The sequence below is a fragment of the Kumtagia ephedrae genome (assembly GCF_003012745.1).
GTDB classification, from domain to species: Bacteria; Pseudomonadota; Alphaproteobacteria; order Rhizobiales; family Rhizobiaceae; genus Kumtagia; species Kumtagia ephedrae.
Genome location: NZ_PXYK01000004.1, coordinates 113,958 through 170,764, shown reverse-complemented (window position 1 = coordinate 170,764; position 56,807 = coordinate 113,958). Strand labels below are relative to the sequence as shown.

Genomic DNA, 56,807 nt, shown 5'->3' with positions numbered 1-56,807 from the left:
GGTACCTCATTGCAGCCTAAGGAAATTACTTCGCCGCGAGAGGAGAATACTGCCGCGCCAACCTGACGCGAAAGATCAATCGATCTAAGCGAAGCGGATGCCGCTATATAGGCCCCGTATTCGTCGCGATTTGGGCTTATGGAGTTTTTTCCGAACAACGCATCAATGAAGCGATCCATCGTCCTTGAGATGCTGTCCTCGTTCTTTCCATTGATGAAAACATCGCCTAGGTGGAAAACCTCTTCAATCCGCTGCCCATGAATATCTGAGCGTTCGTGCATATCGGTAGTGACTAAAAATTCCGCTGCGTCGGCGCAATCGGCTGGCGAAAGATGGGGATTTGAAAGGGCAATGCTCCTCTCGAGGTTCTTAAGGCGGTCGCGCTCGCTTGCATGAATTGAGATTTGAACAAATTTTCGACCGTAAACTTTCCGAAGCAGTTGGATTTCCTCAGATCGCTTGAGCTGCCTCAAAATGTAGGCCAATCTGTCGATCGGAATTCCTTCCAGATCGGTACCTGGCCGTGTCCCTTCCCAGTGGTTGGCTCGCGTTCGCCTAATTTCGCTAATCGCTAAAGCTGCTAGAGCCGCGTCGTTCTCGCATTTCGTGCGGACTGCGTTCGCGTAGTCGATGCGGGATTTGTATCGGACGTACGGGTCAGTACTGTCGGTCAGTTCGACGCCGTCGATCGCGATCTCCGTCATTAATTCCGTTAAGCGGACACGGTGCGATTTGTACCCAACAGACGTGAGCGCTTCAGACAGCTTCCTTTCAACGATATCCATATTGACGCCAATCGGACCAACGAGTCCGAACACGAGTTCAGGCCAATCAGTGAAATCCGAAATCACTCCTTCGAGCGTGCCCATTTGCTCCCCCGGAACCAACAAAATTGCTTGTCGTTGAAACCATAACGATTCATTAATCGGGACGTTGGAGGAATCAACATGTCCAAGGATTCTCGAGGAGCGATAGTGGCTAGCTCTAACCAAAAATACTCCAGCCACATTGAGAAGGCCCTTGCCCATGCCGCAAAATCGTTGAGCGGTCGGCCCTCTGAATTGAGAGGTCCTTTCGTCGTGAAATCTGGTCAAAGCGCGAGTCAGATCCGCGCTGAAAAAAAATAAGAAAATTCGCCTTCTCTTCCTGATATGGTCGCCAGCGCCTTCTTGGCAGGTGGTCTGCGAGCGGCTGTGGATTGCGTTCGGAAGTAGCTGGCGCCTAATCGTGTGGACGCGGTTTAGTGAGCACCGGGAATACTGATTTTGGTCAGTTATGGTGAGCGCACAGGGACTCGAACCCTGGACCTACTGATTAAAAGTCAGTTGCTCTACCGGCTGAGCTATGCGCTCCCGCGGGGCGCGCGCGGCGCCCCCGAAAGTGCGGCGGACCATAGGGACAGCCGCTTGGGCGGTCAATCGCAAAAAATGCGGTTTTCGGCAATCCTCATCCGCGTCGCATGGCGACGATCCGCCACGGCAAGGTGATTGGAGCCGGGCGCGCTCCTTGTCTATATGCGGGCGGTCGAACGGGATACGGAAACATGGCGGTCGATGTCGGCTACCTGACGGCGGTGGGCGCGGGCGCGATCTCGTTCCTGTCGCCCTGCGTGCTGCCGCTGGTGCCGCCCTACCTCTGCTACATGGCCGGCGTGTCGGTCGAGGATTTCCGCGGCGATGCCCAGGTTGCCGCGCCGACGCCGGCGCGTCGCCGGCTGGCATTCACGGCAGTCGCCTTCGTGCTCGGCTTCTCCACCGTGTTCGTGGCGCTCGGCGCCGGCGCCTCCAGCATCGGCCGGCTGCTCAGGGTCTGGCAGGAGCCGCTGGCGATCGCCGCCGGCCTCGTCATCATCCTGATGGGGCTCAATTTTCTCGGCCTGATCAAGATTCCCTTCCTGTCGCGCGAGGCGCGCTTCCAGACGCGCGGCAAGCCGGCGAGCGCTGCGGCCGCCTATGTCATGGGCCTCGCCTTCGCCTTCGGCTGGACGCCCTGCATCGGCCCGGTGCTCGGACCGATCCTGACGCTGGCCGGCGGCAGCGCCACGGTCAGCGACGGGGCGCTGCTGCTCGCCGCCTATTCGCTCGGCCTCGGCATCCCCTTCCTCGTCGCCGCACTGTTTTCGGGCGCGTTCATGCGCTTCCTCGGGCGCTTCCGCGTCCATCTCGGGCGTGTCGAGAAGGCGATCGGCGCGCTGCTGGTCGTTGCCGGCGTGCTGTTCATGAACGGCGGCGTGCAGACGATGTCCTACTGGCTGCTCGAGACGTTTCCGGCGCTCGGCAGGCTCGGCTGAAGCGGCCTTCGCGGCCGTCATCAAGCCTGCTTTGTATCCGTTGTAAAAAACGGTGACCGGAGCGGGCGTTGGAAGCCGGCGCCGGCGATGCTAGAAGGGCGCGCCTCGAATCCTTTCCGCCGTCCCGCCAGGAAACCAAGAATGTCGTCGAGAAGCTGCCTGTCGATCGTCCTCGCAGCCGGTGAGGGCACCCGGATGAAGAGCAGCACGCCAAAAGTGCTGCACAGGATCGCCGGCCTGCCGATGCTGGCGCATGTGCTGAAGACGGCTGAGCAGGCAGGGGCCGAGCAGATGGCGGTCGTGGTCGGCCACGATTCGGATGCGGTGCGCAAGGCGGCCGCTTCCTTCGCCGCCGGGGCCGAAATGTTCGTGCAGGAGCCGCGCCTCGGCACCGCGCATGCGGTGCTTGCCGCCCGCGAGGCCATCGCGCGCGGCTTCGACGACGTGCTGGTGATGTTTTCCGACACGCCGCTGATCGATGCGGGCGCGCTGATGCTGGCGCGCGCCAGGCTGGCGGAAGGGTTTGCGGTGGCGGTGCTGGGTTTCCGCACCGACCGGCCGACCGGCTACGGCCGGCTGATCGAGGAGAACGACGCGCTGGTCGCCATCCGCGAGGAAAAGGACTGCTCGCCGGCCGAAAAGCTGATCACCTTCTGCAACAGCGGCCTGATCGCGATTTCCGGGGCGCATGCGCTCAGCCTGCTCGACCGGATCGGCAACGACAACGCCAAGGGCGAATTCTACCTCACCGACATCGTCGCGCTCGCGAACCGGGCGGGGCTGAAGGCGGCCGCCATCGAGACGCCGTTCGAAAGCACGCTCGGCGTCAACACGCTGGCCGAGTTGGCCGAAGCCGAGGCGGTATGGCAACGCCGCCGCCGCCGGGAGGCGATGCTGGCGGGGGTGACGCTGGTGGCGCCCGACACCGTCTATTTCTCCCACGACACCGAGATCGCCGCCGACGCCTATGTCGAGCCGAACGTCTTCTTCGGTCCGGGCGTCAGGGTGGCGGGCGGCACGGTCATCCATGCCTTCAGCCATATCGACGGCGCCGACATCGGCCCCGGCAGCCATGTCGGGCCGTTCGCGCGGCTGCGGCCCGGCGCCACGCTCGCGGAAGGGGTGAAGGTCGGCAATTTCTGCGAGATCAAGAAGGCCAATATCGAGGCCGGCGCCAAGGTCAACCACCTGGCCTATGTCGGCGATGCGCGCGTCGGCGCCGGGGCGAATGTCGGCGCCGGCGTCATCACCTGCAACTATGACGGCTTCAACAAGGCTTTCACGGATATCGGCCGGGGCGCCTTCATCGGTTCCAATTCGGCGCTGGTCGCCCCGGTCAGCATCGGCGAGGGCGCCAACGTCGCTGCCGGCAGCGTCATCACCGAAGACGTCCCGGCGGACGCGCTGGCGTTCGGGCGGGCCCGCCAGAAGAACCTGCCGGAACGCGGACGCCGGCTGCGCGAGCGTCTGGCCTCGACCAAAAAATAGCCGGCCAACGATAACGGTTTGGAAGGTCCTGCCCAATAGACTTATGCCGACAGCTCACTGTCATCATCTGACACCGAAATTGATTATCATCCGCCGGACAGCTTCTTCTAAGGAAAGCGGAAGCTATTTTAAGTAGATCGGGGGTTTCTCATGTGTGGCATTGTCGGAATCGTCGGCCAGTCGCCGGTCGCGCCGCTGATCGTCGATGCGCTGAAGCGCCTGGAATATCGCGGCTATGATTCGGCCGGCGTCGCCACCATCGAGGGCGGGACGCTGGCGCGGCGGCGCTCGCAGGGCAAGCTGATCAATCTCGAGCGCCGCCTCGGCGAGGAGCCGCTGGGCGGGCGAATCGGCATCGGCCACACGCGCTGGGCCACCCACGGCGTGCCCAACGAGGCCAACGCGCATCCGCATTTCTCCAACGGCGTGGCGATCGTCCACAACGGCATCATCGAGAATTTCGCCGAGCTGCGCGCCGAGCTGATGGCCGACGGCTACGTCTTCCATTCGCAGACCGACACCGAGGTCGTGGCGCATCTGATAGCCCGCGAGATCGCTCGCGGCGCCAATTCGGTCGAGGCCGCCTATCGCGCCCTCAGGCGGCTGGAGGGCGCCTTCGCCCTTGCCATCATGTTCAGCGACGACGAGGACCTGATCATCGGCGCGCGCAACGGCCCGCCGCTGGCGGTCGGGCATGGCGAGGGCGAGATGTTCCTCGGCTCGGACGCCATCGCGCTTGCCCCCTTCACCAACGCCATCACCTATCTGGAGGACGGCGACTGGGCGGTGCTGCGCCGCGACAAGGTCACCATCTTCGACATGGACCGCAACGAGGTGCGGCGCGACCGCCAGCAATCGCTCGGGACCAGTTTTCTCGTCGACAAGGGCAACCACCGGCACTTCATGGAGAAGGAGATCCATGAGCAGCCGGAGGTGATCTCGCATACGCTGGCCCACTATCTCGACTTCGTCGAGGGAACCACGCGCGCGCTCGACCTGCCGTTCGAGTTCAAGAACCTCGACCGAATCGCGTTGTCGGCCTGCGGCACCGCCTTCCTCGCCAGCTCGATCGGCAAGTACTGGTTCGAGCGGCTGGCCCGTCTGCCGGTCGACGCCGACATCGCCTCGGAATTCCGCTACCGCGAGATGCCGCTGTCGAAGAACAGCGCCGCGCTGTTCGTCTCGCAGTCGGGCGAGACGGCCGACACGCTGGCCTCGCTGCGCTACTGCCGCAGGGAAGGCATCCCGATCGGCGCCATCGTCAACGTGCGCGGCTCGACCATCGCGCGCGAGGCCGACGTGACGCTGCCGACCCTGGCCGGTCCGGAGATCGGCGTCGCCTCGACGAAGGCCTTCACCTGTCAGCTCTCCGTGCTCGCCTCGCTCGCCGTGCGCGCCGGCGTCGAGCGCGGCACGATCTCGCCCGAGCAGGAGAGGGTCCTTGTCCGCCATCTCGCCGAGGCGCCGCGCTACGCCAGCCAGGTGCTCAAGCTGGAAAGCCAGATCGAGGCCGTGGCGCACGAGCTGGCACGCTACCGCCACGTGCTCTATCTCGGCCGTGACACCAACTATCCGCTGGCGATGGAAGGCGCGCTGAAGCTCAAGGAAATCAGCTACATCCATGCCGAAGGGTATGCGGCGGGCGAACTCAAGCACGGGCCGATCGCGCTGATAGACGAGAAGATGCCGGTGATCGTGATCGCGCCGCACGACCGCATCTTCGAAAAAACCGTGTCGAACATGCAGGAGGTCGCGGCGCGCGGCGGCAAGATCATCCTGATCACTGACAAGAAGGGCGCCGAGCACGCCACCATCAACGCGATGGAGACCATCGTGCTGCCGGACGTGCCGGAGATCATCACGCCGATCATCTATTCGCTGCCGATCCAGATGCTCGCCTATTTCACCGCCGTGGTGATGGGCACCGACGTCGACCAGCCGCGCAACCTCGCCAAGTCGGTGACGGTCGAATAGCGGCTTGAAACGTTCGTGAGGCGGCGGCGTTGTGGATTGTATCGCCGCCTCGGGAATGCTCTATTCCGGCGGTTCACAAACTCTCGGGCCCCGGATGAGCGACGCTCCGATCTCCCTTTCCGGCATGACGCGGATCAGGAACTACTTCCTGACCGGCGTGGTCGTGTGCGCGCCGCTGGCGATCACCGCCTATCTCGCCTGGAGCTTCATCCACTGGGTCGATTCCTGGGTGAAACCCTACCTGCCTTCGGCCTACAATCCCGATAACTACCTGCCCTTCGCGGTACCGGGCGTCGGCCTGATCGTGGCGCTGGTGCTGATCACGCTGATCGGCTTCCTCACCGCCAACATCATCGGCCGCTCGATCATCCGTTTCGGCGAGGGGCTGGTCGGCCGCACGCCGCTGGTGCGCGGCATCTACCGCGCGCTGAAGCAGATATTCGAGACGGTTCTCTCCAACAAGAACGAGATGTTCCGCACCGTCGGCCTGGTCGAATATCCGCGCACCGGGGTCTGGTCGCTGGTGTTCGTGGCCGGCGAGAAGGAGACCGAGATCAACGTCCGGCTGGACAAGCCGGGCGACCCGCTGGTCGCCGTGTTCATGCCGTGCACGCCCAACCCGACCACCGGCTTCCTGATGTATGTGCACAGATCCGAGATCGTGACGCTCGACATGAGCATCGAGGACGGCGCCAAGCTGATCGTCTCGGCCGGGCTGGTGGCGCCCGAATACAAGCGCAAGGTCGTCACAACCAAGGGTGAGCCCATCGACATCTCGCTCGCCAACCCGACACTGGAGAATCTTCGTACCGGCTCGTCCCGGCCGCACAGGTAGCTGGTCAGCCGGCGCGCAGCAGCCGCACCGCCTCGTCGCGGCCGAACAGGTAGAGCAGGGCGCGCACCGCCTCGCCGCGTTCCGAGGTCAGGCCGGGGTCGCGCGTGAGCAGCAGCCCGGCGTCGTCGCGGGCGATCTCCAGCAGATCGGCATGGAATTCCAGCCGCGCCACCTGAAAGCCCGGCGTGCCGGACTGGCGCGTGCCCAGCAACTCGCCTTCGCCGCGCAGCTTCAAGTCCTCCTCGGCGATGCGGAAACCGTCCTCGGTCTCGCGCATCACCGACAGCCGGCCGGTCGCGGTCTCGCCGAGCGGCGGCTTGTAGAGCAAGACGCAGGTCGAGGCCTTGGATCCGCGCCCGACCCGGCCGCGCAATTGGTGGAGCTGCGCCAGGCCGAAGCGCTCGGCATGCTCGATGACGATGATGGTGGCGTCGGGCACGTCGACGCCGACCTCGACCACCGTGGTGGCGACCAGCACGCGGGTCTCGCCCGCCTTGAAGGCGCGCATCGCCTCGTCCTTGTCGCGGCCCGGCATGCGGCCATGCACGAGCCCGACAGCGGCATCCAACTCACGTTGAAGCGCCGCGTGGCGCTCCTCCGCCGAGGTCAGCTCGACCTCCTCCGATTCCTCGACCAGCGGGCAGATCCAGTAGATCTTCTGCCCCTCAGCCAGCGCGTCGGCGATGCGGCCGACCAGCTCGTCGTAGCGCTCGGAGGGCAGGGTGACGGTGCGGATCGGCTGCCGGCCCGCCGGCTTCTCGGTTAGCCGCGACACGTCCATGTCGCCGAAGGCGGTCAACACCAGCGTGCGCGGGATCGGCGTCGCCGTCATCACCAGCATGTCGGGCGCCTCGCCCTTGGCCGTGATGGCGAGCCGCTGGTGCACACCGAACCGATGCTGCTCATCGACCACGGCGAAGGCCAGGTCGCGGAACCGCACTGTCTCCTGGAACAGCGCATGGGTGCCGACGACGATGTCGATCGCGCCGCTTTCCAGGCCGTCGAGGATCGCCGCCCGCTCGCGGCCCTTTTCGCGGCCGGTGAGCACGGCGACGCTGAGGCCGGCCTTCGCCGCAAGCGGGGCGATGGTGGTCAGATGCTGGCGCGCTAGAATCTCGGTCGGCGCCATCAGCGCCGCCTGTCCGCCGGCCTCCACCGCGCGCGCCATGGCAAGCAGCGCCACCACCGTCTTGCCGGAGCCGACGTCGCCCTGCAGCAATCTCAGCATGCGGTCGGACTTTGCCATGTCGGCATCGATCTCGGCCAGAGCCTGCTCCTGGGAGGCGGTGAGGCTGTAGGGCAGGGCGGCTCGCAGGGCGGCGATGCGGGTGCCGTCGCCGACGAGCGGCCGGCCGGCGCGCTTGTGGACATTGGCGCGCACCAGCGCCAGCGACACCTGGCCGGCAAGGATCTCGTCATAGGCGAGCCGCCGCCACGCCGTTGCCTCCGGCGAGACGTCGATCGGCTCGGCGGGATTGTGGATGCGCCGCAGCGCCTCGGCGAAGCTCGGAAACGTCTGACGCCTGAGCACGTCCGGGTCCTGCCACTCCGGCAGCTCCGGCAGGCGCGCCAGCGCCTGGCCGATGGCGCGGCGCAGCACCTTGGCATGCAGTCCGGCGGTCAGCGGATAGACCGGCTCGACCAGCGGCAGGTTTTCCGTCTGGCCGGCCGTCGCGATGTGGTCGGGATGCACCATGGAAGGGCGGCCGTTGAACCAGTCCATGCGGCCGCTCACCACCACGTCCCCGCCGATCGGCAGGCTGCGTTCCAGCCAGGCGGCGTTGGCGTGGAAGAAGGTCAGCGCGATCTCGCCCGTCTCGTCGAAGGCATAGACGCGGTAGGGCACGGAGCGGTGTCCGCGCGGCGGCGGCTGGTGCCGGTCGACGCGCAGCTCCAGCGTGACGATGGCGCCCTGCGGCGCCAGAGCCACGCCCGGCCGGTTGCGGCGGTCGATGATGCTGTTGGGCAAGGTGAAGAGAAGGTCGCCGGCGCGTGCCGGCCGTGCAGTCAGGTCGGCCGGCACCACGTTCTCGATGAGAGCGCCGATCTTAGGACCGACGCCGTCGAGCGAGGTGATGGGGACGAACAGCGGATCGAGCAGGGAAGGGCGCATCTTCACCCTCCCCCTGGGGGGGAGGGTCGATCCGCGAAGCGGATCGGGGTGGGGGAGACGGCAGCATGCCCTTGTTGACCCCCACCCCGGGCCTGCGGCCCGACCCTCCCCACAAGGGGGAGGGTAAAGCGGCGGCGCGGCCACGGCCAATCTCCCCCCTTGCGGGGGAGATGTCCGGCCCATTTGACGGGCTCAGGACAGAGGGGGGTGCGACAAGGCGCGATATTCACACGAAAGCGGTTCACCGCCTGGATGTTAGGCTTCACTGCTGACAGCGCAAGGCTGACACCATCGTCTATCCACGCTATATGCGCCGCTCTGCACAGGGCGCCCCGATGACCGGAACCACACGCTCCAGCCACGATCTGGATCCCCGCCGGCGAAAGCTGCTGTTCCGCTCATGGCATCGAGGCATGCGCGAGACCGACCTGATCCTCGGCTCGTTCGCCGATGCCCGCATCGATGCCTTGACCGAGGCCGAACTCGACCAATATGAGGGACTTCTCGACATTCCCGACACCGTGCTCCTGCCCTCGATCACCGGAGAGCAGCCGGTGCCGGACAGGCTCCAAAGCGAAATCCTGCAAAAGATCGTCGCCTTTCGCCAGGCGATGACGTTCCGATAAGCCATGCCCCTGATCGAAAAACTCGGCCTGCGCAAAGACCGCACCGGCGCCGTCATGATCGACGGCGTCGCCGAAGGTTTTGAGGCCTTCGCCCTCGCCACCCTGTCGGCGGAAGCCGCGCCGGATGGTCCCGTCGTCTTCGTGGCGCGCGACGGCCAACGCCTGCCGATGATCGCCGATGCGCTTGCCTTTGCCGCGCCGGACCTGCCGGTGCTGGAATTCCCGGCCTGGGACTGCCTGCCCTACGACCGCGTCTCGCCCGGAGCCGATGCGACGGCGCGCCGCGTCGAGGCGATGACCGCCATGGCCGCACTTGCCAAGAGCCCGCACCGCGCCGTGATCCTGACGACGGCGAACGCGCTGGTGCAGCGCATGCCGCCTCGCGCCGTCGTCGAAGCGCAGACGTTCCGCGCCAGGACCGGCAACCAGGTCGACATGAAGGCGCTGATCGAGCGGCTGGAGACGTCGGGCTTCGACCGCGTCGCGACCGTCCGAGAAGTCGGCGAATATGCGGTCCGCGGCGGCATCCTCGACCTGTTCGCGCCCGGCGCGCCCGACGCGCTGCGCCTCGACTTCTTCGGCGACACGCTGGATTCGATCCGCGCCTTCGACGTCGCCACCCAGCGCACCACCGGCCAGCGCACCGAGATCGTGCTGCAGGCGATGAGCGAGGTGGCGCTGACGGCCGAGACCATCAGCCGCTTCCGCCGCAGCTATATCGAGGCCTTCGGCGCGCCGAACCGCGACGACGCGCTCTATGCGGCCGTCAGCGAGGGCCGCCGTTTCGCCGGCATGGAGCACTGGCTGCCCTTCTTCTACGATCGCCTGGAGACGCTGTTCGACTATGTGCCGGACGCGCCCTTCGTCTTCGACCATCTGGCGCGCGAGGCGATCGGCGAGCGCCATACCTTGATCGAGGACTATTACCAGGCCCGCCACGGCCAAGTCGCCGGGGCGATGAAGGACGCCGTGCCCTACCGCCCGGTGCCGCCGGCGCTGATGTATCTGACGCCCGACGACGTCGCCGCCGCCTTGCCCGACCGGCTGACGGCGGAGTTCACGCCCTTCGCCGCGCCGGACGCCGGCGGCCGCCAGGTGCTGCATGCCGGCTCGCGCCAGGGTCGCGGCTTCGAGCTGGAGCGCGCCGACCCCAACGCCAACGTCTTCCAGGCCGCCGTCGATCACATCGCCGCGCTGCGCGCCGACCGACGCAAGGTGGTCGTCGCCGGCTGGACCGAGGGCTCGCGCGACCGGCTGGCGCAGATTCTCGGCGAGCATGGGCTCGGCAACCTGAAGCCGGTGGCGACGCTGGCCGATGTCGAGAAGCTCTCGGCCGGGCAGGCGGGCCTGACGGTGCTGCCGCTCGAATCCGGCTTCGAGACCGACGCTTTCGCCCTCATCGCCGAGCAGGACATTCTCGGCGACCGCCTTGTCCGCCGGCACAAGCGCAAGCGCGCCGCCGACTTCATCGCCGAGGCCTCGTCGCTGTCGGCGGGCGACATCGTCGTGCACGCCCAGCACGGCATCGGCCGTTTCGTCGGGCTGAAGACCATCGAGGCGCTCGGCGCGCCGCACGACTGTCTGGAGCTGCACTATGCCGGCGACGACCGGCTGTTCCTGCCGGTGGAAAACATCGAGCTCCTGTCGCGCTACGGCTCGGACGGCTCCGAGGCTTCTCTCGACAAGCTCGGCGGCGGCTCGTGGCAGGCGCGCAAGGCCAAGCTCAAGCGCCGCCTGCTGGAGATGGCCGGCCAGCTCATAAACCTCGCCGCCGAGCGGCAGATGCGCGGCGCGCCGGCGTTCAACCCGCCGGCCGGCGTCTATGGCGAGTTCGCCGCGCGTTTCCCCTACGAGGAGACCGACGACCAGCAGCGCGCCATCGACGCGGTCATGGACGACCTTGCCGCCGGCAAGCCGATGGACCGGCTGATCTGCGGCGACGTCGGCTTCGGCAAGACCGAGGTGGCGCTGCGCGCCGCCTTCCTGGCGGCCATGGAGGGCTTCCAGGTCGCCGTCGTGGTGCCGACCACGCTGCTGTCGCGCCAGCATTTCAAGACCTTCACGCAGCGCTTCTCCGGCCTGCCGCTGGTCGTCCGCCAGGCCTCGCGCATGGTGCCGGCGAAAGAACTTGCGGAGACCAAGAAAGGCATAGCCGACGGCAGCGTCGACATCGTCGTCGGCACGCATGCGCTGCTCGGCTCGTCGATCAGCTTCAAGCGGCTCGGCCTGCTGATCATCGACGAGGAGCAGCATTTCGGCGTCAAACACAAGGAGCGGCTGAAGGAGCTCAAGAGCGACGTGCATGTGTTGACGCTGTCGGCGACGCCGATCCCGCGCACCCTGCAGCTGGCGCTCACCGGCGTGCGCGAGTTGTCGCTGATCGCCACGCCGCCGGTCGATCGGCTGGCGGTGCGCACCTTCATCTCGCCCTTCGACCCGCTGGTCATCCGCGAGACGCTGCTGCGCGAGCGCTATCGCGGCGGCCAGAGTTTTTATGTCGTGCCGCGCATTTCCGATCTTCCCGAAATCCGCGAGTTCCTGCATTCGTCGGTGCCGGAGCTGAAGGTCGCGACCGCGCACGGCCAGATGCCGCCGGGCGAGCTCGACGACATCATGAACGCCTTCTACGACGGCCAGTACGACGTGCTGCTGTCGACGACCATCGTCGAATCCGGGCTGGACATCCCGACCGCCAACACGCTGATCGTGCACCGCGCCGACATGTTCGGCCTCTCCCAGCTCTACCAGCTGCGCGGCCGCGTCGGACGCTCCAAGACGCGCGCATATGCGCTGTTCACGCTGCCGGCCAACCGGAAGCTCACAGACACCGCTGACCGGCGGCTGAAGGTGCTGCAATCGCTGGACACGCTCGGCGCCGGCTTTCAGCTCGCCAGCCACGATCTCGACATCCGCGGCGCCGGCAATCTGCTCGGCGAGGAGCAATCCGGCCACATCAAGGAGGTCGGCTTCGAGCTCTACCAGCAGATGCTTGAGGAGGCGGTCGCGGAGATCCGCGGCACCGGCGAGGTGTCGGACGGCGACTGGTCGCCGCAGATCGCCATCGGCACGGCTGTGATGATCCCGGAAGGCTACGTGCCCGACCTGCAGCTCAGGCTGGCGCTCTACCGCCGCCTGGCCGATCTCGACACGCCGGAAGAAATCGACGGCTTCGCCGCCGAGCTGATCGACCGTTTCGGGCCGCTGCCGCAGGAGGTCGAGCACCTGATGAAGATCGTCTTCATCAAGGGGCTGTGCCGGAAAGCCAATGTCGAGAAGCTGGATGCCGGGCCGAAGGGCGTGGTCATCCATTTCCGCAAGCGCGAATTCGCCGATCCGGCCGGTCTGGTGCGCTATATCGGCGAGCAGGGCTCGATGGCGAAGATCCGGCCGGACCAGAGCGTGGTCTTCATCCGCGACTGGCCAAACGCCGACAAGCGTCTCGCCGGCTCGGCCGTGGTGATGACGCAGCTGGCGAGGCTGGCGACGAAGGCGGCTTGACGCGGCTCGCGGGCATTGAAGTCAAGTCTTCGGGTCGGGGGTCGTTACGCCGAAGGCCGATTGTCACCAGCCAGGTTTGACCAGCCCGCCAACCAAAACGGCACTGCCGGACAGCACCTATCGCCGCCAGACCGCGAAAAAATCCGCGCCGGCCGCTTATGCTTCGCTTCTCGGGCCGACCGAGGTGCCGTCACGACGTGCGGGGCGCTGCAAGGCGTCGAAGGCAAGCCCGTGCAGCTCGTTCAGCACTTCGCGCACCTCGTGGTCGGGCTTTCGCCGCCAGCCCGGCGGCCGGCCGGGCTTCAGCGGCCTTGTCCGGCGAAGCCGGCGCGTGCCGGTTTCCCGCTCTTGCGCGAGGGCGGCGTCGTGGCGCGCCCGCCAGCGGGCGAAACGTCTTGCCTGGCCCGGCAGGTCGTCGAGCGCGGCGGCCAGCGCCTGCAGCCGCAGGACGAGGCGCGTCGCGCTCACGGGGTCGTCGGGCGACGGCGGCGGCGGGATGCGGAACGGCTTGCTGTAGCCGGGAAAGGAGATGCGCGGCACGCTCCTGGGAACCCACCAGGCGCGGCCGCTCCAGGGCCGGGGCATGCGCAGCGGATCGAGCAGGGGCAACGACGGGACACGCCGTGCGGAGTTTTGCGCAGGCGGCGGCACGCCGGGACGACCGGCCTTGCGCGGCATCGCCGATTTCGGCTTGCGCGGGCACGGCGCCGGCAAGGCCACGACCAGGCCGCGCGCCGCCACGATGACCAGCCGCCGCACCGCCGCCTCGGCCGGATGCAGCAATTTGACCACGGCCCGGTGGAGGCGGCGCGGCAGGGTAAGGGAAGGGGACAGTGCCGGGGACAGTTCACTTTTTTCGGCCCGCGCCACCTCTTCACTGCTGCCGCCTTTCCGCCGAAAGAAAATGAACTGTCCCCCGAGTTCCCTGGAGTCCAACCCGGCCATTGCGACGAGCATGGCGAGGATACGCTTCAGCGCCTCGCGATTTCTCTCGATTGCCACGGTCCAGTCCATCGCCGCTCCTTTCCAGCACGGGCGGCGAAAGTATCGCTCCGGCAGGGAGGGGCGGGGATAAATTCGGGGAAAATAATCCTGACAAATACTGACAATGGCAGCCAGGAGCGAGCCTGGCATGAGTTGCCGGGACGGCTCGTCACCGGGCAGCACGGACAAGCGTCTGCCGTCACCGCGGCATGGATTTCGGCTCGCGGGCGCCATGCCGCACGCCGACTATAATGACTTCCTGATCCGTCACTTCGTAGAAGATGAGATAGGGGTAGGGCGTCGCTGTGATGCGTCGCAGGCGACGATTGGTTGTCCGTCGCCCGCTGTGAGGCTGCTGGACCAGAAGGTCGAGGATCACTTGAATACGCCGCTATACGCGTCGCGCGCCTTGGGGCGATTGTTTATCTATGTAGGCGAGATGCGGACGAGTTCGGCGGCTGCTCTTGGTGTGTAGCGAAGCCTCACAGCCCGTATTTCGCCCAGATGGCGCGTACCTCATCCTCGCTCGCGAATTCACGGCGAGCTGCTTGCGCCAGCGATTCGGACAGGGATGCCTCTTCCTCGCCCGTGAGCTGAACTGGCGGTTGTTCTTCGCCGGCCAACTCGAGGACAAGGCGGGCAATGTCGTCCTGAACCGATGCAGGGAGATTGCGGGCGGCCTCTACCGCGCGGTCGAAAAGCTGCGTCATCGCTGCATTATGGCGTGGACGACTGTCCAAGGGAAGCCTTCCCCTTCTCCGCCGCCACCTGCCGGATCGCATCCGCCAGCGTTTCCGTCTCCTGCGCGCCCATCACCGCATAGCGGCTGTCGAGCAGGAAGCAGGGCACGCCGGTGATGCCCATACTCGAAGCCGTCGCCACCTCCGTCTCCACAGCCTCGCGGTCGGCGTCGGTGGCCAGCATCGCCTCGACGACGGCGGCGTCCATGCCGGCCTCGCGTGCGGCCTGCACCAGCACGGCGTGGTCGCCGATGTTGCCGCCTTCCTCGAAATAAAGGGCGAACACCCGCTTGACGAGGCGGTTCTGCGCGTCCGGCGCGCCGCTGGCGGCCCAGCGGATGAGGCGGTGCGCGTCGAGGGTGTTGGGCGCCACCTTTATGGCGTCGAAGGCGAAGGATATGCCCTCGGCCTCGCCCAGCGGCTCGATGCGCTGGTGGATCTGGCGGATGCGCTCCTCGCTGCCGAACTTCGCCAGCATGTACTGCCTGCGATCCGTGCCTTCCGGCGGAACGGTGGGGTCGAGCTGGAACGGCCGCCAGTTCACCGTGACGTCGATGTCGGCCAGGCCGGCGATCGCGCTTTCCAGACGCTTCTGGCCGACATAGCACCAGGGACAGACGACGTCGGACACCACGTCGACGGTTACGGACTGCCGTTCGCTCATCGAATGTCTCCGGTTTCAGTTGGGTGCTCGTACCTTCAGTTAGGCTTCCGCCACCATGTCGGCAACTGGTAGCCGTAGAGCGACGTTTCGGCCGGGTGTTCCAGATAGGTCCAGTAGGCGAGATACTGTTTTGGATTGTACTGCATCGGCACCATGTAGGCGCCCGAGATCAGCAGCCGGTCGAGCGCCCTGACCGCGGCGACGTAGTCGTCCTTGTCGCGGGCGTTGAGCATGGCCTGCATCGTCGCGTCGATGGCCGGGTCCGCCACCCCCGCAAGGTTGAACGAGCCCTCGACATTGGCCGATTCCGAGCCCCAGCGGAAAGTCTGCTCGATGCCCGGCGACAGCGATCCGAGGAAGCCGGTGGCGCCGATCAGCACGTCGAAATTGAAACGCTGCTTGCGCATCTGGATCTGGTCGGCCTCCAGCGTGCGGATCGAGACGCCGATGCCGATCCTGGCCAATGTGCGCTGGTAGACGGCGGCAAGCCGCTGCTCGCTGTCGGAGGAGGTCAGGATCTCGAAGGCGAGCGGCTGGCCGTCGGGGCCGACGAGCGCGGCACCGTCGAGCCGATAGCCCGCCGTCTTCAGCAGGTCGAGCGCCGCCTTCAGCGCCTTGCGGTCGCGCCCCGAGCCGTCGGTCACGGCCGGCCGCCAGCTTCCGTCCATCACCTCGGGCATCACTGCGTCGGGGTAGGGGGCGAGAAGGGCCTTTTCCCTGTCGTCGGCCGGCCGGCCGAGTGCCGAGAGTTCCGAATTCTGCCAATAGCTCGCCAGCCGGTCGTAGCGGCCGTCGAACATGTTCTTGTTCACCCATTCGAAGTCGTACAGCATGGCCAGCGCCCGGCGCACGCGCGGGTCGGAAAATTTCGGCAGCCGCGTGTTGAACAGGAAGCCGGTGACCACCGGCGGCACGCCCATGGTGAACTCGCCGACGGTGGCGCGGCCGTCCTTGAGCGCGGGGAAGTCGAAGTCGCGCTTCAGCTTGAGCGGGTCGGCGACGGGATAGACCGAGCAGATGCCCTTCTTGAACGCCTCGAACAGCGAGTTCTCGTTGAGGAAATACTCGATGGCGATGCTGTCGAAATTGTCGAAGCCGCGCTTGGAAGGCAGGTCGCGCGCCCAGTAGCCGGGGTTGCGCTTGTAGACGATGCGCTGGCCGGCAACGACCTTGTCGATGGTGTAGGGCCCGCTGCCGACGATCGGGTCGAGGGTGGTGTGGTCGAACGTCTCCTTGTCGAAGCCGTGCTTCGGCAGGATCGGCGTCATCGCGACGATCAGCGGGAATTCGCGGTCGGCCCGGTCGTTGAAGGTGAAGCGCACCGACAGCGGGCCGGTCTTCTCCAGCCTGGCGATGCCCTTCATCCGGTCGCTGTAGGGCGGCCGGCCCTTTTCCGTGAAGACCTCGTAGGTGAAGATGACGTCTTCCGGCGTCACCGGGCGGCCGTCCGACCATTTTGCCTTCGCATCGAGATTGAAGGTCGCCACCTTGCGGTCGGGCGTGATGTCGACCGATTCAGCCAGCAGGCCGTAGAGCGAGAACGGCTCGCCCAGGTTGCGCTGCATCAGCGGCTCGAAGACGAGGTTGCCGTAGATCGTGTCGATCACGCCGCGCGCCGTGGTGCGCAGGCTCCTGATGATGAACGGGTTGAGGTTGTCGAAGCTGCCGACCACGCAATAGGTGATGCCGCCGCCCTTCGGCGCGTCGGGATCGGCATAGGGGAAATGCGTGAAATCGGCGGGCAGGGCCGGCTCGCCCTGCATGGCGATGGCGTGCTTCGGCTCCGCCACGGCGGACGCCGGCATGGCAATGGCGGCAAGCGCTGCGCAGAGCGCGAGAAGGGGACGTCGCATGGCGGAAATCCGCAGGGATCACGATGATTCGTGTTCCACACTACCATGATGTCGTTAATATGGGGCCGGTTGGCCGGTGCTCGGAGGCGGCGCCTTCCTGGCTGGCCCCGCGCGTTTGTTGCGCTCCGAGGCTGGATTTACGGCGCCGACGGCTGTACAGGCGTGCCCGAGTCATGCTGTTGCCGCATTTGCGCAACAGGTAGCCGCCATACACGGCGCTTCACGCCGTTCCGGATCATTGAGAGGAAAGGTCAAGATGACGAGCTCGAAAACCGACAGGTTCCGTCTTTCGGTGCTGTCCGCAGGCGTCGTCGGGTTGCTCGCCACGGGTCTTGCCCCGGCGTCGGCTCAGCAGCAGCAGCTTCCGCAGGGCTGGTTCAAGGCCTGCACGAAGCAGGAGGAAGTCGACATCTGCAACGTGCAGAACATCATCACCGCGTCCAACGGACAATTGGTGACCGGCATCAGCCTGATCGAGCTGAAGGGCAAGATCAACCGCAAGGTCTTCCAGGTGACCGTGCCGACCGGGCGCCTCGTGCCGCCCGGCATCGGCTTGCAGGTCGACAACGGCAAGGCGCAGAAGCTCGACTACGTCATCTGCTTCCCGGACCGCTGCGTCGCCGAGGTCCAGCTTTCCGACCAGCTCGTCGGCAACTTCAAGAAGGGCTCGGAGCTCACGCTGACCTCCGTCAACTTCCAGAACCAGCCCAATCCGGTGAAGGTGTCGCTGCAGGGCTTCACCGGCGCCTATGACGGCGCGCCGCTGCAGCAGTCCGACATCGAGGACCGCCAGAAGAAGCTCCAGGAATTCGTGTCGAAGAACAACGAGGACTTCGCCAAGAAGCTCAAGGAAGAGCAGGACAAGGCGAAGACAGCCAACTGACATCGACGCAAACGGGCGATACAGGAAGAAGCGGGGCGTCGTCCCCGCTTTTTTGATGCGCCGCGGCAGGCGAGGCCGAAGGGCGAGGCCAGTCGGGCACGCGGCAAATCGACAGCCGGCTCACGAGCCGCGAAGCGGCCGCCTTTCGCGGGGCCACAGCACTTCGTTTCGGCTCGGACACGGATACGGTGCGACGGGAAATGCCGCCGCCTCTCGCGGCCGCGCGCACGTCGTTTCTCCGCGTTCCGTCAAAAGTAGCTGAAAAATCTGCACAAAAAAAATGCAAGGCACAAGGCCTTGCAATTTTAACGCGTCCGATCTGCTTTCCGGTGTCCGGCGGCAGCAATTTCTCGCGCCTAGATCGCATCCTCCCAAGACTTGACCGCGTAGGAAAGCGAATTGCTCATCGCCTTCTCGGTTATGTGGAGGCACCTTAGAACAAGGGAGGACAAATTGTCACGGAAAATTTTGACGGGAAACAGCCTTTGATGTGCTGCACTGCACAATAGAACGGCATTCCTTGCACGAAAAAAAGACAGTTGTCCCGAGGGCCGGCGGAGCGCTTCGGACGGCCGGGTTTTCTTCCTGTCATGAAATCGCTATGAAGCGCGTGCAGACCCTCCCGCCTGCCGCCGATTCCGGCGCCTTTCCAGCACCAACGGACCTTTCATGCGGCTGTCGCGCTATTTCCTGCCGATCCTCAAAGAAACGCCCCGCGAGGCCGAGATCGTGTCGCACCGGCTGATGCTGCGCGCCGGCATGATCCGCCAGCAGGGGCAGGGCAGCTTCTCCTGGCTGCCGCTGGGCAAGCGGGTGCTCGACAAGGTGTGCCGCATCGTGCGCGAGGAGCAGGATCGCGCCGGGGCGCTGGAGATCCTGATGCCGACGATCCAGTCGGCCGAGTTGTGGCGCGAGAGCGGCCGCTACGACGACTACGGCAAGGAGATGCTGCGCATCAAGGACCGCCAGGACCGCGACATGCTGTTCGGCCCGACCAACGAGGAGATGGTGACGGAAATCTTCCGCTCCTACGTCAAGTCGTACAAGGACCTGCCGCTCAATCTTTACCATATCCAGTGGAAGTATCGCGACGAGGTACGGCCGCGCTTCGGCGTGATGCGCAGCAGAGAATTCCTCATGAAGGACGCATATTCCTTCGACCTCGACTACGCGAGCGCCAGGGCGGCCTACAACCGCATGTTCGTGTCCTATCTCAGGACGTTCACGCGGCTGGGGCTGCAGGCGATCCCGATGCGCGCCGACACCGGCCCGATCGGCGGCGACCTCAGCCACGAGTTCATCATCCTGGCCGACACCGGCGAGAGCCAGGTCTTCTGCCAGCGCGATTTCCTGTCGCTGCCGGTCCCCGGCGAGGATACCGACTTCAGCGACGACGCCGAGATCGGCCGCATCGTCAAGGAGTGGACGACGCCCTACGCGGCGACCGACGAGATGCATGACGAGGCCGCGTGGGAGCGGATACCCGAGGCCGAACGGCTGTCGGCGCGCGGCATCGAGGTTGGCCATATTTTTCATTTCGGCGAAAAATACTCGAAGCCGATGGGTGCCAAGGTGGCGGGGCCGGACGGCAAGGACCATTTCGTCTCGATGGGCTCCTACGGCATCGGCCCGTCGCGCCTGATCGCGGCCATCATCGAGGCGAGCCATGACGAGAACGGCATCATCTGGCCGGAATCGGTGGCGCCCTTCGACGTGGCGCTGATCAACATGAAGGCCGGCGACGCCGATTGCGACAGCGCCTGCGACGGCCTCTACGCGGCGCTGACGGCGGCGGGCCGCGACGTGCTCTACGACGACACCGACCAGCGGCCGGGCGGAAAATTCGCGACCGCCGACCTGGTCGGCTTGCCCTGGCAGGTGATCGTCGGCCCGCGCGGCGCGGCGAGCGGCGAGGCCGAGATCAAGAACCGGGCGACCGGCGAGCGCAGCACCGTGCCGCTCGCCGAGGTGGCGGCGCGGCTTTCGGGCAAGCCGGCATGACGGACAAGAAGTCGGCCGTCGCATCGGCCGGGGCCGGGGCGTTCTCGCCCTTCGAGCGCATGGTCGCCTGGCGCTATCTGCGCTCGCGCCGCAAGGAGACGGTGATCTCGGTCATCGCCTCCATCTCCTTCTTCGGCATCATGCTGGGCGTGGCGACGCTGATCATCGTCATGGCCGTCATGAACGGCTTCCGCGCCGAGCTGCTCACCCGCATCCTCGGCATCAACGGCCATGTCATCCTGTCGCCGGTCGACCTGCCGCTCGACGACTACGAAGCCATCGCCACGCGCATCGACGGCGTGCCGGGCGTCCGCTACGCCATCCCGATGATCGACGGGCAGGTGCTGGCCTCCGGCATCGCCGGCCCCGGCAGCGGCGCGCTGGTGCGCGGCATGCGCGGCGCCGATCTCGCCAGGATCACGCTGGTCGCCAACAACATCCGCCAGGGCTCGCTGGTCGGCTTCGACACAGGCGAGGGCGTCGCCATCGGCCAGCGCATGGCCGACAATCTCGGCCTGGTGCTCGGCGACACGATCACGCTGGTCTCGCCGGAAGGCGACGCCACGCCATTCGGCACCACGCCGCGGGTAAAGACCTATCCGGTGACGGCGATCTTCGAAGTGGGCATGTCGGAATACGATTCCTCGATCATCTTCATGCCGCTCGGCGAGGCGCAGCTCTATTTCAACCTGGAGCGGCAGGCGCAGACCATCGAAATCTTCGTCGACAACCCGGACGGCGTCGACGCGCTGAAGCCGCAGATCGAGGAGGCGGCGGGGCGCCCCGTCTACCTGTCCGACTGGCGCCAGCGCAACCAGACCTTCTTCTCGGCGCTGCAGGTCGAGCGCAACGTCATGTTCATGATTCTTACGCTGATCGTGCTGGTGGCGGCGCTCAACATCATCTCCGGCCTGATCATGCTGGTGAAGGACAAGGGGCACGACATCGCCATCCTGCGCACCATGGGCGCCACGCGCGGCGCCATCCTGCGCATCTTCCTGATGACGGGTGCGGCGATCGGCGTCGCCGGCACCGTCGCCGGCGTGGTGCTCGGCGTCGTGGTCTGCCTGAACGTCGAGAAGATCAGGCAGTTCTTCTCCTGGCTCTCCGGCACCGAGCTGTTCAGCCCGGAACTCTATTTCCTCAGCCAGCTGCCGGCCCGCATGGACCTCAGCGAGACGATGACCGTCGTCCTGATGGCGCTGGTGCTCTCCTTCATAGCGACCATCTTTCCGGCCTGGCGCGCCGCGCGGCTCGATCCGGTCGAAGCGCTGCGGTACGAATGACATGGCTGCCGACGTCGTCATCGAACTGAAGGCGGTCGAGCGCCACTACGTGCAGGGCCAGCGCAAGCTGACCATCCTCAACGGCGTCGATTTCTCGCTGCATCGCGGCGAGATGGTGGCGCTGGTCGCACCGTCCGGCACCGGCAAGTCGACGCTGCTGCACACCGCCGGCCTGCTCGAGCGGCCGGACGCCGGCGACGTCATGCTGGCGGGCCGCGCCTGCGGGCGGCTCTCCGACGACGAGCGGACGGCCATCCGCCGCAACGACATCGGCTTCGTCTACCAGTTCCATCACCTGCTGCCGGAGTTCTCGGCGGTGGAGAACATCATGATGCCGCAGCTGGTGAAGGGGCTGCCGGCGACCGAGGCGCGGGCACGCGCCATGCAACTGCTCGACTACATGCAGATCGCCAAGCGCGCCGAGCACCGGCCGGCGGAGCTGTCGGGCGGCGAGCAGCAGCGCGTGGCGATCGCGCGGGCCGTCGCCAATGCGCCGCTGGTGCTGCTTGCCGACGAGCCGACCGGCAATCTCGACCCGACGACGGCCTCCTACGTGTTCGACGCGCTGTCGGCGCTGGTGCGCCAGTCCGGCCTGGCGGCGCTGATCGCCACCCACAACCACGAGCTGGCGCGCCGCATGGACCGCCGCGTCACCCTGTCCGAGGGGCACGTCGTGCCGCTGTGACGGCGGAGCTTGCGGCCATTCCTTCTTCCGTTCGCGGCCCCGTGTGAGCGGGCTGTCGCATAAAGAAAGTAGGCTGCCGTCTCCGCTCCACATTGCCTTTTGCAGCACTTTGGCTAAGACGGGCGCGAAAATTCAATCGATCCAATCCGGAGGGACTTCATGACGGCGATCGTCGACATCATCGGCCGCGAGATTCTCGACAGCCGCGGCAACCCGACCGTCGAGGTGGACGTGGTGCTGGAGGACGGGTCGATGGGCCGCGCCGCGGTCCCCTCCGGCGCCTCGACCGGCGCGCATGAGGCGGTCGAACTGCGCGACGGCGGCGCCCGCTATCTTGGCAAGGGCGTCGAGCGTGCCGTGGAAGCCGTCAACGGCGAGATATTCGAGGCGATCGGCGGCATGGAGGCGGAGAGCCAGATCGCCATCGACGCCACCATGATCGAGCTCGACGGCACGCCCAACAAGGGCCGGCTCGGCGCCAACGCCATCCTCGGCGTGTCGCTGGCGGTCGCCCGCGCCGCCGCCGAAGCCTCCGACCTGCCGGTCTACCGTTATGTCGGCGGCGCTTCCGCCCACGTGCTGCCGGTGCCGATGATGAACATCATCAACGGCGGCGCCCACGCCGACAATCCGATCGACTTCCAGGAGTTCATGATCATGCCGGTCGGCGCGCCGTCGCTGCGCGAGGCCGTGCGCTGGGGCTCGGAGATATTCCACACGCTGAAGAAGGGCCTGAAGGAAGCCGGCCACAACACCAATGTCGGCGACGAGGGCGGTTTCGCCCCCAATCTGAAGAGCGCGCAGGCAGCACTCGACTTCGTCATGGGCTCGATCGAGAAGGCCGGCTTCAAGCCGGGCGAGGAGGTGGCGCTGGCGCTCGATTGCGCGGCCACCGAGTTCTTCAAGGACGGCAACTACGTCTATGAGGGCGAGAAGAAGACCCGCGATCCCAAGGCGCAGGCGAAGTATCTGGCAAAACTCGCCGCCGACTATCCGATCATCTCGATCGAGGACGGTCTTGCCGAGGACGACTGGGAAGGCTGGAAAATCCTGACCGACCTGATCGGCAAGAAGGCGCAGCTGGTCGGCGACGATCTGTTCGTCACCAACACGGCGCGGCTGCGCGACGGCATCAAGATGGGCGTTGCCAACTCGATCCTGGTCAAGGTCAACCAGATCGGCTCGCTGTCGGAGACCCTCGATGCGGTCGAGACCGCACACAAGGCGGGCTATACGGCCGTCATGTCGCACCGCTCGGGCGAGACCGAGGATTCGACCATCGCCGACCTGGCGGTGGCCACCAATTGCGGGCAGATCAAGACCGGCTCGCTGGCCCGCTCCGACCGCACCGCGAAATACAACCAGCTCATCCGCATCGAGGAGGAACTGGGCAAGCAGGCGCGTTATGCCGGGCGGGGCATTTTGAGGGGGTAGAGGCTGTTGCAGGCGCTCTTCTCCCCGTTCTTCACGGGGAGAAGATGCCGGCAGGCAGATGAGGGGACGGCCCTGACCTCGAAGATTGCGCAGCCCCTCACCCTTACCCTCTCCCCGTGAAGGACCTGTCGGCATTCACACATTTCGCTGGCGACGGGCGATGCCAAGAGCCGATTGCCGTGACCGCCTCTGGCTTCGCCACCGTCGAGGCATGGATTCCCGACACTCTCCGCTCGCTTCGCTCGCTCACGAGGTCGGGAATGACGACAATCATGATCCGCTTCCGCCAATCTCCGGCGTTGGCGACTGGCTGGGGCTTCAGTGATGTCGTCATTCCCGACCTCGTGAGCGAGCGAAGCGAGCGGAGAGTGTCGGGAATCCATGCCTCGACGGTGGTGATAACAAAGTCTCCACAGAATTTGTCGCCTGCCGATACCAACCCGTCTCGTTCGCACGGTGAGATGTGTGAATCCGATAGCCGTGAAAAACGGGGAGAGGGGGCATCCGCGCCGCAGCCAAGAGCCTTCCTCGGGAAAGGTACGATCTCTTCTCGATCGATGGCTGGAAGGATGCGGGGGGTAGAATGAGCACCCCCTCTCCCCGTCTCACATCAGCCCCCGGGTCAGCTCCAGCGCCTGGCGCTCGAACAGCCGGCGGTAGATGCCGCCGTCGCGGCGGATCAGCGCCTCGTGGCTGCCTTCCTCGGCGATGCGGCCGGCGTCGAACACCAGCAGCCGGTCGAGCGCCCTGACCGTCGACAGCCGGTGGGCGATGACCAGCGTCGTGCGCCCCACCATCAGCCGCTCCATCGCCTGCTGGATCAGCACCTCCGATTCCGAATCGAGGCTGGACGTCGCCTCGTCGAGGATCAGGATCGGCGCGTCGGCCAGGAAGGCGCGGGCGATCGCCACGCGCTGGCGCTCGCCGCCCGACAGTTTTACGCCGCGCTCGCCCACCAGCGTGCCGTAGCCTTTCGGCAGGCGCGCAATGAAGTCGTGCGCGCTGGCAAGCTTCGCCGCCGCCTCGATCTCGGCCTGCGTGGCGCCGGGGCGCGCATAGGCGATGTTTTCCGCCAGCGAGCGGTGAAACAGGATCGGCTCCTGCTGGACGATGGCGATCTGGCTGCGCAGCGACGACTGCGTGACCTCGGCGATGTCCTGCCCGTCGATGACGATGCGGCCGGCGTTCAGGTCGTAGAGCCGCTGGATCAGCTTGACGAAGGTGGTCTTGCCTGAGCCGGAATGGCCGACCAGCCCGACCCGCTCGCCGGCGGGAATCGTCACCGAGAAATCCCTGTACAGCGGCAGCCGGTGGTTTCCGTAGTGGAAGGTGACGTTCTCGAAGTCGATGCGGCCCGCGCCGATGCGGATCGGTTTGGCGCCGGGCCTGTCGACGATGCCGAGCGGCTGGTCGTGGATGTCGACCAGTTCCTCCATGTCGTTCACCGAGCGCTGCACGTTGCGCACATGCATGCCGACGTCGCGCAGATAGCCCTGCAGCACGAAGAAGGCGGTGAGCACGAAGGCGACGTCGCCGGCACTCGCCTGGCCGCGCGACCACAGGAAGAGCGTGAAGCCGACCACGGCGGCCCGGAGCACGAGCAGCGTGACGCCCTGCGCCGTGCCGCTCCAGGTGCCGCGCACCCAGGTGCGGTCGGTGCGCAGCCGCCATTTGTCGACGATCTTCGCCAGCCGCCGGTCCTCGCGGTCCTCGGCGCCAAAACCCTTGACCACGGCGTTGCAGCTGACCGCGTCGGCGAGCGCACCGCCCAGCCTGGTGTCCCAGCTGTTGGCGAGGCTCGCCGCCGGCGCGACATAGCCCAGCGTCAGCGACACGGTGACGGCGATGTAGACGAGCGAGCCGACGGCGACGATCAGCCCCATCAGCGGCCAGTACCAGCCGAGCAGCAGGGTCGAGCCGACCAGCATGACCAGCGACGGCAGCAGCGCCACCAGGATCGTGTCGTTCAGCAGGTCGAGCGCCCACAGGCCGCGCGTCACCTTGCGCACCGTGGAGCCGGCAAAGCTGTTGGCGTGCCAGTCGGTCGAAAAACGCTGGACGCGATGAAAGGCGTCGGCCGCGATGTCCGACATCATCTTCAGCGTGAGCGCGATGATGCCCATGAAGGCGATGTGGCGGAAGACGACGGCGCCGAAGGCCAGCGCGATCAGCGTCGAGAAGGCGGCGACGGCCGCATTCCAGGCGACGACGTCGCCGGCTGCACCTTGCGCGATGGCGTCGACCAGCCGCCCGGAATAGAGCGGGGTCAGCACGTCGGCCAGCGTGGCGACCAGCACCGCGCCGACGATCAGGGCGAGCCGGAACGGCTGGCGGCGCCAGTGGTCGGCGGTGAAGGTGAAAACGCTGCGGAAGGCGCCGCCGCGCAGATTGATCTTGAAACGAGCCATGAACTTGCCCGGACGAAGCGTCCGGTCCCAGCAATCGGTCGGAAATGAAAACGCCGCGACAGACGAAACGTCGGGAAGCGGCTACGGTACGAATGCGCGCCGGCCGAGCCGGGGCGGCGGACGGGCGAGCGGGACGCCGGTCCTGCGGCTATCTGTTGCCCGAAAAGCCTCGCGGCCTCCCGGGCGGGCAGCCGGGACCTAAGCCTCGCGGCCTCGCGTGATGCAAGATACTGTCATTCGTACCCTCCCATACGGGATTGAGGGAGGGACGCCTATAAAGGAGAATGGCCGCGCCGCCAAGCCGGGTGCAGCGAAAAAACCGGCGGTGGCACAACGAATGCCGCCGTTCCGCGTCGATCGTAGTCGGGGCCCGGGCGCCTTGGGCCATCGGGCTCGGGCATGCAAGGCGGCGTCGTAACCGGCCGTTAAGCAAGATCGGGCGAGATGGAGCGACCCAAGGAATCGCCCAATGTGGACACGCCAGTACCGCCCCCGCAAGACCGGCCGCCTGATCGTGCCGGCGCTGGCGGCGGTCGTGCTCTCCTATTTCGGCTACCACGTCTATCACGGCGAGTTCGGCATCAACTCCAAGGACCAGCTGCGCGCCCGCGCCACGGTGCTGCAGGCGCAGCTCGACAGGACGCGCTCGGAGCGCGTGGCGCTTGAGGGCAAGGTGCGCATGCTGCGCGACGGCAGCATCGACAAGGACATGCTGGACGAGCAGGCCCGCCGGGCGCTCAACCTTTCACATGCCGACGAGGTAACGATCATGTTGCCGTCACAAGCGAATTAACTCGAATCCAGTTAATTTGCTATACAGATAGACAATACAATCGGTTAGACGAAATACGGCTTCGTATTTTCATGCCAGCCATGCATTTTTTCAGCATGGCCGAAGGCTGCGCCGCGTGCTAGCCTCATCGCAAAGTGAGGGGGCTGCAAGGGCTCCCGGCATGTCCGCAAGAGACGATTCCCAGGGAGCGATGCATGGCCCAAGCCGCCAGGAAATCGTCCGCCAAGACAAGGGCGGACGGGAAATCCCAGCCATACCCGACGGCGCCGAAGCCGGCGGACTTCACCAAGGAGCAGGAACTCGCCGCCTATCGCGGCATGCTTCTGATCCGGCGCTTCGAGGAGAAGGCCGGCCAGCTCTACGGCATGGGTTTCATCGGCGGCTTCTGCCATCTCTATATCGGCCAGGAAGCGGTGGTCACCGGCCTCAAGATGGCGATGGCCGACGGCGACCAGATGATCACCGCCTATCGCGACCATGGCCACATGCTGGCCATGGAGATGTCGCCGCGCGGCGTGATGGCCGAGCTGACGGGGCGGCGAGGCGGCTATTCCAAGGGGAAGGGCGGCTCCATGCATATGTTCTCCAAGGAGAAGAATTTTTACGGCGGCCACGGCATCGTGGGAGCTCAGGTGTCGCTCGGCACCGGGCTGGCCTTCGCCAACCGCTACCGCGACAACAGCGCGGTGTCGCTGACCTTCTTCGGCGACGGCGCGGCCAACCAGGGCCAGGTCTACGAGAGCTTCAACATGGCCTCGCTGTGGAAGCTGCCGGTCATCTACGTCATCGAGAACAACCGCTACGCCATGGGCACCTCGGTGGCGCGCTCGTCGGCCGAGACGGATTTCTCGCAGCGCGGCGCCTCTTTCCGCATTCCCGGCATCCAGGTCGACGGCATGGACGTGCGCGCGGTCAAGTCGGCCGGCGAGCTGGCGCTCGAGCACTGCCGCACCGGCAAGGGGCCGATCATCCTGGAAATGCTGACCTACCGCTATCGCGGCCACTCCATGTCGGACCCGGCGAAATACCGGACCAAGGAGGAGGTGCAGAAGATGCGCTCCGAGCATGACCCGATCGAGCAGGTCAAGGCGCGCGTCATCGACAAGAAGTGGGCGAGCGAGGACGAGCTGAAGGCGATCGACAAGGAGGTGCGCGACATCGTCGCCGACTCGGCCGACTTCGCCCAGACCGATCCCGAGCCGGATGCGTCCGAACTCTGGACCGACATCGTACACTGAGGGAGGCCGGACATGCCGATCGAAATTCTGATGCCCGCCCTCTCGCCGACCATGGAAGAGGGCAATCTCGCCAAGTGGCTGAAAAGCGAAGGCGACAAGGTGACCGCCGGCGACGTGATCGCCGAGATCGAGACCGACAAGGCGACCATGGAGGTCGAGGCGGTCGATGAGGGCACGCTCGGAAAGATTCTGATTCCCGCCGGCAGCGAGGGCGTGAAGGTCAACACGCCGATCGCCGTGCTGCTGCAGGACGGCGAGAGCGCCGCCGACATCGGCAGGAACGGCGCGGCGCCGCCGCAGGCGAAGCCCGCGGATGCCGATACGCCGAAGCAGGCCGCGGATGACGCCGGCGGCAAGGCGCGTCAGTCCGCCGAGGAGCCGACGGCGAACAAGGATGCGGCCAAGGTTCCGGCCGCGCCGAAGGCGGAAGCCGCGGCCGATCCGGACATTCCCGCCGGCACGGAGATGGTGTCGACCACCGTGCGCGAGGCGCTGCGCGACGCCATGGCGGAGGAGATGCGCCACGACCAGGACGTCTTCGTCATGGGCGAGGAGGTCGCCGAATACCAGGGCGCCTACAAGATCACGCAGGGCCTGCTGCAGGAGTTCGGCCCGCGCCGCGTGGTCGACACGCCGATCACCGAGCACGGCTTTGCCGGCGTCGGCGTGGGTGCTGCGATGGCCGGGCTGAAGCCGATCGTCGAGTTCATGACCTTCAACTTCGCCATGCAGGCGATCGACCAGATCGTCAATTCGGCGGCAAAGACGCTCTATATGTCGGGCGGCCAGATGGGCGCGCCCATCGTCTTCCGCGGACCGAACGGCGCCGCGGCGCGCGTCGCCGCCCAGCACAGCCAGGACTATGCCGCCTGGTACAGCCACATCCCCGGCCTCAAGGTGATCCAGCCATACACGGCGGCCGACGCCAAGGGCCTGCTGAAGGCGGCGATCCGCGACCCCAACCCGGTGATATTCCTCGAGAACGAGATTCTTTACGGCCACTCCTTCGACGTGCCGAAGCTCGACGACTTCGTGCTGCCGATCGGCAAGGCGCGCATCCACAAGGCGGGCAAGGACGTGACGCTGGTCTCGTGGGGCATCGGCATGACCTATGCGGTAAAGGCAGAGGCGGAGCTGGCCAAGCTCGGCATCGACGTCGAGATCGTCGACCTGCGCACCATCCGCCCGATGGACCTCGACACGGTCATCGCCTCGGTGAAGAAGACCAACCGTCTGGTGGTGGTTGAGGAGGGCTATCCGCAGTCGTCGGTGGGCGATTTCATCGCCAACCAGGTGTCGCAGCGCGCCTTCGACTTCCTCGACGCGCCGGTGATCACCATTGCCGGCAAGGACGTGCCGATGCCTTATGCGGCAAACCTCGAGAAGCTGGCGCTGCCCAATGTCGGCGAGGTGATCGAGGCGGTGAAGGCGGTGACGTATCGGGGGTAGCGAGCGTGACTGATCTGCGGGAGGACTCAGATCATTCGTGGGACTTGTTGGACGCGGGCGGCGAATCGCTCGGAACCGTGGTCTTTCGCAAAGCGAATTTCCCCGCATGGATTTGTAACTTCGAGCCGACGGCTTGGTTCGAAGTTTATCGTGCATATTTCGCGCGGCACGCAACCGCGGTCGCCCAACAGGAGCATGAGTATCTCTTGCGTCACGACGAGGAGTTCGAATCCAAAGGGTTCTGCTTCCGATCCAGGCTGGATGCCTCCTTGCCGAACCCTGCAATGATGGAGATTTTCGATCTCGAAGCGTCTGAAAATCTCTTATCTTTCAGACCTAGCGACGAGTATTTTGATGCGTATGAGCGACTTAATATAACGCGCGAGATTGCCAGATGACCAAAACGAGCGGCCGCCCCGCCACCTACGCCGACCTAGAAGCGGTTCCGTCGCATCTGGTAGCGGAGATCATCGACGGCGAGTTGATGACGCATCCGAGGCCGTCGTTCCGACATGGTGGTTCGGCGACGGCCTTGAACATTCGATTGGGAGCGGCGTTCCAATTCAAGGATTCTGGTGGCCCGGGCGGTTGGCTATTCATTGTCGAACCCGAACTCAAGTTGGGCTCCAACGTTCTCGTACCGGACATAGCAGGCTGGCGCCGCGAACGACTCTCGGGCTATCCGGATACAAACCGCTCCACAATTGCGCCCGACTGGGTCTGCGAGGTTCTGTCGGCTTCCACGGAACGCCGCGACCGCACGGTGAAGACACGTCTCTACGCGGAGGCGGGCATTGGACATCTATGGATCGTCGATCCGAGGCAGCAACTGCTTGAAGTCTTTACCCTGTTGGAGCGACAGTGGCTCCTGGAGGGAAGTTGGACCTCGGGCGACGTCGTGAGCGCGCCTCCCTTCGAAGCGATATCCCTTTCTCTCGTCGACCTATGGCCGTTAGACCAGCCGCTCGGCTTCAATGAAGACCCGCAAGCCCTCTACGCCGGAGACCGCTGACCATGCCGATCAACATCACCATGCCGGCCCTGTCGCCCACGATGGAGGAGGGCAACCTTTCAAAATGGCTGGTCAAGGAAGGCGACAAGGTCGCTCCCGGCGACGTGATCGCCGAGATCGAGACCGACAAGGCGACGATGGAAGTCGAGGCGGTCGACGAGGGCACGGTCGCCAAGATCGTGGTGCCGGCCGGCACGGAGGGCGTCAAGGTCAATGCGCTGATCGCCGTTCTGGCTGGTGAGGGCGAGGACGCGAGCGCGGCCGCCAAGGGCGGCGATGCTCCTGCCGCCAAGGCCGAGACGAAGCAGGAGAAAGCGCCAACCTCCCCCTCGGAGGGGGGAGGTCGCGCCGAAGGCGCGGGTGGGGGTGAAAAGGCATCTCAGCCCCCCACCCCGGCGGCTGCGCCGCCGACCCTCCCCACGTCGGGGGAGGGTAAGCCTGCTGCGAACGGCCATGCCGCCGGCGAGCGCATCTTCGCCTCGCCGCTGGCCCGCCGCGTCGCCAAGGAAGCCGGCATCGACCTTTCGGACGTTTCCGGCTCCGGCCCGCACGGCCGTGTGGTCAAGGCGGATGTGGACGCGGCGGTCGCCGGCGGCGCGAAGGCGCCTGCCGGCAAGGCTGCCGAAACCGCCGCCGCCAAGCAGGCTCCGGCGCAGGCGCCGAAACCGATGTCGGACGAGGCGGTGCTGAAGCTGTTCGAGGAAGGCTCCTACGAACTCATCCCGCACGACAACATGCGCAAGACCATCGCGCGCCGGCTGGTCGAGGCGAAAAGCACCATCCCGCATTTCTACCTGACGCTCGACTGCGAGCTAGACGCGCTCTTGAAGCTGCGCGGCGAACTGAACGCGGCCGCACCGGTGAAGAAGACCGACAAAGGCGAGGTGCCCGCCTACAAGCTGTCGGTCAACGACATGGTGATCAAGGCGCTGGCGCTGGCGCTGATCGAGGTGCCGGACGCCAACGTCTCCTGGACCGAAGGCGCCATGGTCAAGCACAGCCATGCCGACGTCGGCGTGGCGGTGTCGATCCCCGGCGGGCTGATCACGCCGATCATCCGCAAGGCCGACCAGAAGACGCTGTCGGTCATCGCCAACGAGATGAAGGATCTGGCCGGCCGCGCCAGGAACCGCAAGCTGAAGCCGGAGGAATACCAGGGCGGTACGACCGCCGTGTCCAATCTCGGCATGTTCGGCATCAAGGATTTTTCGGCCGTCATCAACCCGCCGCACGCCACCATCCTGGCGGTCGGCGCCGGCGAGCAGCGGGCGGTGGTGAAAAACGGCGAGGTCAAGGTGGCGACCGTCATGTCGGTGACGCTGTCCACCGACCATCGGGCGGTCGACGGCGCGCTCGGCGCCGAACTGCTCGGCGCCTTCAAACGCTACATCGAGAATCCGATCGGCATGCTGGTTTGAGGAGATGCAGGGGACGGTTGCTTTTTCGGCCCGCGCGACCTCTGAACCGTCGCGACCCTTCCGCCGAAAGCAAGTAAACTGTCCGCGGCTACGGAGCCAGGGATGTCCAGGACGGACATCTACACTCCGGCAACTGAGGAGGGAGTAATGGCTACCGGTGAACAGGTTCAACGGCTGAAATCTTCCTGGATTTGGCTCGCCATCCTGGGTGTCATATCGCTGATCGGCGGCGTGCTGGCGCTCGCCAACCCCTTCGCCGCGACCTTCGCGGCCGTTCTGCTGGCGGGCTGGACGTTCCTTCTGTTCGGCATCCTGCAGATCATCCAGGCCTTCAGCGTGAAGGACTGGCCGGGTTTCCTGTGGTCGCTGCTGCTCGGCGTGCTGACGGCGGCGGTCGGCGTGTCGCTGCTTGCCAATCCGCTGGCCGGGGCGGTGTCGCTCACCATGCTGGTCGCGGTGCTGTTCGTGGTGCTGGGCGTGGTGAAGGTCATGTACGCTTTCTCGCTGCGTCCCGTCTCCGGCTGGGTGTTCGCGCTGATCTCGGGCCTGCTGTCGATCCTGCTCGGCATCGTCATCTTCGCCGACTATCCGTGGGCGGCGACGACCGTGCTCGGCATCCTGCTGGCGGTCGAGCTGCTGTCCAACGGCGTATTCCTGCTGATGGTCGCGTTCGGCCTGCGCAGCGCGTGACCGGCGGGCGCCGTGCGGGCCATCCTGACCTCGCTCATGGCGTTCTTCCTGTCGCTGCTGGCCGGCATCTTCGTCGCCCAGTGGCTGGCGCTGGCAACAGGGGCGACGGAGGAATTCATCCTGGTGTTCGCCTCCGTTCCGGTGCTGGCGGTCGTGTTCGCTTTGGTCTTCCTGCTGCCGCAGGTCATCGGAAGAACCAGAGCCAGCATCGACCGCGCCGGAAAATGGTCGCTGGCCGCCCTGGTGGTGGCGATTGCCGCGCTGCTTGCTTTCGAGCTTTGGGCGGTGGCGGGCGATACGGCAAAGCTCGAGGCCGATCTGCCGATGATCGCCGGCCTGGTGCTGCCCGGCCTGGCGATCGTCCTGGTCGACTGGCTGTTCGTGCGCTGGCGCGTCGGCATGCGCCGTGAAGGATTCGGACGGAACGGGACGGTTTCATGAAGAACATTCTCTGCTACGGGGATTCGCTCACCTGGGGCTATTCGGCCGAAGGCCCGGGGCGCCACGCCTACGCGGACCGCTGGCCGAGCGTGCTGGCCGCCGAACTCGGCTCCGGCGCGCTGGTGATCGCCGAGGGGCTCAACGGCCGCACCACGGCGCATGACGACCACCTCGCCGACTGCGACCGCAACGGCGCGCGCGTGCTGCCGACCATCCTGCAGACGCATGCGCCGCTCGACCTCGTCATCATCATGCTCGGTGCCAACGACATGAAGCCCTTCATCTGCGGCCGCGCCATCGGCGCCAAGCAGGGCATGCAGCGGCTGGCCGACATCGTGCGCGGCCATGCCTATCCGCACGATGCCAGGGCGCCGAAGCTGCTTATCGTCTCGCCGCCGCCGCTGACGCCGACCGAGGACGCCGATTTCGACGCCATGTTCGATGGCGGCGTGGCGGAATCGCGCAAGCTGGCGAAACTCTATGCCGAAGTGGCGGAGGAGAAGGGCTGCGGCTTCTTCGACGCGGGCTCGATCGCAAGAACCACGCCGCTCGACGGCGTGCATCTCGACGCCGAAAACACGCGGGCGATCGGCCGGGCGCTGGCGCCAGTCGTGCGCAAGGTGCTGGAACTCTGACCCATTCGGACAATCTCTAAAGGGACGGCAGCTCGGATGCTGCCGCCTGCAGGACCAAGGAGTAGCTTGTGGCTCAATCCTACGATGTCATCGTCATCGGCGCCGGTCCCGGCGGCTACATCGCGGCGATCCGCGCCGCCCAGCTCGGGCTGAAGACGGCGATCGTCGAGCGCGAGCACCTGGCCGGCATCTGCTCCAACTGGGGCTGCATCCCGACCAAGGCGCTGCTGCGCTCTGCCGAGATCTTTCATTATGCCGAGCACGCCAAGAGCTACGGGCTGAAGCTGGAGGGCAGCGTCACGCCGGACCTCAAGGCCATCGTCGATCGCTCGCGCGGCATCGCGCAGCGGATGAACAACGGCGTCGGCTTCCTGATGAAGAAGAACAAGGTCGACGTGATCTGGGGCGAGGCCAAGATCACCAAGGCCGCGAGCGCCGACAAGCCGGGCGAGATCGTGGTGGCAAAAACCACCAAGAAGCCGATGGAACCCCAGGGTCCGGTGCCGAAGAACGCGCTGGGCGAGGGCACGTACCAGGCAAAACACATCATCATCGCCACCGGAGCGAGGCCGCGCGCTCTGCCCGGCATCGAGCCGGACGGAAAACTGATCTGGACCTATTTCGAGGCGATGGTGCCGCCGAAGATGCCGAAGTCGCTGCTGGTCATGGGCTCCGGCGCCATCGGCATCGAGTTCGCCAGCTTCTACCGCACCATGGGCGTCGACGTCACCGTGGTCGAGCTCTTGCCGCAGGTCATGCCGGTCGAGGACGCCGAAATCTCGGCCTTCGCCAAAAAGCAGTTCGAGAAGCAGGGCATGAAGATTCTGCTCGACGCCAAGGTCACCAAGGTCGAGAAAGGCGCGGACTCCGTCACCGCCCATGTCGAGACCAAGGACGGCAAGGTGCAGAAGATCACCGCCGAGCGGCTGATCTCGGCCGTCGGCGTGCAGGCCAATGTCGAGAATCTCGGCCTGGAAGCGCTCGGCGTGAAGACCGAGCGCGGCGTCGTCGCCATCGACGGCTACGGCCGCACCAACGTGGCCGGCATCTACGCCATCGGCGACGTGGCCGGTCCCCCGATGCTCGCCCACAAGGCCGAGCATGAGGCGGTGGTGTGCGTGGAGAAGATCGCCGGCCTGCCCAATGTGCATCCGATGGACAAGTTGAAGATTCCCGGCTGCACCTACTGCAATCCGCAGGTCGCCTCGGTCGGCCTCACCGAAGCCAAGGCCAAGGAGGCCGGCCACGACGTGCGGGTGGGGCGCTTCAACTTCGTCGCCAACGGCAAGGCGGTGGCGCTCGGCGAGGACCAGGGCATGGTCAAGACCGTGTTCGACAAGAAGACCGGCCAGCTTCTCGGCGCCCATATGGTCGGCGCGGAAGTCACCGAGTTGATCCAGGGTTTTGTCGTCGCCATGAATCTGGAGACCACCGAGGAAGAGCTGATGCACACCATCTTCCCGCATCCGACCCTCTCGGAGGCGATGAAGGAGGCCGTGCTCGACGCGTACGGGCGCGTGCTGAACGCATAGCGGGTTTGCGTCGGCGGCCTGTCGGTCGCGTGCCTGCCTGCCTATATTGGCGTGAATGGAGGCGAGAATGGACCAGAGCTACGGAATCCTCAGCATGCCGGGCACCGGCTTTTTCGGCATGCTGGTCATCGGCTTCCTTGCCGGCTACGTCGCCGAGAAGACGATGAACCGCGACCACGGGTTCCTGACCAACATCCTGGTCGGCATCGCCGGGTCGTTCGTCGGCGGTACTCTGGCAGGGTTGATCGGCTTCAACTATTACGGTTTCCTCGGCAATCTGGTCGTCGCCATCGCAGGCGCGATCCTCATTCTTTGGATTTTCGGCCGCTCGCAGGCCGCCGGTTCCAGATAGGAAGCAGGAATGGTCACAGTCCTCGACCGAATCGCTACGCCGCCGCGGCCGCGCCATCCCGAGAAGGCGCACCGCCCGGACCAGGAGGTGCTGCGCAAGCCGGACTGGATCCGGGTCAAGGCACCGACGTCGCCGGGTTATGCCGAGACGCGCGAGATCGTGCGCTCGCACAAGCTGGTCACCGTCTGCGAGGAGGCCGGCTGCCCCAATATCGGCGAATGCTGGGACAAGAAGCACGCCACCTTCATGATCATGGGCGAGATCTGCACGCGCGCCTGCGCCTTCTGCAACGTCGCCACCGGCAAGCCCGGGCCGCTCGACCCGACGGAGCCCGGCAGCGTCGCCCGCGCGGTGCGCAAGATGGGGCTGTCGCATGTCGTCATCACCTCGGTCGACCGCGACGACCTCGCCGACGGCGGCGCCCGCCATTTCGCCGCGGTGATCCGCAACATCCGAGCGCTCAACCCCGACACGACCATCGAGATCCTGACACCCGATTTCCTGCGCAAGGAAGGCGCGCTGGAGATCGTCGTGGCGGCGAGGCCCGACGTCTTCAACCACAATCTGGAGACCGTGCCCTCGAACTACCTGACCGTGCGGCCGGGCGCCCGCTACTTCCATTCTATCCGGCTGCTGCAGCGGGTGAAGGAGCTCGATCCGTCGATCTTCACCAAGTCGGGGATCATGGTCGGCCTCGGCGAGGAGCGCAACGAGGTGCTGCAGCTGATGGACGACCTGCGCTCGGCCGACGTCGACTTCATGACCATCGGCCAGTACCTGCAGCCGTCGAAGAAGCACCACCCGGTGAAGAAGTTCGTCACGCCGGAGGAATTCAAGTCCTACGAGACGATCGGCCTGTCGAAGGGTTTCCTGGTGATGGCGTCCAGCCCACTGACGCGCTCCTCGCACCACGCCGGCGACGACTTCGCCCGGCTGCGCGCCGCCCGCGAGGATATGCTGAGAAGGGCCGGCTGAGGCGCCGATGCCCAGTTTCGAAACCGTCCGCCATGTCCGGCACACGCCGGAGCACATGTTCGCGCTGGTCGCCGACGTCGAGCGCTATCCGGAGTTCCTGCCGCTGTGCGAGGCGCTCACCGTGCGCTCGCGCAAGGAGCGCGACGGCCAGTCCGTGCTGGTCGCCGACATGACCGTCGGCTACAAGGCGATCCGCGAGACGTTCACCAGCCAGGTGCATCTGAAGCCCGACGAGAACCGCATCGAAGTGCGCTACATCGACGGGCCGTTCAAATATCTGAGCAATGTCTGGTGGTTCGAGCAGGCGGAGCCGGGAGCGGCGAACATCCATTTCTCGATCGAATACGAATTCAAGAGCCGGCTGCTCGGCATGCTGATGGGCTCGATGTTCGACCGCGCCTTCCGCATGTTTTCCGAAGCTTTCGAGAAGCGTGCGGACGCGATCTACGGCGTGCCGGTGACCTGACCGTCCTCCAGCGCTGCCAGCCCCAGCTCCAGCGCAGTGCGGACGGTTTCGCGGCGGATGAAGTCGCGGCCGCGATTGTCGAACACATGCTTTTCCGCGAGCGGGGCGCGACCGGCGAGCGCCAGGCCGAACCACACCAGCCCGACCGGCTTCTCGGCCGAGCCGCCGTCCGGGCCGGCGATGCCGGTGACGGCGAGCGCGATGCCGGCACGCGAGCGGGCAAGCGCCCCCGACGCCATTTCCAGCGCGGTCTCGCGCGACACCGCGCCATGCGCTGCGAGCGTCGCCGCCGACACGCCGAGCATGTCGATCTTGGCTTCGTTGGAATAAGTCACGAAGCCGCGATCGACGACGGCGGACGAGCCGGCGATGTCGGTCAGCGCAGCGACGATCATGCCGCCGGTGCAGGATTCGGCGGTTGCCGCCATCATTTTCCGGCGCCGGCAGGCGTCGAGGAAACGATCCGCCAGGCCGCCGATGTCGGTCACGGCTCCAGCCCTCCCGGAAAGATGACGGTGGCGGTGGCGATGGCGGCGATGCCTTCGCCGCGGCCGATGAAGCCGAGCTTCTCGTTGGTCGTCGCCTTCACCGAGACGCGTCCCGCGCCGATCTTCAGCATCGCCGCCATGGCCGAGACCATGGCCTCGCGGTGCGGCCCGACCTTCGGCGCCTCGCAGATCAGCGTCACGTCGGCATTGGCGATGCGTCCGCCCTGGGCGCGCACCAGCGAGGCGGCGTGCTCGACGAACAGTTTCGACGGCGCGCCCTTCCATTGCGGGTCGGAGGGCGGGAAATGCGTGCCGATGTCTCCGGCCCCGCAGGTGGCCAGCAGCGCGTCGGTAAGCGCGTGCAGGCCGACATCGGCGTCGGAATGGCCGGACAGTTTTTTTGTATGCGCCACCTGCACTCCGCAGAGCCAGACGTGATCGCCGTCCTCGAAGGAATGGACATCGTAGCCGTTGCCGGTGCGCACGTCCGGAAAATGCATCGAGTCGCCCGAGAGGCGGCGGTCGGCCATGTCTATGTCTCCGGCCCATGTCAGCTTGATGTTGGCGGAAGAGCCTTCCACGAGCTTGACCGGCATGCCGGTCCACTCGGCGATCGCCGCGTCGTCGGTGAAGTCGCTCCTTCCCGCCCGGTGCGCCTTCACATGCGCGGCATGGATGGGCCAGAAGGGAAAACCCTGTGGCGTCTGCGCGGTGAACAGCCCCTGGCGCGGCACCGTCGCGGCGACGAGGCCGCCGTCGCCGCGCTTCAGCGTGTCGGCGACGGCCAGGACGGGCAGCGCCGCCTGCCGCTCGCCGATCGCCGCAATCGTGCGGTCGATCAGCGCCGCGTCGACAAACGGCCGCACCGCGTCGTGGATCAGCACCTTGGCGGGCGCCGCCTCGCGCAGCGCCTGCAGGCCGAGGCGCACGGAATCCTGGCGTGTCACGCCGCCCTCTACCGCGATCACCTTGTCGCAGAGCGGGCCGAGTGCCGCCGTGCACAGCGCGTGATCGTCGGGATGGATGACCGTGACGACCGAGCCAATCGCCGGATGGGCCATAAACGCGTCGAGGGTGCGTCGAATGATCGGCTTGCCGCCGATGCTGCGATACTGCTTTGGTCCCCCGGCCTGTCCGGCGCGCTCGCCGCGACCCGCCGCCACGATGACGAGGGCGACGTCGCCTTGCGTTTCGGGAAAGGAAGCTGGGACGGACATGCCGGGACGCTTAATCGGAGCCGCCGGGAAGGGCCAGAGTTTTCCGTTCCCATTGCTAAAATTCACCTGCTCGGCAGTTGCGCTTCGTCCCGATTCTGTCTAGCAATTGTGCATGGTATACGGATGCTTGGTTTTTGTGCATGTATGAGGCGTCGCTGCTGGCCCAGCCATTGACGGTCGGCGGCAAGACCATCCGCAACCGCGTCTTCCTGGCGCCGATGTCGGGCATCACCGACGGCGCCATGCGCATGCGCGCCCATCGCCATGGCGCCGGGCTCGTCGTCTCGGAGATGGTGGCGAGCGGCGAGCTGGCGAAGGGGCGCGCCGGCTCGCAGCAGCGCATCCGCCATTCCGGCCTCGACATTCATGTGGTCCAGCTTGCGGGACGCGAGGCCGGGCATATGGCCGAGGCCGCCCGCATCGCCGCGGGCGAGGGCGCCGATATCGTCGACATCAACATGGGCTGCCCGGCCAAGAAGGTAACCGGCGGCTATGCCGGCTCGGCGCTGATGCGCGACCTCGACCATGCCGTGTCGCTGATCGACGCCGTGATCGGCGCCGTGGACCTGCCGGTGACGGTGAAGATGCGGCTGGGATGGGACGAGAACGCGCTCAACGCGCCGGCGCTGGCGCGCCGCGCCGAAGACGCCGGCGTGCGCATGGTGACCGTGCACGGCCGCACCCGCTGCCAGTTCTACGAGGGCAAGGCCGACTGGCGGGCGATCCGCCGGGTCAAGGAGGCGGTTTCCATTCCGGTCGTCGCCAATGGCGACGTGAGCGACCTCGCGGACGCCGAGGCCGTGCTGCGGCAGTCCGGCGCCGACGCCGTCATGGTCGGCCGCGCCAGCTACGGCGCACCGTGGACGGCCGGCCGGATCGCCCATGCTGCCGCCGGCGTGGACGGCGAGGGAGAGCCGACCCCCGGCGAGGCGCTGGCCGACTACGTCGTCGCTCACTACGAGGACATGCTGGCGCTCTACGGCACGGAAAGCGGCCTGCGCCAGGCGCGAAAGCATCTCGGCTGGTATCTCGACCGCCATGCCCCGCGCACCGATCCGGCATCGCGCTCGGAGATCCTGCGTTCGCTCGACCCGGCCGCAGTCGTCGCCGGCCTGCGCCGGGCGTTCCTGGTCGCCAGCGAGGAATCCCACCAGATGCGGAGCGCAGCATGAACCTGGTGCCACCGCCTGCCGGCGCCGAAGAGGCCGCACAGATCGTGCTGAACACGATCCGGCGCCCGGTGATCATGCTCGGGCCGGACGGGCACATCACCTACGCCAATGCCGACGCGGAGGATTTCTTCCGCTCCAGCGCGCCGATGCTGGCGCGCACCACGCTGGCGCGCTTCGTGCCGTTCGGCAGCCCGATCCTGACGCTGATCGACCAGGTGCGCGAGCGCAACGCGCCGGTCAACGAATACCGCGTCGACCTGTCGTCGCCGCGGCTCGGCATCGAGCGGATCGTCGATCTGTATGTCGCCCCGGTGCCGGAGTTGCCGGGTTCGGTCGTCATCATGTTCCAGGAACGGTCGATGGCCGATAAGATCGACCGGCAGATGACGCACCGGGGTGCCGCGCGCTCGGTGACCGGGCTCGCCGCCATGCTGGCGCACGAGATCAAGAACCCGCTGTCGGGCATCCGCGGCGCCGCGCAACTGCTGGAGACTGTGGTTTCCGACGACGACCGGGCGCTCACCCGTCTGATCACCGACGAGACCGACCGTATCGTCTCGCTGGTCGACCGCATGGAGGTGTTTTCCGACGAGCGGCCGATCGACCGCTATCCGGTGAACATCCATGTGGTGCTCGACCATGTGAAGGCGATCGCCCGCAACGGCTTCGCCAGCAAGGTCAAGGTCATCGAGGACTACGACCCGTCGCTGCCGCCGGTCTATGCCAACCGCGACCAGCTCGTGCAGGTGTTCCTCAACCTGATCAAGAACGCGGCGGAGGCGACCGGCAACGTGCCGAGCGCCGAAATCACGCTGTCGACGGCGTTCCGCCCCGGCATCCGCGTCTCGGCGCCGGGCTCGCAGGACCGCGTGTCGCTGCCGCTCGAATTCTGCGTCCACGACAACGGTCCGGGCGTTCCCGACGACCTGCTGCCGATCCTGTTCGACCCGTTCATCACGACCAAGCCGAACGGCTCGGGCCTCGGCCTGGCGCTGGTCGCGAAAATCGTCGGCGAGCATGGCGGCATCGTCGAATGCGATTCGACGACACGCGGAACGACCTTCCGCATCCTCATGCCGGCGTGGAAGGAAGCGCCGGCCAGCGACGGCACGGAGAGGTGACATGAAGCCCCGCGGCAACATCCTTGTGGCGGACGACGACGCCGCCATTCGCACCGTGCTCAATCAGGCGCTGTCACGGGTCGGCCATGACGTGCGCGTCACCTCCAACGCCGCGACGCTGTGGCGCTGGGTGGCGGCCGGCGACGGCGACATCGTCATCACCGACGTGGTGATGCCCGACGAGAATGCCTTCGACATGCTGCCGCGCATCAAGAAGGCGCGGCCGGAACTGCCGGTCATCGTCATGAGCGCGCAGAACACCTTCATGACGGCGATCCGCGCCTCCGAGACCGGCGCCTATGAATATCTGCCGAAGCCGTTCGATCTCAACGAGCTCTTGTCCATCGTCAACCGGGCGCTGTCGGAGCCGCGGCGCCGGCCGCTCGGCGATCCCGGCGCCGACGACCAGGCGGACTCGATGCCGCTGGTCGGCCGCTCGCCGGCCATGCAGGACATCTACCGCATGCTGGCGCGCATGATGCAGACCGACCTCACGGTGATGATCAACGGCGAATCGGGCACCGGCAAGGAACTGGTGGCGCGCGCGCTGCACGAATACGGACGCCGCCGCAACGGCCCGTTCGTCGCCATCAACATGGCGGCGATCCCGCGCGACCTGATCGAATCGGAACTGTTCGGCCACGAGAAGGGCGCCTTCACCGGCGCGCAGAACCGCTCGACCGGGCGCTTCGAGCAGGCCGAGGGCGGCACGCTCTTCCTCGACGAGATCGGCGACATGCCGATGGAGGCGCAGACCAGGCTGCTGCGCGTGCTGCAGCAGGGCGAATACACGACCGTCGGCGGCCGCACGCCGATCAAGACCGACGTGCGCATCGTCGCGGCCACCAACAAGGACCTGCGCTCGCTCATCAACCAGGGCCTCTTCCGGGAAGATTTGTTCTATCGAATCAATGTCGTGCCGCTCCGTCTTCCGCCATTGCGCGAACGCTCGGAGGACATACCGGACCTCGTCCGCCACTTCTTCAAGCAGGGCGAGCAGGAGGGGCTGCAGACAAAACGCATCTCCTCCGGCGGCATCGAGCTGATGAAGCGCTATCCTTGGCCGGGCAATGTGCGCGAGCTGGAGAACCTGATTCGCCGCCTGGCGGCGCTCTACGCGCAGGACGAGATCTCCGCCGAGGTGATCGAGCAGGAGCTGAAGACCGCCGACCAGCCGAGCATGCCGGGCGGCCGGCTGCTGCCGGACGATCTGTCGATCGGCCAGGCGGTCGAGCATTATCTGCAGCGCTATTTCGCAGCTTTCGCCGGCGAGCTGCCGCCGTCCGGCCTCTATCAGCGCGTGCTCACCGAGGTGGAGTTTCCGCTGGTGCTGGCGGCGATGACGGCGACGCGCGGCAACCAGATCAAGGCCGCCGACCTGCTCGGCCTGAACCGCAACACGCTGCGCAAGAAGATCCGCGAGCTCGGCGTCAACGTCTACCGGGCGGCGAAGCCGGGTTAGGATCGACAAAGCCGATCCTGGCGGCTCGCCGATGACGGGCGGCCGCCGGCGTGCTGCAAATTTTGGGGACCATCGGTTCCGTAGCCGGCAGCTTTGTTGCATAATCGCCACAATGCATTGCATAGATCGGATTCGTTTCGGACGAATCCAACAGGCATGGCCATCAACATACCGACCGCACCGATGCCCGTGTTCCCGAATGCCAGGGCATTCGAGGGACGGCGGCTGCTCGCGCTGACCGGCATCATCGCCGTCGTCGGCGCGCTGGTGACGGCCGGCCTGTCCTTCGCCGTGCTAGTCGGCGCGACGCCGATCGAGCCGGACAGCACCACGACGCTCGCCCTGATCATCGGCGTCAACGCCGCCTTCGTGATCTTCCTGATCGGGCTGATCGCGCGCGAGGTGCGGCGTATCCTGGTGGCGCGCAAGGACGGCAAGGCGGCTGCGCGCCTGCATGTGCGCATCGTCGCGCTGTTCTCCGTGGTGGCGGCGATCCCGGCGCTGATCGTGGCGATCTTCGCCTCGATCACGCTGGATGTCGGCCTAGACCGCTGGTTCGAGATCCGCACCAAGACGATCGTCAACTCGTCGCTGTCGATCGCCGAGGCTTACGTGCTCGAGAACGCGCGCAACCTGCAGGGCACCACCCTGTCGATGGCCTACGACCTGACCAACGCCCGCACGCTCTACAATCTCGACCGCACCGGTTTTCGCGATTTCATGAGCCAGCAGGCCGTCGGGCGGGCGCTGGCGCATGCCGCGCTCATCCGCTCCGACGGGTCGTTCCTGATGACGGCGCAGACCGCGGCCGACTTCGCCATGCCGGAAGTGCCGATCGAGGCGGTGCAGACGGCCGCCGACGGCAAGCCGGTGCTGATCGAGCCGCGCACCAAGAACATCGTCGGCGCGGTGGTGAAGCTGCGCGATTTCGAAGACACCTATCTCTATACCATCCGGCTGGTCGATCCCGACGTGATCCGGGCACGCCAGATCGTCACGGCCAACACCGACGCCTATCGCGGGCTGGAGGCCAACCGCCGCACCACGCAGATCGCCTTCGCGCTGCTCTATCTCGGCGTGACGCTGGTGATCGTGCTGGCGGCGATCTGGACCGGTATCGCCGTCGCCGACCGGCTGGTGAGGCCGATCCGCCAGTTGATCGGCGCCGCCGACGAGGTGGCGACCGGCAATCTCGACGTGGCGGTGCCCGTCAGGGCATCCGACGGCGACGTCGCCTCGCTGGGCGACACGTTCAACAAGATGCTGTTACAGCTCAAGTCGCAGCGCAACGAGATCCTGTCCGCCAAGGATCTGGCGGACGAACGCCGGCGCTTCTCCGAGGCGGTGCTGGAAGGCGTCACGGCCGGCATCATCGGCGTCGACCCGAGCGGCACCATCACCATCGTCAACCGCTCGGCCGAGATGATGCTGGCCATCTCGGCGCGCGCCGGCGTCGGGCAGAACCTGTCGAAGCTGCTGCCGCATGTCGGCCGAGTGTTCGAGATCGGCCGAGGCTCCGGAAAGCCGGTCTATCGCGAGCAGGTCACTTTCTCGCGCGCCGGCGCCGAGCGGACCTTCAACGTCCAGGTGACGCACGAGCGTAGCGAGGTGGGCGCCGGCGAGCAGTCCTTCGTCGTCACCGTCGACGACATCACCGATCTCGTCACCGCGCAGCGCACCTCGGCCTGGGCGGACGTCGCCCGCCGCATCGCCCACGAGATCAAGAACCCGCTGACGCCCATCCAGCTTTCGGCCGAACGCATCCGCCGCCGCTACGGCAAGGTCATCACCGAGGATCGCGAGGTCTTCGACCAGTGCACCGACACGATCATCCGCCAGGTCGGCGACATCGGCCGCATGGTCGACGAGTTCTCGGCCTTCGCGCGCATGCCCAAGCCGGAGATGAAGGAGATCGACCTGCGCGAGGCGCTGCGGGAAGCCTCCTTCCTGATCGAGGTGAGCCGTTCCGACATCGCCTTCCAGCGCGATTATGGCGGCGTGCCGCTCAAAGGCCGGTTCGACAGCCGGTTGCTCGCGCAGGCATTCGGCAACGTCATCAAGAACGCCACCGAGGCGATCGACGCGGCCGACCACGTCGACGGCGAGGGCGGCGTGGTTCGCGTCGTGGCGAGCAATGACGCCGGGATGATCCGCGTCGACGTGATCGACAACGGCAAGGGGCTGCCGCGCGAGAACCGGCAGCGCCTCCTGGAGCCCTACATGACGACCCGCGAGAAAGGTACCGGCCTCGGCCTCGCTATCGTCAAGAAGATCGTCGAAGACCATGGCGGCAGGCTGGAACTGCACGACGCTCCGCCGGACTTCCACGGCGGCAGGGGCGCCATGGTGAGCCTGTTCTTCCCGGCCGCGGCGGCCGACGGAGAGACGAAGCGCGAGGTCGCGCCTTCGCAAGAACAACGAGAGACTGAAAAGGTCGGCAATGGCATCTGACATCCTTGTCGTCGACGACGAAGAAGACATCCGGGAACTGGTCGCGGGCATCCTGAGCGACGAGGGCCACGAGACGCGTACGGCGCACGGCGCCGACAGCGCCCTGGCATGCATCGCGGACCGGGTGCCGCGCCTGGTGTTCCTCGACATCTGGCTGCAGGGGTCGCGGCTCGACGGGCTGGCATTGCTCGACGAGATCAAGGTGATGCACCCCAACCTGCCGGTGGTGATGATCTCCGGCCACGGCAACATCGAGACGGCGGTGTCGGCGATCCGCCGCGGCGCCTACGACTTCATCGAGAAGCCGTTCAAGGCCGACCGGCTGATTCTCGTGGCCGAGCGGGCGCTGGAGACCTCCAAGCTGAAGCGCGAGGTCTCCGAACTGCGCAACCGCAGCGCCGAGACCTTCGAGCTGATCGGCATGTCCTCGGCGATGAGCCAGCTGCGCCAGACCATCGAGCGGGTCTCGCCCACCAACAGCCGCATCATGATCGTCGGCCCGTCCGGCTCGGGCAAGGAGCAGGTGGCGCGCGCCATCCATGCCAACTCGGCGCGCAAGACCGGGCCGTTCGTGTCGCTGAACGCCGCCACGATCACGCCGGAGCGCATGGAGATCGAGCTGTTCGGCACTGAATCGAACGGCACCGAGCGCAAGGTCGGCGCGCTTGAGGAGGCGCATCGCGGCACGCTCTATCTCGACGAGATCGCCGACATGCCGCGCGAGACCCAGGCAAAGATCCTGCGGGTGCTGGTCGAGCAGCAGTTCGAGCGGGTGGGCGGGACGAAGCGGGTCAAGGTCGACGTCCGCGTCATCTCCTCGACCGCGCAGAACCTCGAAGGCATGATCGCCGAAGGCCGCTTCCGCGAAGACCTGTTCCACCGGCTGGCGGTGGTGCCGGTGCTGGTCCCCGGCCTTGCGGAGCGGCGCGAGGATATCCCGTATCTCGTCGACAGCTTCATGAAGCAGGTCGCCCGCAATGCCGGCATCAAGCCGCGCCGCATCGCCGACGACGCCATGGCGGTGCTCCAGGCGCACAACTGGCCGGGCAACGTGCGCCAGCTCCGCAACAACATCGAGCGGCTGATGATTCTGGTGCGCGGCGACGACGTAGAGGCGCCGATCACCGCGGACCTGCTGCCCTCCGAGATCGGCGACGTAATGCCGCGCGCGCCCAACCAGTCCGACCACCACATCATGGCGCTGCCGCTGCGCGAGGCCCGCGAGATGTTCGAAAAGGAGTATCTTGTGGCGCAGATCAACCGCTTCGGCGGCAACATCTCGCGCACCGCCGAGTTCATCGGCATGGAGCGCTCGGCGCTGCACCGCAAGCTCAAGTCGCTGGGCGTGTGATGCCAGATCACCTCCTTTCCGGCGGCTTCTGAATGCGCGTCATCATCTGCGGCGCGGGGCAGGTCGGCTACGGCATCGCCGAGCGGCTGGCGGCCGAGAAGAACGACGTGTCGATCATCGACACCTCGCCCGACCTCATCCAGACGGTCCGCGACGCGCTCGACGTGCGCGGCTTCGTCGGCCATGGCGCGCATCCCGACGTGCTGGAAAAGGCCGGCGCCGAGCAGGCCGACATGATCATCGCCGTGACCTTCTACGACGAGGTCAACATCGTCGCCTGCGAGGTCGCGCATGCGCTGTTCAACGTGCCGATGAAGATCGCCAGGCTGCGTGCTCAGGCCTATCTGCAGCCGCATTACCAGGACCTGTTCTCGCGCGAGCACCTGCCGATCGACGTGATCATCTCGCCGGAGGTGGAGGTCGGCGAGATGGTGCTGCGGCGCATCGCATTGCCCGGCGCTATGGACGTGATGCGCTTCGCCGACGACAAGATCGCCGCCGTCGCCATCGAGTGCCTTGAGGACTGCCCGGTCATCAACACGCCGCTGGGGCAGCTCAGCCAGCTGTTCCCCGACCTGCCGGCGACGGTCGTCGGCGTCAGCCGCGCCGGAAAGCTGTTCATTCCGCATTCGGCCGACCAGCTTTTCGTCGGCGATATCGCCTATGTGGTGACGACGCGCGACCAGGTGCGGCGCACCATGGGCCTGTTCGGCCACGAGGAGCAGGAGGCGACCCGCATCGTCATTGCCGGGGGCGGCAATATCGGCCTGTTCGTCGCCCGCACCATCGAGCAGAAGCAGGCCCGCACCAAGATCAAGATCATCGAATCCAGCCGCGACCGGGCGGTCGCCGTGGCCGATTCGCTGCGCCGGACCGTTGTGCTGCACGGCAGCGCGCTCGACCAGCGCCTGCTGATGGAAGCCGACATCCACGACGCCGAGCTGATGGTGGCGCTCACCAACAACGACCAGGTGAACATCCTGTCGAGCGTCATGGCCAAGCGGCTGGGCTGCAAGTCGAACCTGGCCTTGATCAACAATCCGAGCTTTCTCGACATCACCAAGACCGTGGGCATCGACGCCACGCTCAATCCCGGCTCGGTCACCGTCTCGCGTGTGCTCCAGCATGTGCGGCGCGGCCGCATCCGCGCCGTGCAGAGCCTGCAGCGCGGCGGCGCCGAGGTGATCGAGGCGGAAGCGCTGGAGACCTCGCCGCTGGTCGGCGTGCCGCTGCGCGACCTCGACCTGCCGGACGGCATGCGCATCGGCGCCGTCTATCGCGACGGGGGTGTCATCAAGCCGAGCGGCTCGCTGCGCATCAAGGCAAAGGACCGGGTGGTCATCTTCGCGCTAGAGAAGGCGGTGAAGCAGGTCGAGCAGATGTTCCGGGTCAGCCTGGAGTTCTTTTGAGGGGTTTTGAACCCTTGGCCGATGCTGTTGCCGGCGCATGGAATCGGCTACCAAAACCTTCCCGCAATCAAGGATCGGATGAATGCCGCGCATCGCCTATGTGAACGGCCGCTATGTCGCGCATGCGGGGGCCTGCGTGCATGTCGAGGACCGTGGCTACCAGTTCGCGGACGGCGTCTATGAGGTCTGCGAGGTGGCGCGCGGCCACATCATCGACATGACCGGTCATCTCGACCGCCTCGAGCGCTCGCTGCGCGAGCTTTCGATGGCCTGGCCGGTGCGCCGCGCCGCGCTGGAGATCGTCATCGGCGAGGTGGTGCGCCGCAACCGCGTGACCGACGGCCTCGTCTACGTGCAGGTGACGCGCGGCGTCGCCAGCCGCGATTTTCTTTTCCCCGCGAACACCCGGCCGTCGCTGGTGGTCATCGCCAAAAAGGCGGATCCCGCCGTCAACGCGAAGCGCGCCGAAACCGGCATCAAGGTCATCACCGTGCCGGAAAACCGCTGGGAGCGCGTCGACATCAAGACCGTCGGGCTGCTGCCGAACGTTCTCGCCAAGCAGCGGGCCAAGGAGGCCGGCGCCCAGGAAGCGTGGTTCGTAGACGTCGACGGCAACGTCAAGGAAGGCGGCTCCTCCAATGCCTGGATCGTCACGAAGGACGGCCGGCTGGTGACGCGCCCGGCCGACGAAGGCATTCTGCGCGGCATCACCCGCACCACGCTGTTCGACGTCGCCGAAAAACTCGGACTGACGGTCGAGGAACGGCATTTCAGCGTCGCCGAGGCCAAGGCGGCGCGGGAAGCCTTCATCACCTCGGCGACAACCGTGGTCATGCCGGTGGTGGCCATCGACGGCGCCCCGGTGGCCAACGGCCATCCCGGCTCGGTGGCGCTTTCGTTGCGCGCTGCCTTTTTTGACGTTGCGGAAAAGCGCCCGGCCTGATAACCGCCACACCGGTAGTCATATGAATCAGTCTCATGGCACTTGCCCGTTACCGGGGCAGGGGCAGGATTTGCGTGCTTGACACGTGCTAAGAATTTTGGCGCACTGGCCTGCATTTCCGAGGGGACCGGCGAAAGTAAAGAACGATGGCGGAACGATCGCAGAATCTTCAGGACCTGTTCCTGAACTCTGTTCGCAAGAGCAAGAATCCACTCACGATTTTCCTGATCAACGGCGTCAAGCTGACCGGGGTGGTGACTTCGTTCGATAATTTCTGTGTCCTCCTGCGTCGCGACGGACATTCGCAGCTCGTCTACAAGCATGCGATCTCGACCATCATGCCCAGCCAGCCGGTGCAGATGTTCGACGCCGAGGACGGTAGCCAAGGCTCCTGATTGACCAAAAACACTTCCGCGGGTACCGGAGCATTCTCCGACAAGGGCAAGAGGAACGCGGCTTCCTCTGAAGGCGGCGTCATGCGCGCGGTGGTGGTCGTACCGCTGCTGCCGGCGCCGCGCGGCGACGACGACCGCAGCCGGCCGCGGCTCGCCCGCTCCGCCGAGGCGCGGCTGGAGGAGGCCGTCGGCCTGGCCGCGGCGATCGACCTCGACATCACCTACTCGGCCGCCGTGGCAGTCAACGAGCCGCGCCCCGCAACCCTGTTCGGCAGCGGCAAGGTCGAGGAACTGGCGGAGGCGATCCGCGACACCGAGGCGGGGCTGCTCATCGTCGACCATCCGCTGACGCCGGTGCAGCAGCGCAATCTGGAGAAGGAGACGGGCGCCAAGGTGCTCGACCGCACCGGCCTGATCCTGGAGATCTTCGGCCGCCGCGCCCGCACCAAGGAAGGCACGCTGCAGGTCGACCTGGCGCATCTCACCTATCAGAAGGGGCGGCTAGTGCGCAGCTGGACCCACCTGGAGCGGCAGAGAGGCGGTGCCGGCTTCCTCGGCGGTCCCGGCGAGACGCAGATCGAGGCGGACCGGCGCGCGCTGCAGGACAAGATCATCCGGCTGAAGCGGGAGCTCGAGCAGGTGCGCCGCACCCGCGACCTGCATCGCGCCAAGCGCCGCAAGGTGCCGTTCCCGGTGGTCGCCACCGTCGGCTACACCAATGCCGGAAAATCGACGCTGTTCAACCGGCTGACCGGCGCCGGCGTGCTGGCCGAGGACATGCTGTTCGCCACGCTCGACCCGACGCTCAGGCGCGTGCGCCTGCCGCACGGCACGCCGGTGATCCTGTCCGACACCGTCGGCTTCATCTCCGACCTGCCGACGCATCTGGTCGCCGCCTTCCGCGCCACGCTGGAAGAGGTGGTGGAAGCCGATCTGGTGCTGCACCTGCGCGACATCGCCGATCCCGACACGGCGGCCCAGGCCGAGGATGTCGAGCGCATCCTGGCCGACCTCGGCGTCGATGCGTCCGACCGCGAGCGCGTGATCGAGGTCTGGAACAAGATCGACCTGCTGGACGAGCCGAACCGGCAGCGGCTGCTCGAAGAGGCGGCCGGCGAGACCCATCCGGCCGTGCCGATCTCGGCGGTGACGGGCGAGGGGATCGACAGGCTGACCACGCTCATCGAGCAGCGGCTCTCCGGGTCGCTCGGCAAGGTGGAGATCACGCTGCAGCCGGCCGAGCTCGGCCTGGTCGACTGGATCTACCGCAACGGCGAGGTCGTGGCGCGCAGCGACAACGAGGACGGCAGCGTCACGATCGGCCTGCTGGCGACGGCCGCCGCCCGCGCCGAGATCGAAAGCAGGCTGAAGAACGCGGGCGGGCGCTCACGCCCTGTCTGATCGACGGGACGTTCCTGACGGCATCGGATGCGTTCTGAAGATAGGTCGATCATTCCGCCACAACGTGGACAATCCCTACCGCACCGCTTTCGCCCGCTGCCACTCCTCCTCCATTTCCTCCAATGATGCTTCCTCAAGCGTGCGCCCGCTCGCGCGCAGCGCCTGCTCGACGATATGGAAGCGGGTGCGGAACTTGTCGTTGGTGCCGGCAAGCGCCGCTTCCGGGTCGATTTTGAGATGCCGCCCGAAATTCACCAGCGCGAACAGCAGGTCGCCGAACTCGTCCTCGCTTGCCGCCTTGTCATTGCTGTCGATCGCCTCGCGCAGCTCGGCGATCTCCTCCTCGATCTTGTCGAGGATGGGGGCGGCTTCCTTCCAGTCGAATCCGACCCTTGCGGCCTTCTCCTGAAGCTTCAGCGCACGTGTCAGCGCCGGGAAGGCGAGGGGAACGCCGTCGAGATATCCCTTGCCGTTGTCCTCGGGATCGCGGCCGCGCGCCAGCCGCGCCGCCCGCTTTTCGGCCTTCTCCTCGGCCTTGATCTTTTCCCACATGCCCTTCGCCATGCCGGCGCCGCGGGCGTCCGCATCGCCGAAGACATGCGGGTGGCGGCGGATCATTTTCCTCGTGATGCCTTCGACGACGTCCCCGAAGGTGAATTCGCCGGCCTCCTCGGCCATCCGGGCATGGTAGACGACCTGCAGCAAGAGGTCGCCGAGCTCCTCGCTGAGGTCGTCCATGTCGGAGCGGGCGATGGCGTCGGCGACCTCGTAGGCCTCCTCGATCGTGTAGGGCGCGATCGTGCGGAACGTCTGCTCGACGTCCCACGGGCAGCCGCCCTCCGGTGCCCTGAGGGCGGCCATGATCTCAATCAGGCGGGAAATGTCGCGGGACGGCTGCATGGCATCACGTTAGCCCAGGCTTGGAACACTGCCCATGCGCCGCGGGACGCGGGGCGACTTATGCACAACCCAGACAGCGAAGGCCGACAAGGCGGGCATCCGTGTGTCCCGGGAAAAGGCGCTTCACGATCGCGCGAGCGGCGGCAAGTTTGGCAGGAGCCCGCCTTCCGGCTCCTTGCATGGCCTGTGTCGGTACATACCTCTCGGGGGCCCGCGGCAGAAGGGGCGCTCAAGGGAACAAAAAATCCGAATGGGAGGAAGGCAGACAGGATTCTCCTCCCATGAAACGATTGATACTCGCTGCGCTGTCCACGCTGCTCGTCGCCGGATCGGCCGGCGCGATGGAACGCTACGATATGGCCAGCATGTCCTGCGCTCAGATCCAGACGGCGCTCAAGCGGGACGGCAAGGCGATCCTGCGGTCGCAGTCGAAGAAGGTTCCCGGCCTGACACTCTTCAACACCTATGCCGGCAGCCGCGACCAGTGTACCGGCGGCCAGGCGCCCACCAACCGCCGCGTCACCGCGGCCGACGGCTCCTGCCTGGTTATCCAGTGCGTGACGCCGAGCCATTCCTGGATGCGCCCCTGACCAGCCACTGGTCAAACCAGGGCCCGGTCGTTTTCGGCCGGGCCCTTTCACGAGCGCCCGTCGCGAACCCGGCGGACTCAGTGTCGCATGCGCGCCTTGGGCTGGTAGCGGCCGTCTTCCGTCCTGTCGAACATCTCGCCGAGCTGCGGGTGCCGGACCGGCTCGCCGGTCCTGTCCTCGAGCAGGTTCTGCTCCGAGACATAGGCGATGTATTCGCTCTCCGCATTCTCGGCGAACAGGTGGTAGAAGGGCTGGTCCTTGCGCGGCCGCGCGTGCTCGGGAATGGACTGGTACCATTCCTCGCTGTTGCTGAATTCCGGATCGATGTCGAAGATCACGCCCCGGAACGGGAACAGCCGGTGGCGCACCACCTGACCGATCGTGAATTTTGTTGCTTTCGTCATTGCCATGGCAGGGCCTATGTGGCCCAGCCGGCGCAGAATTTCAATCGGTTGGGTTGACGCTGCGCGGCAGTGCGGGTTAGCCGCGCGGCAATCGGCAAAGCGCGCGGCGAAGCATGTACGACGTCATCGGCCTGGTCATCCCGTTCTTCGGGCTCATTTTCGTCGGCTTCATAGCGGCGCGGATCACGCGCCGGCCGCTCGACGACCTCGGCTGGATGAACACCTTCATCCTCTATGTCGCGCTGCCGGCCCTGTTCTTTCAGCTTCTCTCCAACACGCCGATCGAGCAGCTGACCGCGTGGGGCTACATATTCGGCTCGGTCTTTTCGACCTTCGTGATCTTCTCCCTGATGTTCGTCGCCTCGGCCGTGCTGTCGCGCGGCGACGTCGCCCAGTCGACCATGAAAGGACTGGCCGCCGCCTACGGCAATATCGGCTATATGGGGCCGGGCATCGCGCTCCTGGCGCTCGGCGAGGAGGCCGCCGTGCCGGTGGCGCTGATCTTCTGCTTCGAGAACATCATGCACTTCGCCATCGCGCCGACCATGATGGCGCTGTCGGGCGGAAAGCACGCGTCGCCGGCCGCGCTGGCGCTCGGCGTCGTGAAGAAGATCGTGCTGCATCCCTTCATCATCGCCACCGCCATCGGCGTCGCGGCGGCGGCGCTGGAATTCCGCCCGCCCATGCCGGTCGAGCGGCTGCTCGACTATCTGGCGCGGGCGGCCGCGCCCTGCGCGCTGTTCGCAATGGGCGTGACGCTGGCGCTGAGGCCGCTGCGTGGCATGCCGGCCGAGATGGCGCCGATCGCCATGCTCAAGCTCGTCGTGCATCCTGCTCTCTGCTACGTGGTGCTGAGCTGGATCGGCGACTATCCGCCGTCCTGGGTCTATGCGGCAGTGCTGCTCGCCTCGCTGCCGACCGCCACGAACGTCTTCGTGATCGCCCAGCAGTATGGCGTGTGGGTGGAGCGCGCCTCGGCCAGCGTGCTGGTCACCACCTGCCTGTCGGTGCTGACGGTGACGGCGCTGCTCTATCTCATCACCAGCGGCCTGCTACCGCCGGACCTGTTCCCGGGCCGTTGAGAACAGCGAGGACAGGCCGCTGCCCGGCCGCAGCCCCTCGCGCATGAACAGGGTGCGCAGCGGTGCGAAGGCGCCGAGCAGACCGAGCCCGGCGCTGCGGGCGATCTGGGCCGGCAGCATGTCGGAGAGCAGCGAGCGGTTGAGCAGGCTGACCGCCCCGGTGCGGGCAAGGATGTCGGGCCGGCGTTTTGCGTCATAGGCGGCGAGGGCGGCGGGCGCTCCGGGGTCGGTTCTGTTTTTCGAAGCGACGTCAACGAGCTGCTGAACATCCCTGACACCGAGGTTGAGACCTTGCGCGCCGATCGGCGGGAACATGTGCGCGGCTTCGCCGACCAGCGCCACCCTGTTCCGGGCGAAAACGGCGGGCAGGCTCACCGACAGCGGATGGATCTGGCGGGGGGAATCGACGGTGACGCGCCCGAGCATCGACTGCATGCGCGCTTCGATCTCGCGCGAGAGCGCTTCGGCGGGCAGGGCGGCCAGCCGCTCGGCCTCCTGCGGCTTCACCACCCACACTAGGCTGGAGCGGCTGCCCGGCAGCGGCACCTGGGTGAACGGACCGGTCTCCGTGTGGAACTCGGTCGAGACAAAGCCGTGCGCGCGGCTATGCGAGAAGGCGGTCACCAGTGCCGCCTGCGGATAGGCTCGTGTCGAGGTGCGGATGCCGGCGGCGGCACGGGCCGGCGAATTGCGGCCGTCGGCGGCCACCGCCAGCTTCGCTGCCAGCGCCGTGCCGTCGGCGAGGCGGGCTGTGACCTGATCTGCTGCGATCTCCCAGCCCTCGACCAGAGTTTCGCGCCAGTCGATGCCCGACGTCTCCTTGACCGCCGTCTCCAGCGCGCCGTTCAGCGCTTGGTTCGGAACGTTCAGGCCGAAGCAAGGTTCGCTGATCTCGCCGGCATGGAAGGTGACGACCGGGCTGCGCACAAGCCGGCGCGTGCCGTCGACGATGCGCATGACGCGCAGCGCCGCCGCCCGCGGCTCGATCGCCGACAGCACGCCGACGCGGTCGAGCACGGCGAGCGCCGGCGCCATAAGCGCGGTGGTTCGGGCGTCGGCGCTGTTGGCGGGCGGGCCTGCGAGGCTGACGGAAAAACCGTCGCGCGCAAGCGCCAGGGCCGCCAGCAGGCCGGCCGGCCCGGTGCCTGCCACCATGATGTCCGTGCTTGTCTCCGCCATCCTTGCCATCCGTCCGCGGTCGTCACCGGTATAGGAGTGCTCAACGCGCGGATCAACGCGACGGTTTCGCCCAGACGTCACCGCCGGCACCCAATTGCGCACTGCCTCTTGTGGAAAGACGCGTCCCTGTACATCGGCGGCCTTGGCGGCGCCACGATCGTGCTTGTATGGGCGGGCCGGCTGCGATTAACTGCCTGTCGAAGCGCATGGGGAGGGACATGACCGGCCTTGCCGAAAAGCAAACGCGGCGCTCTCTCCGCCGTCACCGTCCCGTCGGAGCGTCGCACAAACAGGCCGTCGCCGGCCCGGCCGGGCCATGCAAGCCGAACGGGCGCAGACCGTGACCGGCAAGCCGTTTTCCGAGCGCATCCCCAAGCCGAAGAAGAAGGTGACGTGGCCGCAGGCGCGCGCCTTCTCGGTGCATCTGCTCACCGCATCGGGCTCCTTCCTCGCCTTCCTGTCGCTGGTGGCGGCCAGCGAGCAGCGCTGGACGGCGATGTTCTGGTGGCTGGGCCTGGCGCTGTTCGTCGACGGCATAGACGGGCCGATCGCACGAAAACTCGAGGTCAAGGAGATCCTGCCGACCTGGTCGGGCGAACTGCTCGACAACATCATCGACTACGTCACCTATGTGCTGATCCCGGCCTTCGCGCTCTATCAGCGCGGGCTGATGGGCGAGGGGCTGTCCTTCCTCTCGGCCGCCATCATCGTGGTGTCGAGCGCCGTCTACTATGCCGACACCGGCATGAAGACCAAGGAGAACTTCTTCAAGGGCTTTCCGGTGGTCTGGAACATGGTGGTGTTCGCGCTGTTCGTCATCGAGCCCGGCCCGTGGACTTCCTTTGCCGTTGTGGTCATCGCCGGCATCATGACCTTTGTGCCGGTGAATTTCCTGCACCCGGTCCGGGTGGTGCGCCTGCGCCCGCTCAACCTCGGCATGACGCTGCTGTGGTGCGCCTTCGGCGCGCTGGCGCTGCTGGAGGCCGCACTTGCCGCCTGGTACAACAAGATCGGCCTGCTGACGGAGCATGTCAGCCAGTTCACCAAGCTCGGCATCACCGTCACCAGCCTCTATCTCTTCTGCATCGGCGGCATCATGCAGCTCTTCCCCAATCTGGGAGCGAAGAAGGAGTAGGGCCTGGGGACAGTTTACTTTTTGCCCCTCGCGCCTACCTTGAAACTGCCGTGCCCTTCTGGGGCAAGAAAGTAAACTGTCCCCGAGGTTCCCATGTCCAAAGCGATCCGCATCCACGCCAATGGCGGCCCCGAGGTTTTGACCTATGAGGAGGTCGATCCCGGCCGGCCCGGTTCCGGACAGGTTCTGGTGCGCCATACCGCGATCGGCCTCAACTTCCTCGACACCTACTACCGCAGCGGCCTCTATCCCGCCCCGAACGGCCTTCCGCTCATCCCCGGCGGCGAGGCGGCGGGGGTCGTGGCCGAAGCGGGCGAGGGCGTCGACGGGCTGAAGCCCGGCGACCGCGTCGCCTACACGACGCCGCTCGGTGCCTATGCACAGGAACGCGTGATCGCCGCCGACCGGCTGGTCAAACTGCCCGACGGCGTGTCGGACGAGCAGGCGGCTGCCTCCATGCTCAAGGGGCTGACCGCCGAATACCTGCTGCGGCGGACTTTTTCCGTGAAACCGGGCGACGCCATCCTGTTCCACGCCGCGGCGGGCGGCGTCGGATTGCTCGCCGGCCAGTGGGCGAAGCATCTCGGCGCCACCGTCATCGGCACGGCCGGTTCCGCCGACAAGATCGAGCTCGCGAAAGCGCATGGCTACGACCATGTGATCAACTACCGCGACAGCGACTTCGTCGCAGCCGTGAAGGAGATCACCGGCGGCAAGCTGTGCGACGTGGTCTACGATTCGGTCGGCAAGGACACTTTTCCCGGCTCGCTCGACTGCCTGAAGCCGCGCGGCCTTTTCGTCGGCTTCGGCCAGTCCTCCGGGCCGATCGCGCCCTTCAACATGGCGATCCTCTCGCAGAAAGGCTCGCTCTACGCCACGCGGCCGACGCTGTTCACCTACATCGCCAAGCGCGTCGATCTCGAGGCAGGTGCGGCGGCGCTCTTCGAGGTCATCGCCAACGGCACGGTGCGCAGCGTCGTCAACCAGCGCTATGCGCTCGCTGACGCCGCCCGCGCCCATGCCGACCTGGAGGGGCGCAGGACCACCGGCGCGACGGTGCTTATCCCCTGATTTTCTTGAAGCTCTTTCAAGACCCGCCGCCCTTTGCGTTCCTTTCATCCCGCGCCTACGATAGGTGCGGGAACATAGAACACATCTGGAAACCAGAGTGGGAGGCACTGTGGGTGCACAACCGGGCGCGGCGGCCGCGAACCTGCTCGAGGTGCGCGGGCTGACCAAGATCTTCGGCTCGCTGAAAGCCTGCGACCATGTCGACCTGACGGTGCGCAGGGGCGAGATCCATGCGCTGCTCGGCGAGAACGGCGCCGGCAAGTCGACGCTGGT

General features: G+C 66.3%; 51 protein-coding genes and 1 tRNA gene (2 of these 52 cut by a window edge). 38 read left to right on the top strand and 14 right to left on the bottom strand.

The features are described 5' to 3' along the window. Both C7I84_RS05445 and C7I84_RS05440 read right to left on the bottom strand, forming a co-directional pair. Positions 1–869 carry the 5' portion of an anti-phage dCTP deaminase gene (locus C7I84_RS05445; protein WP_245428318.1) on the bottom strand. The gene continues 733 nt to the left of window position 1, outside the view, so only the first 869 of its 1,602 coding nucleotides appear in the window; the start codon lies at positions 867–869; its stop codon lies beyond the left edge, outside the window. A 407-nt stretch (positions 870–1,276) separates the two neighbouring features. Beyond that, positions 1,277–1,352: transfer RNA gene (locus C7I84_RS05440), tRNA-Lys, on the bottom strand. Positions 1,353–1,543: 191 nt separating this feature from the next. Here C7I84_RS05440 and C7I84_RS05435 point away from each other — a divergent pair. The 4 genes from C7I84_RS05435 to C7I84_RS05420 all read left to right on the top strand — a co-directional run bounded on the left by C7I84_RS05435 (position 1,544) and on the right by C7I84_RS05420 (position 6,587). Further along, complete coding sequence (locus C7I84_RS05435) at positions 1,544–2,290, top strand: cytochrome c biogenesis CcdA family protein (protein WP_106771141.1); 747 nt, start codon at positions 1,544–1,546, stop codon at positions 2,288–2,290. Positions 2,291–2,431: 141 nt separating this feature from the next. Next, on the top strand, positions 2,432–3,778 hold the full coding sequence (glmU, locus tag C7I84_RS05430) for a bifunctional UDP-N-acetylglucosamine diphosphorylase/glucosamine-1-phosphate N-acetyltransferase GlmU (RefSeq protein ID WP_106771140.1): 1,347 nt from the start codon (positions 2,432–2,434) through the stop codon (positions 3,776–3,778). Positions 3,779–3,928: 150 nt separating this feature from the next. Next, the gene (glmS, locus tag C7I84_RS05425; protein WP_106771139.1) at positions 3,929–5,752 is read left to right on the top strand and encodes a glutamine--fructose-6-phosphate transaminase (isomerizing); all 1,824 of its coding nucleotides are present in this window, start codon (positions 3,929–3,931) and stop codon (positions 5,750–5,752) included. 94 nt (positions 5,753–5,846) lie between these two features. Then, positions 5,847–6,587 carry a DUF502 domain-containing protein gene (locus tag C7I84_RS05420; protein ID WP_106771138.1) on the top strand — a complete coding sequence of 247 codons (741 nt, stop codon included), beginning with the start codon at positions 5,847–5,849 and terminating at the stop codon, positions 6,585–6,587. Positions 6,588–6,591: 4 nt separating this feature from the next. Here the strand turns inward: C7I84_RS05420 and recG are convergent, their stop codons facing one another. Then, positions 6,592–8,700, bottom strand: coding sequence for an ATP-dependent DNA helicase RecG (gene recG, locus C7I84_RS05415; RefSeq protein WP_106771137.1), 2,109 nt, complete (start codon positions 8,698–8,700; stop codon positions 6,592–6,594). Between the two features lie 335 nt (positions 8,701–9,035). On the opposite strand from recG, the gene C7I84_RS05410 reads away from it, so the two are divergent. Further along, the gene (locus C7I84_RS05410; RefSeq protein WP_106771136.1) at positions 9,036–9,326 is read left to right on the top strand and encodes an FAD assembly factor SdhE; all 291 of its coding nucleotides are present in this window, start codon (positions 9,036–9,038) and stop codon (positions 9,324–9,326) included. A gap of 3 nt (positions 9,327–9,329) precedes the next feature. Further along, complete coding sequence (gene mfd / locus C7I84_RS05405; RefSeq protein WP_106771135.1) at positions 9,330–12,824, top strand: transcription-repair coupling factor; 3,495 nt, start codon at positions 9,330–9,332, stop codon at positions 12,822–12,824. Between the two features lie 156 nt (positions 12,825–12,980). Here the strand turns inward: mfd and C7I84_RS05400 are convergent, their stop codons facing one another. The 5 genes from C7I84_RS05400 to C7I84_RS05380 all read right to left on the bottom strand — a co-directional run bounded on the left by C7I84_RS05400 (position 12,981) and on the right by C7I84_RS05380 (position 17,065). After that, positions 12,981–13,991: a hypothetical protein gene (locus C7I84_RS05400; protein ID WP_245428327.1), complete on the bottom strand. Its 1,011-nt coding sequence runs from the start codon at positions 13,989–13,991 to the stop codon at positions 12,981–12,983. Between the two features lie 16 nt (positions 13,992–14,007). Next, a complete protein-coding gene (locus C7I84_RS30930) occupies positions 14,008–14,187 on the bottom strand; it encodes a type II toxin-antitoxin system RelE/ParE family toxin (RefSeq protein WP_342587151.1) in 180 nt (59 codons plus the stop codon). A 103-nt stretch (positions 14,188–14,290) separates the two neighbouring features. Further along, positions 14,291–14,518: a hypothetical protein gene (locus C7I84_RS05390; protein WP_106771133.1), complete on the bottom strand. Its 228-nt coding sequence runs from the start codon at positions 14,516–14,518 to the stop codon at positions 14,291–14,293. Between the two features lie 7 nt (positions 14,519–14,525). After that, the gene (locus C7I84_RS05385) at positions 14,526–15,212 is read right to left on the bottom strand and encodes a DsbA family oxidoreductase (protein WP_106771132.1); all 687 of its coding nucleotides are present in this window, start codon (positions 15,210–15,212) and stop codon (positions 14,526–14,528) included. Positions 15,213–15,247: 35 nt separating this feature from the next. Further along, the gene (locus C7I84_RS05380; RefSeq protein ID WP_106771131.1) at positions 15,248–17,065 is read right to left on the bottom strand and encodes an extracellular solute-binding protein; all 1,818 of its coding nucleotides are present in this window, start codon (positions 17,063–17,065) and stop codon (positions 15,248–15,250) included. A 256-nt stretch (positions 17,066–17,321) separates the two neighbouring features. Here C7I84_RS05380 and C7I84_RS05375 point away from each other — a divergent pair, with 256 nt between their 5' ends. The 5 genes from C7I84_RS05375 to eno all read left to right on the top strand — a co-directional run bounded on the left by C7I84_RS05375 (position 17,322) and on the right by eno (position 23,354). Continuing rightward, positions 17,322–17,948, top strand: a complete 627-nt coding sequence (locus tag C7I84_RS05375; RefSeq protein ID WP_106771130.1) for an invasion associated locus B family protein — start codon at positions 17,322–17,324, stop codon at positions 17,946–17,948. A gap of 669 nt (positions 17,949–18,617) precedes the next feature. Further along, complete coding sequence (gene proS / locus C7I84_RS05370) at positions 18,618–19,949, top strand: proline--tRNA ligase (protein WP_106771129.1); 1,332 nt, start codon at positions 18,618–18,620, stop codon at positions 19,947–19,949. Further along, positions 19,946–21,235 carry a lipoprotein-releasing ABC transporter permease subunit gene (locus C7I84_RS05365; RefSeq protein ID WP_106771128.1) on the top strand — a complete coding sequence of 430 codons (1,290 nt, stop codon included), beginning with the start codon at positions 19,946–19,948 and terminating at the stop codon, positions 21,233–21,235. Before proS ends, C7I84_RS05365 begins: the two co-directional genes overlap by 4 nt. A 1-nt stretch (position 21,236) precedes the next feature. Further along, positions 21,237–21,920 carry an ABC transporter ATP-binding protein gene (locus C7I84_RS05360; protein ID WP_106771127.1) on the top strand — a complete coding sequence of 228 codons (684 nt, stop codon included), beginning with the start codon at positions 21,237–21,239 and terminating at the stop codon, positions 21,918–21,920. Between the two features lie 159 nt (positions 21,921–22,079). Next, the gene (gene eno / locus C7I84_RS05355; protein ID WP_106771126.1) at positions 22,080–23,354 is read left to right on the top strand and encodes a phosphopyruvate hydratase; all 1,275 of its coding nucleotides are present in this window, start codon (positions 22,080–22,082) and stop codon (positions 23,352–23,354) included. Between the two features lie 605 nt (positions 23,355–23,959). Here eno and C7I84_RS05350 read toward each other — a convergent pair. Further along, positions 23,960–25,762 (bottom strand): ABC transporter ATP-binding protein, encoded by a 1,803-nt coding sequence (locus C7I84_RS05350; protein WP_106771125.1) that lies wholly within the window; start codon positions 25,760–25,762, stop codon positions 23,960–23,962. 469 nt (positions 25,763–26,231) lie between these two features. Here C7I84_RS05350 and C7I84_RS05345 point away from each other — a divergent pair, with 469 nt between their 5' ends. From C7I84_RS05345 to C7I84_RS05285, 13 genes are all read left to right on the top strand, one after another. Further along, entirely contained in the window at positions 26,232–26,555 is a 324-nt protein-coding gene (locus C7I84_RS05345; RefSeq protein ID WP_106771124.1) for an FtsB family cell division protein, read from the top strand. A gap of 194 nt (positions 26,556–26,749) precedes the next feature. Next, the gene (gene pdhA, locus C7I84_RS05340; protein ID WP_106771123.1) at positions 26,750–27,793 is read left to right on the top strand and encodes a pyruvate dehydrogenase (acetyl-transferring) E1 component subunit alpha; all 1,044 of its coding nucleotides are present in this window, start codon (positions 26,750–26,752) and stop codon (positions 27,791–27,793) included. Positions 27,794–27,805: 12 nt separating this feature from the next. Beyond that, complete coding sequence (locus C7I84_RS05335; protein ID WP_106771122.1) at positions 27,806–29,242, top strand: pyruvate dehydrogenase complex E1 component subunit beta; 1,437 nt, start codon at positions 27,806–27,808, stop codon at positions 29,240–29,242. Between the two features lie 5 nt (positions 29,243–29,247). Continuing rightward, positions 29,248–29,640: a hypothetical protein gene (locus C7I84_RS05330; RefSeq protein ID WP_133170061.1), complete on the top strand. Its 393-nt coding sequence runs from the start codon at positions 29,248–29,250 to the stop codon at positions 29,638–29,640. After that, positions 29,637–30,254: a Uma2 family endonuclease gene (locus tag C7I84_RS05325; protein ID WP_106771120.1), complete on the top strand. Its 618-nt coding sequence runs from the start codon at positions 29,637–29,639 to the stop codon at positions 30,252–30,254. The genes C7I84_RS05330 and C7I84_RS05325 overlap by 4 nt, the downstream gene beginning before the upstream one ends. 2 nt (positions 30,255–30,256) lie before the next feature. After that, positions 30,257–31,672, top strand: coding sequence for a pyruvate dehydrogenase complex dihydrolipoamide acetyltransferase (locus C7I84_RS05320; protein ID WP_106771119.1), 1,416 nt, complete (start codon positions 30,257–30,259; stop codon positions 31,670–31,672). 147 nt (positions 31,673–31,819) lie between these two features. Beyond that, positions 31,820–32,362 (top strand): HdeD family acid-resistance protein, encoded by a 543-nt coding sequence (locus C7I84_RS05315; protein WP_106771118.1) that lies wholly within the window; start codon positions 31,820–31,822, stop codon positions 32,360–32,362. A 12-nt stretch (positions 32,363–32,374) separates the two neighbouring features. Next, complete coding sequence (locus C7I84_RS05310) at positions 32,375–32,803, top strand: hypothetical protein (RefSeq protein WP_106771117.1); 429 nt, start codon at positions 32,375–32,377, stop codon at positions 32,801–32,803. Next, a complete protein-coding gene (locus tag C7I84_RS05305; RefSeq protein ID WP_106771116.1) occupies positions 32,800–33,438 on the top strand; it encodes an SGNH/GDSL hydrolase family protein in 639 nt (212 codons plus the stop codon). Before C7I84_RS05310 ends, C7I84_RS05305 begins: the two co-directional genes overlap by 4 nt. Positions 33,439–33,506: 68 nt before the next feature. Further along, entirely contained in the window at positions 33,507–34,970 is a 1,464-nt protein-coding gene (gene lpdA / locus C7I84_RS05300) for a dihydrolipoyl dehydrogenase (RefSeq protein ID WP_106771115.1), read from the top strand. 67 nt (positions 34,971–35,037) lie between these two features. Next, a complete protein-coding gene (locus C7I84_RS05295) occupies positions 35,038–35,322 on the top strand; it encodes a GlsB/YeaQ/YmgE family stress response membrane protein (protein WP_106771114.1) in 285 nt (94 codons plus the stop codon). A 9-nt stretch (positions 35,323–35,331) separates the two neighbouring features. Next, on the top strand, positions 35,332–36,297 hold the full coding sequence (gene lipA / locus C7I84_RS05290) for a lipoyl synthase (protein ID WP_106771113.1): 966 nt from the start codon (positions 35,332–35,334) through the stop codon (positions 36,295–36,297). A gap of 7 nt (positions 36,298–36,304) precedes the next feature. Continuing rightward, on the top strand, positions 36,305–36,763 hold the full coding sequence (locus tag C7I84_RS05285) for a type II toxin-antitoxin system RatA family toxin (protein ID WP_106771112.1): 459 nt from the start codon (positions 36,305–36,307) through the stop codon (positions 36,761–36,763). Here the strand turns inward: C7I84_RS05285 and C7I84_RS05280 are convergent. After that, positions 36,742–37,251 carry a CinA family protein gene (locus C7I84_RS05280; RefSeq protein ID WP_106771111.1) on the bottom strand — a complete coding sequence of 170 codons (510 nt, stop codon included), beginning with the start codon at positions 37,249–37,251 and terminating at the stop codon, positions 36,742–36,744. The two genes, C7I84_RS05285 and C7I84_RS05280, sit on opposite strands and share 22 nt — an antisense overlap. Then, positions 37,248–38,468: a bifunctional 2-C-methyl-D-erythritol 4-phosphate cytidylyltransferase/2-C-methyl-D-erythritol 2,4-cyclodiphosphate synthase gene (locus C7I84_RS05275; RefSeq protein WP_106771110.1), complete on the bottom strand. Its 1,221-nt coding sequence runs from the start codon at positions 38,466–38,468 to the stop codon at positions 37,248–37,250. Before C7I84_RS05275 ends, C7I84_RS05280 begins: the two co-directional genes overlap by 4 nt. Before the next feature lie 140 nt (positions 38,469–38,608). Here C7I84_RS05275 and dusB point away from each other — a divergent pair, with 140 nt between their 5' ends. From dusB to hflX, 9 genes are all read left to right on the top strand, one after another. Then, positions 38,609–39,640, top strand: coding sequence for a tRNA dihydrouridine synthase DusB (gene dusB, locus C7I84_RS05270; RefSeq protein ID WP_106771109.1), 1,032 nt, complete (start codon positions 38,609–38,611; stop codon positions 39,638–39,640). Continuing rightward, on the top strand, positions 39,637–40,761 hold the full coding sequence (locus C7I84_RS05265) for a two-component system sensor histidine kinase NtrB (protein ID WP_106771108.1): 1,125 nt from the start codon (positions 39,637–39,639) through the stop codon (positions 40,759–40,761). The genes dusB and C7I84_RS05265 overlap by 4 nt, the downstream gene beginning before the upstream one ends. Position 40,762: 1 nt before the next feature. Next, the gene (ntrC, locus tag C7I84_RS05260; protein WP_106771107.1) at positions 40,763–42,223 is read left to right on the top strand and encodes a nitrogen regulation protein NR(I); all 1,461 of its coding nucleotides are present in this window, start codon (positions 40,763–40,765) and stop codon (positions 42,221–42,223) included. Positions 42,224–42,379: 156 nt separating this feature from the next. Further along, on the top strand, positions 42,380–44,674 hold the full coding sequence (locus C7I84_RS05255; protein ID WP_106771106.1) for a sensor histidine kinase NtrY-like: 2,295 nt from the start codon (positions 42,380–42,382) through the stop codon (positions 44,672–44,674). Then, positions 44,664–46,025 (top strand): nitrogen assimilation response regulator NtrX, encoded by a 1,362-nt coding sequence (gene ntrX, locus C7I84_RS05250; protein ID WP_106771105.1) that lies wholly within the window; start codon positions 44,664–44,666, stop codon positions 46,023–46,025. The genes C7I84_RS05255 and ntrX overlap by 11 nt, the downstream gene beginning before the upstream one ends. 32 nt (positions 46,026–46,057) lie before the next feature. Continuing rightward, positions 46,058–47,434 (top strand): Trk system potassium transporter TrkA, encoded by a 1,377-nt coding sequence (trkA, locus tag C7I84_RS05245; protein ID WP_106771104.1) that lies wholly within the window; start codon positions 46,058–46,060, stop codon positions 47,432–47,434. 82 nt (positions 47,435–47,516) lie between these two features. Continuing rightward, positions 47,517–48,377: a D-amino-acid transaminase gene (locus C7I84_RS05240; RefSeq protein ID WP_106771103.1), complete on the top strand. Its 861-nt coding sequence runs from the start codon at positions 47,517–47,519 to the stop codon at positions 48,375–48,377. A gap of 146 nt (positions 48,378–48,523) precedes the next feature. After that, positions 48,524–48,772 carry an RNA chaperone Hfq gene (gene hfq, locus C7I84_RS05235; RefSeq protein ID WP_106771102.1) on the top strand — a complete coding sequence of 83 codons (249 nt, stop codon included), beginning with the start codon at positions 48,524–48,526 and terminating at the stop codon, positions 48,770–48,772. Between the two features lie 81 nt (positions 48,773–48,853). Then, positions 48,854–50,173, top strand: coding sequence for a GTPase HflX (gene hflX, locus C7I84_RS05230; RefSeq protein ID WP_106771101.1), 1,320 nt, complete (start codon positions 48,854–48,856; stop codon positions 50,171–50,173). Between the two features lie 75 nt (positions 50,174–50,248). Here hflX and mazG read toward each other — a convergent pair whose 3' ends face one another. Then, positions 50,249–51,073: a nucleoside triphosphate pyrophosphohydrolase gene (gene mazG / locus C7I84_RS05225; protein ID WP_106771100.1), complete on the bottom strand. Its 825-nt coding sequence runs from the start codon at positions 51,071–51,073 to the stop codon at positions 50,249–50,251. 281 nt (positions 51,074–51,354) lie between these two features. Between mazG and C7I84_RS05220 the strand changes: the two genes are divergently transcribed. Further along, positions 51,355–51,663, top strand: a complete 309-nt coding sequence (locus C7I84_RS05220) for a hypothetical protein (protein WP_133170060.1) — start codon at positions 51,355–51,357, stop codon at positions 51,661–51,663. Positions 51,664–51,740: 77 nt separating this feature from the next. Here the strand turns inward: C7I84_RS05220 and hspQ are convergent, their stop codons facing one another. Continuing rightward, positions 51,741–52,073: a heat shock protein HspQ gene (gene hspQ / locus C7I84_RS05215; protein ID WP_207770969.1), complete on the bottom strand. Its 333-nt coding sequence runs from the start codon at positions 52,071–52,073 to the stop codon at positions 51,741–51,743. 107 nt (positions 52,074–52,180) lie between these two features. Here hspQ and C7I84_RS05210 point away from each other — a divergent pair, with 107 nt between their 5' ends. After that, the gene (locus tag C7I84_RS05210; protein ID WP_106771098.1) at positions 52,181–53,149 is read left to right on the top strand and encodes an AEC family transporter; all 969 of its coding nucleotides are present in this window, start codon (positions 52,181–52,183) and stop codon (positions 53,147–53,149) included. Here C7I84_RS05210 and C7I84_RS05205 read toward each other — a convergent pair. Continuing rightward, complete coding sequence (locus C7I84_RS05205) at positions 53,120–54,328, bottom strand: UbiH/UbiF family hydroxylase (RefSeq protein WP_425351300.1); 1,209 nt, start codon at positions 54,326–54,328, stop codon at positions 53,120–53,122. The two genes, C7I84_RS05210 and C7I84_RS05205, sit on opposite strands and share 30 nt — an antisense overlap. Before the next feature lie 316 nt (positions 54,329–54,644). Between C7I84_RS05205 and pcsA the strand changes: the two genes are divergently transcribed. From pcsA to C7I84_RS05190, 3 genes are all read left to right on the top strand, one after another. Beyond that, positions 54,645–55,463: a phosphatidylcholine synthase gene (pcsA, locus tag C7I84_RS05200; RefSeq protein WP_106771096.1), complete on the top strand. Its 819-nt coding sequence runs from the start codon at positions 54,645–54,647 to the stop codon at positions 55,461–55,463. 93 nt (positions 55,464–55,556) lie between these two features. Beyond that, positions 55,557–56,534, top strand: coding sequence for a quinone oxidoreductase family protein (locus tag C7I84_RS05195; protein ID WP_106771095.1), 978 nt, complete (start codon positions 55,557–55,559; stop codon positions 56,532–56,534). A 97-nt stretch (positions 56,535–56,631) separates the two neighbouring features. After that, a protein-coding gene (locus C7I84_RS05190) for an ABC transporter ATP-binding protein (protein WP_425351299.1) crosses the window boundary here: on the top strand, positions 56,632–56,807 show its 5' end (the start). The gene runs 1,408 nt beyond the window's last position; only the first 176 of its 1,584 coding nucleotides appear in the window; the start codon lies at positions 56,632–56,634; its stop codon lies off the right edge, out of view.

Excerpts from the sequence above, each read along its gene's own strand:
- eno (WP_106771126.1), top strand. The coding sequence starts at position 22,080 with ATGACGGCGATCGTCGACATCATCGGCCGCGAGATTCTCGACAGCCGC.
- proS (WP_106771129.1), top strand. The coding sequence starts at position 18,618 with ATGCGGCTGTCGCGCTATTTCCTGCCGATCCTCAAAGAAACGCCCCGC.
- hspQ (WP_207770969.1), bottom strand. The coding sequence starts at position 52,073 with ATGGCAATGACGAAAGCAACAAAATTCACGATCGGTCAGGTGGTGCGC.
- C7I84_RS05420 (WP_106771138.1), top strand. The coding sequence starts at position 5,847 with ATGAGCGACGCTCCGATCTCCCTTTCCGGCATGACGCGGATCAGGAAC.
- pdhA (WP_106771123.1), top strand. The coding sequence starts at position 26,750 with ATGGCCCAAGCCGCCAGGAAATCGTCCGCCAAGACAAGGGCGGACGGG.
- C7I84_RS05255 (WP_106771106.1), top strand. The coding sequence starts at position 42,380 with ATGGCCATCAACATACCGACCGCACCGATGCCCGTGTTCCCGAATGCC.
- ntrC (WP_106771107.1), top strand. The coding sequence starts at position 40,763 with ATGAAGCCCCGCGGCAACATCCTTGTGGCGGACGACGACGCCGCCATT.
- C7I84_RS05275 (WP_106771110.1), bottom strand. The coding sequence starts at position 38,468 with ATGTCCGTCCCAGCTTCCTTTCCCGAAACGCAAGGCGACGTCGCCCTC.
- C7I84_RS05385 (WP_106771132.1), bottom strand. The coding sequence starts at position 15,212 with ATGAGCGAACGGCAGTCCGTAACCGTCGACGTGGTGTCCGACGTCGTC.
- mfd (WP_106771135.1), top strand. The coding sequence starts at position 9,330 with ATGCCCCTGATCGAAAAACTCGGCCTGCGCAAAGACCGCACCGGCGCC.
- glmS (WP_106771139.1), top strand. The coding sequence starts at position 3,929 with ATGTGTGGCATTGTCGGAATCGTCGGCCAGTCGCCGGTCGCGCCGCTG.
- C7I84_RS05360 (WP_106771127.1), top strand. The coding sequence starts at position 21,237 with ATGGCTGCCGACGTCGTCATCGAACTGAAGGCGGTCGAGCGCCACTAC.
- C7I84_RS05410 (WP_106771136.1), top strand. The coding sequence starts at position 9,036 with ATGACCGGAACCACACGCTCCAGCCACGATCTGGATCCCCGCCGGCGA.
- hfq (WP_106771102.1), top strand. The coding sequence starts at position 48,524 with ATGGCGGAACGATCGCAGAATCTTCAGGACCTGTTCCTGAACTCTGTT.
- C7I84_RS05305 (WP_106771116.1), top strand. The coding sequence starts at position 32,800 with ATGAAGAACATTCTCTGCTACGGGGATTCGCTCACCTGGGGCTATTCG.
- C7I84_RS05295 (WP_106771114.1), top strand. The coding sequence starts at position 35,038 with ATGGACCAGAGCTACGGAATCCTCAGCATGCCGGGCACCGGCTTTTTC.
- C7I84_RS05345 (WP_106771124.1), top strand. The coding sequence starts at position 26,232 with ATGTGGACACGCCAGTACCGCCCCCGCAAGACCGGCCGCCTGATCGTG.
- ntrX (WP_106771105.1), top strand. The coding sequence starts at position 44,664 with ATGGCATCTGACATCCTTGTCGTCGACGACGAAGAAGACATCCGGGAA.
- C7I84_RS05195 (WP_106771095.1), top strand. The coding sequence starts at position 55,557 with ATGTCCAAAGCGATCCGCATCCACGCCAATGGCGGCCCCGAGGTTTTG.
- C7I84_RS05325 (WP_106771120.1), top strand. The coding sequence starts at position 29,637 with ATGACCAAAACGAGCGGCCGCCCCGCCACCTACGCCGACCTAGAAGCG.
- glmU (WP_106771140.1), top strand. The coding sequence starts at position 2,432 with ATGTCGTCGAGAAGCTGCCTGTCGATCGTCCTCGCAGCCGGTGAGGGC.
- dusB (WP_106771109.1), top strand. The coding sequence starts at position 38,609 with ATGTATGAGGCGTCGCTGCTGGCCCAGCCATTGACGGTCGGCGGCAAG.
- C7I84_RS05265 (WP_106771108.1), top strand. The coding sequence starts at position 39,637 with ATGAACCTGGTGCCACCGCCTGCCGGCGCCGAAGAGGCCGCACAGATC.
- C7I84_RS05390 (WP_106771133.1), bottom strand. The coding sequence starts at position 14,518 with ATGACGCAGCTTTTCGACCGCGCGGTAGAGGCCGCCCGCAATCTCCCT.
- hflX (WP_106771101.1), top strand. The coding sequence starts at position 48,854 with ATGCGCGCGGTGGTGGTCGTACCGCTGCTGCCGGCGCCGCGCGGCGAC.
- C7I84_RS05335 (WP_106771122.1), top strand. The coding sequence starts at position 27,806 with ATGCCGATCGAAATTCTGATGCCCGCCCTCTCGCCGACCATGGAAGAG.
- C7I84_RS05210 (WP_106771098.1), top strand. The coding sequence starts at position 52,181 with ATGTACGACGTCATCGGCCTGGTCATCCCGTTCTTCGGGCTCATTTTC.
- C7I84_RS05240 (WP_106771103.1), top strand. The coding sequence starts at position 47,517 with ATGCCGCGCATCGCCTATGTGAACGGCCGCTATGTCGCGCATGCGGGG.
- lipA (WP_106771113.1), top strand. The coding sequence starts at position 35,332 with ATGGTCACAGTCCTCGACCGAATCGCTACGCCGCCGCGGCCGCGCCAT.
- C7I84_RS05375 (WP_106771130.1), top strand. The coding sequence starts at position 17,322 with ATGACGAGCTCGAAAACCGACAGGTTCCGTCTTTCGGTGCTGTCCGCA.
- C7I84_RS05320 (WP_106771119.1), top strand. The coding sequence starts at position 30,257 with ATGCCGATCAACATCACCATGCCGGCCCTGTCGCCCACGATGGAGGAG.
- recG (WP_106771137.1), bottom strand. The coding sequence starts at position 8,700 with ATGCGCCCTTCCCTGCTCGATCCGCTGTTCGTCCCCATCACCTCGCTC.
- C7I84_RS05285 (WP_106771112.1), top strand. The coding sequence starts at position 36,305 with ATGCCCAGTTTCGAAACCGTCCGCCATGTCCGGCACACGCCGGAGCAC.
- C7I84_RS05315 (WP_106771118.1), top strand. The coding sequence starts at position 31,820 with ATGGCTACCGGTGAACAGGTTCAACGGCTGAAATCTTCCTGGATTTGG.
- C7I84_RS05380 (WP_106771131.1), bottom strand. The coding sequence starts at position 17,065 with ATGCGACGTCCCCTTCTCGCGCTCTGCGCAGCGCTTGCCGCCATTGCC.
- pcsA (WP_106771096.1), top strand. The coding sequence starts at position 54,645 with ATGCAAGCCGAACGGGCGCAGACCGTGACCGGCAAGCCGTTTTCCGAG.
- C7I84_RS05365 (WP_106771128.1), top strand. The coding sequence starts at position 19,946 with ATGACGGACAAGAAGTCGGCCGTCGCATCGGCCGGGGCCGGGGCGTTC.
- trkA (WP_106771104.1), top strand. The coding sequence starts at position 46,058 with ATGCGCGTCATCATCTGCGGCGCGGGGCAGGTCGGCTACGGCATCGCC.
- C7I84_RS05220 (WP_133170060.1), top strand. The coding sequence starts at position 51,355 with ATGAAACGATTGATACTCGCTGCGCTGTCCACGCTGCTCGTCGCCGGA.
- C7I84_RS05350 (WP_106771125.1), bottom strand. The coding sequence starts at position 25,762 with ATGGCTCGTTTCAAGATCAATCTGCGCGGCGGCGCCTTCCGCAGCGTT.
- mazG (WP_106771100.1), bottom strand. The coding sequence starts at position 51,073 with ATGCAGCCGTCCCGCGACATTTCCCGCCTGATTGAGATCATGGCCGCC.
- C7I84_RS05205 (WP_425351300.1), bottom strand. The coding sequence starts at position 54,328 with ATGGCGGAGACAAGCACGGACATCATGGTGGCAGGCACCGGGCCGGCC.
- C7I84_RS05435 (WP_106771141.1), top strand. The coding sequence starts at position 1,544 with ATGGCGGTCGATGTCGGCTACCTGACGGCGGTGGGCGCGGGCGCGATC.